Consider the following 57671-nt stretch of genomic DNA (forward strand, 5'->3'; position numbering starts at 1 on the left):
CTGACGGTCGCTCCGCCAGCAGCCCGCTACGTAGGCATAGGTTCACAGTATGGGAGGAATTCAGAAGGGGCATAAGTTTTTTGAGACAGCCCGCCTCACCTGCCAACGCCAGCACGTATAGCACTGGGTACCGGATCACCGCTTCGCTCGTCCGGCATGACGGCAGTGGCATCGCAAGCAGTGGCCCAATCAACTCCCCAAACGGGAAAAGGAAGCGGCAGAGAACCTTGATGTCGATGGGTGAAAGCCCGATCCCGGCTCGGTCGCCTGCCACTGGTCTCCCGGAAGTGCAGTTCGGGAGACCAACTCCATCCTAACACACCTCATCACTAACAATCTCGGACCCCAAGCCGTGACCCATACAATGATTGCTGCATACCGCGAATGTAGTGCTCCTCGTGAGGTGGTTAAAGGTCCCGGGTCTCCGCTACGCTCCGCACATGATGACAGTGTGTGGGGGGGGAACAGATTGGCAGAGGAGCATTCCCCCTCGCCATCTTCCCGCACTTGATGCGGGATCCAGAGCCACACCCACCAACGCATCCATATACGCACGCAAAAACGCTGGCCTGCGGAGGGTGGTGGCTCCGCAGGCCAGCAGGGTGCCGCCCGCGAGGATGCGGGGTGTAGACGCGTCTCGCTTCCGGCACCGGAGCGGATGGCATTGCTGCCAAATGCTCTTACACAGTGCGCCAGTACATGCTCCACGAAGGTAGGTTCCCTTGCTTTATGGAGCCCATAACAGGCTTAATCAGGAAGCGGATTTTTGGTGTTTATCGGTTGCGGATGAGCGACCCGCTCTCCTGCGTATTCCCGAAAAGTACTAGCGGTTTTCGGATAGGAATACGCATTAGATAAAGTTCCGCAGCGTTTTTGGAGTGCTTCCAGTCGGTCGCGGAAGGCATGATGCAAAGTGAACAAAGCATCACGCTCGCTGCTGTGCTGTAGTCTCTCAGTCAGCAATAAGTGCTGGATATAGCTGAGATTCTGCAGGTCTGAAACAGCGATGGTGACTTCGTCTATTTCATTTTGGAAAGTATTTGTGGTGCCACAGGCACATGCAAGGTCGTTCATTTTCAAAGCCTCGTTGTTGGCTGTTGAAGGACCGCACGACAGATAGGGCTTTCTAGTGCCCGCTGGCGAGCGGGAGGCTAGAAACCTGACAACGACAGGCGAGTTTATTCCCTCCCGAAGGAGGTGTTGTATTCACCGCCCTCCCGCTCATAGCAAAAGCTTGCGCCTTCAGAAAAAAGACACAAAAAATCCGCTAGTTAACGGGAGCGGGTACCGCGTTGAGAGGGTTCTAGGCCTCAAGGTTGAGTGAGGAGTGAAAACCTATGGTTGTCAAATCGGCAGGTTTGACAAGGGTGTGGATGACGAGAGAAACCCCAGGCACCATCAAACAATACCAACTGCAGCACGCAAACCGGGCGTAAGTTGAAAGACCATGTAGGCCACGTAACAGCATAGGAAAAACAGACCTTCCCGGCGGCTCACCCGCCAGCCGGTAATGCAGGCAATGGCCATCAGCACAACCGTGCCCACCATCACCCAGATATCCACCTGCGCGATCTCAGAGGGAACCGGGATTGGCACAACAAGAGCTGTTACGCCGCCAATGCCGAATATGTTGAAGATGTTACTGCCAACAATATTGCCAAACGCAACCTCAGCATGGCCCCGTACCGCAGCAATGGCCGAGGTGGCAAGCTCTGGCAAAGAGGTGCCAATCGCAACCAGCGTCAAACCAATCACCGCGTCAGAAACCCCAAAATGCTTGGCAATCACGATACTTGAGGACACAAGCAAACTCGCCCCAATGACGATGCCAACCACACCCACAATAAAGATAGCAAGGCCCCACCATATGGTAAGGTTCGGATAGCTCACCTCATCGGCTTCAGCCTCATAAATCTGAGCTGCTGCTTTTCCTGCTTTGCGTTCCGACCAGTAGCTGAAGAGTGTGTAGGACAGCAGCAGAGCAATCAGAATGAAACCAGCCGATCGGGACAAATAACCCGTCAGGATAACGCCCAGCAAAATCAAGCTGGACACAACAAGCACAACACCATCACGTTGGAACGCTTCCCGGTTCACAGCAATCGGCAGGATCAATGCCGTGACACCCAATATCAGCAGCACATTGGCAATGTTGCTGCCCACAATATTGCCGACAGCAACACCGGGGTAACCGGCAAGTGCCCCCTGCAAACTGGCCACAAGCTCCGGCATGGACGTACCAAAACCAACAAGCGTCAGGCCAATAAACAGCTTTGAAACACCCAAACGCGTCGCAACAGCCACACTGCCGCGCACAAGGGCTTCGCCGCCAACAAGCAGCAGCACAAGCCCTCCAATCAACTGAAGGATCACCATGTCAGAAAACTTTCCATAAGCACAGGTCGCGCTCGCGGTTAAGACTGCTATGCAATTGGGGATCCCTTGAGCAGTTTACAAGCATGGTGCACATCACATTACATTCAGCCAAAGCTCTTTGATGATGAGCCCCAGACCGGAGAAAAACATCATCACCAACACGCAATAGCGGAACAGTGCCGGACTGAAATGTCGACCGATATAATTGCCGCTTTTGGTGCCGATATAGACAAACACCAGCCCGGTGATGGAGATGGCAAAAGCACCCAGATGCAGCAAGCCCATATAGGTCAGACCCAGGATCATCGTGGCTGTCACAACCGTGAAGAAGCTATTGATCGTTTGGATGAAATGGCTACGCGGGAGATCCAGAGATACCAGAAACGGCGTAATCGGCATCAACTGTGAGCCCGTCATCCCTGTCAGCAACCCGGTTGAAAACCCGGAAAGCGAACATCCCATCTTCTCCCAATGCATTCTCAACTTCAGGTTCTTGGAGAGCAGCGCATATCCCACAAACGCCATGATGACGAACCCCAGCAGGATCGTCAGCCAATGCGTGGAGGCCCACCCCAAAAACCAGAGCCCAATGACAACACCCGGCACCGAATAAAGATAAATCCGCCAGAAGCGAGAAAACGACTCCCGAAAATACCCGGCCTCATAAACCAGAATGAGATCACTGATGAGCCCCGGAACCACAATAAGCGGAATGCCCTTCTTCAAACCCACCGTGTAAGCGAGAACAGCAAGGCAGATTGTTGTAAACCCAAGCCCAGCAAGGCCTTTCACAAAAGCAGCAAAGAAGAACGTAAACATGATGATGACAATCTCAAAGGCCGTATAGCCGAGATACTCCGCCGCCATTGCCATGTCTGCATCCATGTCCATCATGAAGCAGAGCCTAGGTGCGAACTTGCAACAATCTCTAACATCCCCATCTCCAAACTGAAGGGATCCATCAACCACCAGTTAGCCTAGAGCGGAGCCACTAAAATCCTTTGACCAACAAACTCAACCCAAGCCCGAACAACAGCAGCAAAATAGACGCCCTGAAGACCGAGGGCGACATCAGCTGACGCACCGCCGAGCCCAGCTTGGTGCCCAGATACACAAACGCCAGCCCAAGCGCAGAAACACCAAGCGCACTCAGGTCAAGCAGTCCGAGATAGTAAAGACCACCCACCATCACAAAGGAGGACAAAGTAAAGGAGCAATTGATCGCCTGCACAAAACGCTCACTGTTCAGATTAAGCGACAACAGATAGGGCATCACAGGCATGATCTGCGAACCGGTAATGCCATTGACCACACCCGTAATAAAACCGCTGACAGGCCCAAGGAAGCGCTCCATCTCATGGGAGAGTTTCAGGTGCGGTGTGAAAAAAGCAAACAGGGCATAGCTGATAAGCACAAAGCCCAGCACAACAACAGCTTCCTCAGCTGGCGCCACATCCAAGAACCAGAGGCCCAACAGAATCCCCGGCACAGTTGCAAGCAACATCCAGCGAAAGCGAACCACCATCTCCCTGAAAGACCCGGCATCGACCATCACCAGAAAATTGCTGGTAATACTGGGCAGTAAGATGAGCGGAATTCCTCTTTTCAACCCCACCGCGTAAACCAGAAACGGCAGACAAGTCGTTGAAAACCCGAGGCCTGTCGCCCCTTTAACGAAAGCTGCAAAGAAAAAAGCGCCCGCAACAGCAGCAAGTTCCGTTGAGCTATACGCAATCTCCCACACAAAGAGATAACTAGAAATACCTTTAAACATCTGGCACAACACACCTGACCTATTAGGAAAGCTAATTCCCTATTGGAAAATCCATTAGATTTTTGTGAAAGCCCGTGAGCTATCACGTGGAGAAGAAATGCAACTCTGGTTTAGACTTATACTTTATTTCATTAAGTTCCCTTTTCAGGAAAAACTAGCAGACATGTTCAGCAAGTCTGTTGTCCGATTGCGCGTTCTCCCCTCTGACATTGACATGAACATCCACCTCACCAACAGCCGTTATCTGGCCATGATGGATTTTGGCCGTGTAGATCACATGGGCCGCACCAAGCTCGGCAAAGCGATTTTCCGCAATAAATGGACACCACTGGCCAACCATGCCACTGTCCGCTTTCGGCGCGAGCTCCCGTTTGGCGAGCCGTTCAAGCTGGAAAGCGAGATTGTGTACTGGACAGATGAGGCCTGTGTGATGGAACAACGCTTCATCTTCACCAAAGGCCCGAAGAAAGGCATCGTTGCCGCAACCGGTCTGGTGCGCGTCAGCATGTATGACCGCGCGCAGAAGGCTTTTGTCCCAACCACAGCGGTGCTGGAAGAGACCGAAACACTCGCGACAAAGCTCCCATTACAGCCACATATCGAAGCTTTTTTGAAAGAAGAGAAGGCAATTCAGGCCTATGAACGCAAATCTGCTGGTATTGCTCCAGTGGATTCATTAGAAATACCAGCTGCTGAAAACGATCAATCAAAGGCAGACAACAGAAAGCATGGCTGAGCAGACCTCCCTCCCGATCCTGTATTCATTTCGTCGGTGTCCCTACGCAATGCGCGCCAGACTGGGATTGGTCACAAGCCAGACAACCGTTGCCCTCCGCGAGATCGTGCTGCGCAACAAACCAGCCCACATGCTGGAAATCTCACCAAAAGGAACGGTTCCTGTCCTGCAACTGACGGATGGAACCGTTATTGAAGAAAGCCTTGAGATCATGCTCTGGGCTTTGCAGCAAAATGACCCTCAAAGCTGGCTCTCACCAGAGACGGGCACGCTGGAAGAAATGCTGCAACTGATTGAAGAGATGGACGGCGACTTCAAACGCAATCTGGACAAATACAAGTACTCCACACGCTACGAAGGCGCCGATCCAGACGAGCACTACACCCTTGCCATTCACGAACTCTCCAAGCTCTCTAAACGCCTTGAAAGCTCAACGTATCTGTTCGGAGACCGCCCGGCTCTCGCAGATCAGGCACTCTTCCCATTCGTGCGCCAGTTCGCCAATGCAGATAAAGATCGCTTTGAGAGAAAAGCCCCTGCAAGCATAAAAAAATGGCTGCTCGAACGGATCGACCAGCCGGATTTTAAAACCGTGTTCGGTATGAAATGGAAGTCATGGTCACCCGAGGATGACCTTGTACTCTTCCCGCAAGAAGCGACTACACACGCCCTTTAAACAGCGCAACTTCGCCAACCACTTCAATCGTCACATCCCTGAAATACGTCTCTAGATTGGAGCGCAGGTCATCAAGGTTGTCTTCAGCGTTCGAAAAGATGCCCTTGCTGTTGTAAAAGCCCATCAGCTTGCGCGCTGCCCAGTTTGGTTTCTGGCCTTCGCCCAAAATGGTTGAGCCAAACAAGATCCCACCGTCATTCAGCAGCGGTCTGAGGTTCTCAAACACCATATACTTCTGCTTCATGGTTCCCGGCAAGCAGTGCAGCAAGTAGCCCAAATTGATGCTGTCAAACTTGGCGTCGGTCCATTCAATCGGCTCCAGCACATCAGTCTGTGTCACGCTGACATTCGCCACCACAGAGCGCGCCTTGGCATAGTCCAGACAGGTTTGGTTGAGGTCCATCAGCACCAGACGCGTCTTATCCGGAAAGCGCCCATGCTCCAGAAAGTAGCCACTGCCAACACCCACATCGAGGTGATTGGCACTGACATTGCGATTGAAGAAGCTCAGCGCTTTTGAAGCGGAACAGCGCCACAGAAACGTGTTGGAGAACCGCAGAACCAGCAGGTCATAAATACGCAGAGTTTTGTCGGAGTAGACCTCTGCCCCTGCCGCGCTATCCAAATTCTCTTTGTTCATTTCCGCACCAATCCTGTTTTGCTTCACGCATGCATAGTTGCCATACTAGAACAACAACATGAGCAAAACCCTACGTCATGGTTTTACACAGAACAACCAAGAGTTTGCATCAGCAGCTTTTCTAGCTCCGTAACCGACACTTCCTGATCCCAGGAATGACGGTAAACAGCCTCTCCATCAAAGAAATCAGCCCCCTCACCATCAACGCTCACCAGCCCCCATTTTGAGGCGCCAACCTTGAAGGTTTTCGAGGCAAACGCCCCAATATCATCAGCACGGCGCTCATTCATGCGGATAACAAGATCATGAGCGGTAGCCGCGAGCTGCTCGCGCCCCTCATCAGAAGACAGCACATCCTCGGTATCCAGAAGGAACGCTTTACCAAAGCCGCCGTTCATGTTCACTCGCTCAACATGCAGGCGATACCAGTCGAAATCAGCAAAATCGACATAGAGCTTAGCCTTGGGATGCCGCATCAAATAGCGGTTGCGCAGCTCAGTGCACAGCGGATCCCCTTTGCTCAGTCGCTCAAAGCGCCCGATAACGGTCAGCCGCGGATGAGCCAGTGGGTCCCCTTTACCCGGCTCGCCAATCAGCAAAGACACCCGCTGATCTTGCTCAAGGCATTGAGAATGGTTGGAAAGGCTGGAAGCAAGCATAAACGGCGCACCAACAACATCCGAGCTGACACCAACACGGCTGACAATAGGGTAGCCGGTCTCTGGCTCCAGAACAGCAAGAGAAGCAAATCTGACAGACCTGATCAGCTTCTTGGCAAGAGCGCGTGCTTCATCGGTGGTTTCACGAATTGGATCTATCTTCTTTTCCATACCAACCTCATTTTTCCCGATCTGACCCTGCTCAGATTCTTGGGTCTTGTCTATCTCCACTTAAGCGTATTCCCGAAAAGTGGCCTCCATAATCTGGAGAGGACAACATACTGATTTAAGTAAGATGAATAACGTACTCAACTTAAAATTCGGTAAGAAATCAGCGTCTTAAACATTTTTTCAAACACCTAATGAGTTGATATATATATAGATTTTCTGGCCCATTCATCTACATGAACAGAAGATGAATGGCGCTCTCAAAGAAGGTTCAGGCCACTTCTGGTTAATTAGTCTCAACAAACACGAAATACCGTTTACGGAGACGAAAATGGCTAAAGCATCAGCAGTAATTTCAGTAGCGCTTGCAGGGGCAATGATGTTGCCAGTCGTTTCTGCAGCCCAGGCAGGCCCTAGAAACAATACTTATATTGAAAACAACACTTACGTTGAGAACAACTATTACCATAAGCGTAAGAAGAGAAAGCATAAGAAGCACGGCATCAATGCAGGTGAAGCAGCTGCAATCGGCGTTATCGGTCTGGCGGCAGGTCTCATCATCGGCAATGCAGTGACACCGCAACCTCAGTACGTTGCACCACCACGCCCGGCCTACCGTCCACCAGCGCCAACGTATCGCCCACCAGCCTACCGTCCGCCAGTGGTGCATCAGCCAGCACCGGTTTATCACGCTCAGGCTGTAGCCCCAGCCCCTTGGTCTCCGGCTTGGTTTGCCTACTGCACCAACAAGTACAGAAGCTTTAACCCGAACACCGGCACCTATCGCACGTACTCTGGCAAAAACCGTTTCTGCCAGTAAGCCCTGTCATCACAGAACACGCCCGCTTGAAAGAGATAAAGCCCCGTCTCAATCAGGTGGGCGTTCCCGCATCAAACTTCTGAAAAAGGATTGCGAGCCCGCGCCTTTATTTGCAGACGCGATATTTGCAGCCCTTGCCGTGACAGCCTTGATCGAAGTGTAAGTGGTCTCGGTGATACTTGTCGGCCTCTGGGCCAAGTACGGTCGTGAACCGCTCACAGGCTCCTTTATGTAAGCTGCTCAGGAAACGCACTTCAGCTGAAGATCCGTCCCAGCCCTCTTCAACAGTCACTTCCCGTCCATCAGACAAATAGAAACCTGCAATATCGATGGCGTTGCCCTTGCCATGCTCTGAGAGCTTCGCGCCGCGTTTGTTATTCCGGCCACGACAAGCATACCCTGCAGCCGTGCGAATGCGCGTGATGGATACACCAAGTTCCCGCCGTGCAGCAGGCACTGCCACATCCTGCAACCAGCCATCCAGCTTTTGTGCCAGCTCGCACTCAATCTGCACTGGCATCGTCAGGCCAATCTCTTGGCCACCACCAACCACAGACCGCAAAGAAACAGGCTGATCAATCCCACATCCACCCGGCCCGTCAACAGCGTTTGAGATCTCAACACTCCAACCACGGAGCACACACATCCTCGCATCGCTTGCAGGAGGAAAAACGCGCTGGTTTTCAAGTGGCACAGGAACGAGAGAAAGCGGCTTGCCCGCAGGAACACGCGAAGGCTGAACACTCACCTTGCTCTGAGGAAGAGGCATCGGAGGCAATAAGGTTACATTGCCAACATAAGGACGAGCTTTGGGCATCGGAGCAGCACTAACGTGTGCAGCGCCGATGCACATACCGATAACCAAAACGGCAGACAAAAGTCTTCCGGCAGCGTTCCCACCTGTCTTGTAACCCACCTCGAAATCCCCGATTTGAACAGGCGTTTGCCCGGCGCTGTTCCTGATTCAATGCTGAATATTTCCGTTTTCCCGCCTGAATTGTCATGAATGTTTTAAACTATCCACGCCCAATTCACCCCAGGAAAAGCATAAGTATAGCCCGACGAGTATTCGCGAAGCTGCAGAAAACCTGCATATTGATTTGACAGAGGAAACGCAAGAATTCCCTTGGTCTTTCACAAAACAACCAGAAAGTATCCTCCGGCTTTACACATATTATTCGCTACAGAAATTTTCAGTGATCCTAGGTGCTTTTCTAGCAGTGCCATGAAAAATGACATTTTTTTGCTTCCTAACGTGGCTTCCGTCACATAAGCTTTAAACAGCTAGTGAGTAACGGGAGATAAATCCATGACTGTCACACGAAGCTTTAACGCCGTCGCAATCACACTTGCATTTGCATTTGTTGGTGCTGTCGTTATCGGCTTGCTATAGTCCCCCTCCCCCACACTGACCAAGTCCTTCACAAAACAAAAATCGAAGGCAAGACTTACCAGATGCACAAAGAAACCCACCTTGTTACCAAGGTGGGCTCCAGTTGATTAATTGCTTTTGCGTATCAGTTACGCTGCCACAGATGTCAGGCCAACCATTGTGTTCTGTGCTTGTGCAATTGCTGCATCACGGTCAACAGCAACACCTTCCGCTGCAACAACTTCCACATAGCTCACACCAATAAAGCCAAGCACCTGCTTGAGGTAAGGCACTGCAAAGTCTGCTGGGGAGCCAACAGGCACGCCGCCGGCTGCCGCAACGATGTACGCCTTCTTGCCCGTCAGCAAGCCCTGTGGGCCGTATTCGGTGTAATTGAAGGTCACACCCACACGTGCAATCTGGTCAACCCATGCCTTCAAAACAGCAGGCACAGAGAAGTTGTAGATCGGCGCACCAATAACCAGCACATCTGCCGCTTTCAGCTCCGCAATGAGTGCATCAGAAAGCGCAAGATCTTCTTTCTGCTCTTCACTGCGCTGCTCGTCAGGGGTGTAAGCAGCACCAATCCATGCTTCGTTGATAAACGAAATCGGGGAGTTCAGATCACGCTCGATAACGGTGTCACCGTCATTGAAGATCTTGGAAGCAAGTTCATCAGAAAGCTGGCGGGTTACGGATGTTGCAGTTGCCGCTGAGCTATGGATTTTCAAAATTGTCTTTTTCATCGGTCGTCTCCTATGCCCCAAACAGGAGCTATTGTCTTCTCCTGAACATACATAATGGAACCACAGCGAATGATTAGATCACTATTTGGAAACAGTCTTTGCACGTCTCAGCGACAATCCGACAAAGAAAAAGGGCTGCGAAAACATCCGCAGCCCTTTTAAATTTCAGTGTCTCAGAGAATTACTCCGCAGCTTCGCGAGCCATCGGGTTGTAGTTCAGGATCGGAGCCAGCCAGCGCTCTGCCTTTGCCAGTTCCCAACCCTTACGCTTTGCATAATCTTCCACCTGATCCCGCTCAATCTTGCCAATGCCGAAGTAGTGGCTGTCCGGGTGGGAGAAGTAGAGACCAGACACAGCAGACCCCGGCCACATCGCGTAGCTCTCAGTCAATGAGATACCTGTCTGCGCTTCCGCATCAAGCAGCTCCCAAAGAGTACCCTTCTCAGTATGATCTGGCTGCGCTGGGTAACCTGGTGCAGGACGAATACCATCGTAGTCCTCTGCAATCAGATCAACATTAGACAAGCCTTCATTCGGCGCATAGGCCCATAGCTCAGTACGAACCAGTTCGTGCATCCGCTCTGCAAGTGCTTCTGCCAAACGGTCAGCAATCGCCTGACTGAGGATCTTGTTGTAGTCATCACCAGCTTCGCCGTAGCGCTTAGCAATTTCATCCTCACCGATACCCGCAGTCACAGCAAACCCGCCAACATAGTCCGGGATGCCGCTGTCAATCGGTGCAACAAAGTCCGCAAGAGCCACGTTCCCACGATCAGAGGAACTCCGGTCCATCTGCTGACGAAGGGTATAGAGACGGTTCAGCTCAGTTGTACGGCTCTCGTCGGTGTAAAGCACAAGATCATCACCATCCTGCGCACACGGCCAGAACCCAACCACAGCATTCGCTTGCAACAGATTGCCGTCCACGATCTCCTTCAGCATCTCCTGCGCATCATTATAAAGCGCCTGAGCTGCCGGACCATAACGGTCATCTGTCAGCACTGCAGGATAGGCTCCCTTAATCTCCCAGGTGGAGAAGAAAGGTGTCCAGTCAATGTACCTCACCAATTCCTTCAAGGAGACATTGGTAAATGTCTTGGTGCCGATAAACTTAGGCTTGGTTGGAGCATACCCATCAAAGTTCGGCTTGAAGCGGTTTGCACGAGCCTTCTCGATAGATGCCCGAACCTTCTTGTTCCGCGACCGCGCATGCTTTTCAGCAACATCCACATATTCCGCGCGAGTTGCATCATAGAGTGCCTCACGACCACCTTCACTCACCAGACGGGACGCAACACCCACCGCACGCCCAGCATCAGTGACGTAGATCGCCTGACCCTTGGAGTAGTTCGGATGGATCTTCACCGCTGTATGAACACGAGAGGTCGTCGCACCGCCAATCAGCAGCGGAATATCCAGCCCCTCACGCTCCATCTCAGAAGCCACATGACACATCTCATCAAGCGACGGTGTGATCAGGCCGGACAAACCAATGATATCAACATCGTGCTTGCGCGCTTCATCAATGATCTTGGCTGTTGGCACCATCACCCCAAGGTCGATAACCTCAAAGTTGTTACACTGCAGAACAACGCCAACGATGTTCTTGCCAATGTCGTGCACATCCCCTTTAACAGTCGCCATCAGGATCTTGCCGTTGGATGAGCTCTCATCCAAGCCACTGCGACGCTTTTCCTCTTCCAGGAATGGCATCAGATAGGAAACAGCTGCTTTCATCACGCGGGCGGATTTCACCACCTGTGGCAGGAACATTTTACCAGCGCCAAACAGATCACCAACCACGTTCATGCCGTCCATCAATGGACCTTCAATCACATGCAGCGGACGATCAAAGTTCTGGCGAGCTTCTTCCGTGTCTTCCACGATAAAGTCCGTGATACCGTGAACCAGCGAGTGCTCAAGACGCTTTGCAACAGTTGCCTCACGCCAGCGCAGATCAACCTCACGTTTCTTTCCACCCGGACCTTTAAACTTCTCAGCAGCTTCAAGCAGACGATCCGTGGAATCTGAACGGCGGTTCATGACCACATCTTCACACAGCTCACGCAACTCAGCAGGAAGGTCATCATAAACAGCCAGCTGACCAGCATTCACAATGCCCATATCCATACCAACCTGAATGGCGTGGTACAGAAACACAGAGTGCATCGCTTCACGAACCGGCTCATTCCCGCGGAAGGAGAACGACAGGTTGGAAACACCACCAGAAATATGAGCGTGTGGCAGGTTCTCAGAGATCCACTTGGTCGCTTCAATGAAGTCCAGACCATAGTTGTCGTGCTCTTCAATACCAGTCGCAACCGCAAAGATATTCGGATCAAAAATGATATCCTGAGGCGGGAAACCAACCTTATCAACCAGCACATCATAGGAGCGTTTGCAGATGTTGATCTTGCGTTCAAACGTGTCAGCCTGACCCGTTTCATCAAACGCCATCACAACAACAGCAGCACCATAACGGCGGATCAACTTAGCCTGCGCGATGAAGTTCTCTTCCCCTTCTTTCAAGGAAATCGAGTTCACCACAGCCTTACCCTGCACACACTTCAGGCCAGCTTCAATGACAGTCCACTTGGAGCTGTCGATCATCACTGGAACTTTTGCAATGTCCGGTTCAGCCGCAATCAGATTGAGGAAGGTAACCATGGCTTCTTCACTATCAAGAAGCCCCTCATCCATATTGATGTCGATGATCTGCGCACCATTCTCAACCTGAGAGCGGGCAACATCAAGCGCTGCATTATAATCATCGTTCTTGATCAGTTTGCGGAACCGTGCAGAGCCCGTCACGTTGGTACGCTCACCCACGTTAACGAAGTTCACTTCCTTGGTGAAGGTGAACGGCTCCAGACCAGACAGACGCATCAGGCGTGGCACTTCTGGCAAAGTACGCGGCTTCAAGCCTTCCATCGCATCCGCAAGGGCCTTGATGTGATCCGGCGTCGTACCACAACACCCGCCAACCACGTTGACCAGCCCAGACTCGGCAAACTCTTTCATGAGGCCAGCCATGTATTCCGGGCTCTCATCGTATTCACCAAACTCATTCGGCAGACCCGCATTCGGATAAGCACAAACAAGAGTATCCGCAACACGGGAAATCTCATCCACGTGCGCACGCATTTCCTTTGCACCCAGCGCACAGTTCAGGCCAACCGTAAACGGCTCCGCATGACTGACAGAGTTCCAGAACGCTTCCGGTGTTTGACCTGAAAGAGTACGACCAGACAAATCTGTAATCGTGCCGGAGATCATGACCGGCAGCTTGATGCCTTTTTCCTCAAACACCTGATCAATCGCGAACAAAGCCGCTTTTGCATTCAAGGTATCAAAGATGGTCTCAACAAGAATGAGATCACAGCCACCATCAACCAGACCACGGGTCGCTTCAGCATAAGAATCCTTCAGATCGTCAAAGGAAACTGCACGGAAGCCCGGATTGTTCACGTCTGGAGAAATCGAGGCCGTCCGGTTTGTTGGCCCAAGTCCACCGGCCACAAACCGGCGGCGGGATGGATCAATCTCCTTCATCTGCTCAACAGCTTCACAGCAAAGGCGGGCACCTTCCTTGTTCAGCTCATAAACAATGCTCTCCATCGCGTAGTCAGCCTGCGCGATAGAAGTGGAGGAGAACGTGTTGGTCTCGATGATATCTGCACCCGCTTTCAGATACTGCAGGTGGATATCACGAATGGCATCTGGCTGGGTCAGGATCAGAAGATCATTGTTCCCTTTCAGATCCTGGTTCCAGCTCTTGAAGCGCTCACCTCGGAACTGCGCTTCACTGAACTGCAGATTCTGGATCATAGTTCCCATGGCGCCATCCAGAACAAGGATACGCTCCTTGGCGGCTGCTTCTAGGGCTGCAAAAATGTCCGAACCGGTCTTTTTCACCTGCAAACTCATGGGATCCGATCTTTTCTAGTACTTTACTTTTGCGGGTCACGAATGGGGTCGTAATCCGACAAATATCTTTATATGTGCGTGGATTGGGTTCAGGCAGCGACAGATGCTTTCACATCCTGTTTTGCGCGAAGACCAAGCATGTGGCAGATCGCGTAAACGAGATCTGCTTTGTTCATTGTGTAAAAATGGAAGTCCTCGACACCATCATCCGCCAGGCTCATCACCTGCTCAGCAGCAACAGCCGCCGCAACAAGTTCACGGGTGCGTGGGTCGTCATCAAGACCATCAAACCGGTGCGCCAGCCAACCGGGAACAGATGCTCCGGTCTTCTTCGCAAAGCCGGAAATGCCCTTGAAGCTGGTCACTGGCACGATACCCGGAATAATCGGGATAGTGATGCCAGCGGCCCGAACACGGTCCACATAGCGGAAGTAATGATCATTATCGAAGAAGAACTGCGTGATCGCACGGGTCGCGCCCGCATCCACTTTCGCCTTCAAAACATCCAGTTCGGTTTCCCAACTTGGAGATTCCGGGTGTTTCTCAGGATAGGCAGAAACAGAAACCTCAAAATCACCGATGGAACGAATGGAAGCTACCAGATCAGCGGTAGACTGATATCCACCTTCATGCGGATGATACTGCTCACCAAGTCCAGCAGCCGGGTCACCACGCAGCGCCACAATGTGGCGAACACCAGCATCCCAGTAAGCGCGAATGACTTCATTCACTTCTTCCTTGGTGGCATCCACACAAGTCAGATGTGCAGCAGGCTTCAAAGCAGTCTCATTCACAATACGGGAAACCGTAGAGTGAGTACGCTCACGGGTCGACCCGCCAGCGCCATAAGTGACAGAGACAAAGTTCGGGGCCAATGGCTCAAGCCGTTTGATTGATGACCAAAGCTGTTGCTCCATCTTCTCGCTCTTAGGAGGAAAAAACTCGAAAGAAACGGAGATGTCAGAGGCTCCATTGAGCCTAAAACGGCGATCGATACTATGTTCGCTCATAACTAAGCAAGCTCCTTGGTCTGATCCGCTACAGGCAGGTCGGTCACAACCCGACGATCCTGAGCGAGCCAAAGGGTAACGGTTAATTTGTCTTTCTCCCCCGCGCCCGGGGTAAGATCATTCGTTGAAACAAGCTCCAGATCAGCCTCGGAAAGCCAATTGCCCACTTGTCCCTGAGAAAAGCCAAGACGACGATGCGCATGCTTCTCCCGCAAAAACTCCAATTCGTGAGGAGCAAAATCTACAAGCAACAGACGCCCACCTGGCCGCAAAGCACGGGCAGCTTCCAAAATCGCTCGCCCAGGCTCTTCCAGATAATGAAGAACCTGATGAACCACAGTCAGATCAGCTGTGTCTGGTGCAACCGGCAACGCGTAAATGTCGCCCTGACGCACCTGCGCTTTCTGCAAGCCAGCACGGTCCAGATTAGCCCGCGCAACAGAAAGCATGTTCTGGCTGGCATCAATGCCAATGCCACGCTCGTACTGTTCACTGAACAACTCCAGCAAACGGCCAGTTCCAGTCCCTAAGTCCAGGAGGGTATCAAAGGACTTGGACCCCACGAGTGCACGCATCGCAGCTTCAACGGCAACTTCCGGCACATGAAGACTACGCTCCTTGTCCCAGTTGTTGGCACGTGCTGCAAAGAAAGCCGCCGCTTCCTCAGCCTTTGCACGGCGCAACGAAACCAATCGCTCATGGTCGGCAGCAAGTACCGGATCATCCTGCTCGCTCTGCGCAACAATGCGCCGCGCCAGCTCTGCCGGACCACCTTCACCAAGACGATAATAAACCCAGGCTCCTTCCGGATACCGCTTGATCACCCCTGCCTCACAAAGAAGCTTGAGATGCCGCGAAATCCGAGGCTGGCTCTGCCCAAGAATGACTGTAAGATCCTTCACGGTCAGCTCACCAAGCACAAGCAAAGCAAGCAGACGAATACGCGTCGTCTCTCCACAGGCACGCAAGCAGCCCACCAGGTCCTCTACAGGGATTTTGCCTTCCGGTTCATTGTTCACTGTCGTTATCAAGCCTACTACCGCCACCAACTGATCGAATAATATGATATAAAGATATCTTTATACGTATAACAACTCGATGACAAGGAGGAACATTCCCTTCTCGCACCAAAAGAGGAATAGTTTTTCTGAGTTTTCCTTGAAAATTGGCTGATCAAAAATCAACTCTGACATTCCGGAGGGGCAAACAGAGCAAAAAAGCGTGGAATTACAACAGTTAGGTTTTTGGAGAGCCGTTCTGATCGTCCTCTTCAACCACAGGCAAAACAGCACCACCCACTGCCTTTTTCTGTGAGTCAGAGAAAGTTTGCCCACCAGCAGCCCCTTCATCAATCCTCACCTTCACCTCACGATGGGCAAAAGTGATGCCCTCGCGGTTGAAGATCTCCCGAATGGCCGGCCTTCTCCTCGCCCTTGACAATCTCCTCAACAAGCACCCAGCAATTTGTCAATGCTAATCGGCAGCAACCTGCACAAGTGATCTTGAGAACAGAAATCCAATCTTCTCGGCCCTACTCTCAGGCATCCCACGATAAAATCGCAAAAGCCTCTTGGCAAACAACTTGTCTGCAAACAGCTCAACCACAAAACCAAGCGTGACTGCCAACAGCGTCAGCGCAAATATCTGCCACACCCACGAAACACTCGTATCGGTCCGCGCCCGCTCCAGTGCATTATGGACGTGCCTGGGAAAGTTCCCAAGATCCTTCAAAACAGCATTCAGAGACTGGCTGGAGCGATCAATGTTCTCCAGAGAGAATAGCTCCAGTCCATTAGATAGCCCAAAAACAAGCGGTGCCCCTTCCATAGGAATTGGATCGCTTTCCATCACCATTTCCTGAGCATCAACCATAGGAGCTGCAACAACTGGGTCCTGCGTTTCAGGCGTTTGCGCAACAACGAAACTGATGTGCAGCAAAAGCCCCATACCAACCAAAACAGCGAGTGTCAGAAAGGAGATAAGGAAATTGAGAAAGCGATCCGCCTTAGAACTGTCAGAAGAAACTTTTTTGCTTTTTCTTATTTGCATCAATCCTGCTTTGGCTACACAAACCAATCAGCAGGAGTAAACACGAACAGCACCTAAAGTTGCTTTGGCAGAAACATTCGACTTTTGGATTAAATTGACCAAAGAAAAGGGCCGCACACGCGACCCTCACAAAACCACTGAAATTTTTGAATGGGTCAGGCCATCCATTGCTCTTTCCAGGTAATAAACTGCTTATAGGCTTCTTGTTGGTCAAGCACCTGATAACTCTTTAACGCAGTCTGCCGCTGAGAGTTTGAAAGACGATAACGCCATGGCCCAATCTTCAGAAGAGCCTGAACAGTCATCATCCCAAAACCAGAAGCCCGACACACCACAAGGAAAGGCTCAGTGTCATTTCGCACAGTCCAATGCTGCGCTTCTGCATGACCAATACCAGCCAGCATCGCAAACGCAGCGACCGCTTCAGCAAACCGGTCTTCCTCAGCATAAGCACGCAGAGCATTCTCAGTCAGTTTGCCTTCACGGACCAACTCCATGACGCGGCCGCGACCAGTCTCAAAATCATACCGGCCCAGCCAGAATTCGTTAGAAAGCTTGCCAGCTGCAATCCGAGCAGCTTTCGGCAGTTTCCCAGCAGCTTCAGTCGCGCCTTCTTTGATCAGAAGCTTGCGAACCTGCTCACTAGCGAAATTGATAAGCGCTTCAATATGAGCATCTGCCAGATCCGCGCGTTGGCCAAGGGCCAGCTGAAGGACTTCGTCCCCCTTCGCGTCAGTCATCAGCGAGTTCACACTGCGCTGACCAAGCACTGCACCATCATTCGCAGCAACAGTCTGTTTTACCTCGGTATTTCCAAGATTCACCAGCACATCACTGATATTCTCAGAAATAACATCCCGCTTCGCAATCGCCAGACGATGGTCATCGCTCTTGCTGCGCGCAATGCTCACCAGATCACTCTCGCGCAGAACGTTAGAGTTCCGAAGAAGTGGCTCTGCAATTTCGATTTCATCAAAGGCAAGTTTGCGAACAGTCTGCTCAGGCGCACGGCGCACTTCAGAAAGCTGTTCCGCCATATAACTCAGCGCATGCCGCTCAACCATTTCAGAGAGCCGCAGCATTACACCATCGTAAATATCGATCTGATCGTCAGAGCACCGTTCCCATGTCCGCGCAAACAAAAGCGCAACATGACGCGCAAGCTCCGAACGCCGCTCAATATTGTTCTCAAGCGCGAGAGATTTGAAATCAACGATATGAGAAGCCAAGTCAGATGACATTTAAAACACCGATGGGATACGCAAACTGATAAAAACCTATGGAACAGGATTAAACAAAACCTAACTCAATATATTCTACTTTTAGTTAATTTAGAAAAAACAACATGCGAATTGCATGCTTCAAAAAGCGGAAAAACCAATAAGTTTTCTCCCGTTAGAACAAATTTCAGAAATTTAATTAAAAAGGTAAGTGACAACAACGAGTTACAAAAATATCACGGAGACTTCACAAACTTCATCTATGTTGCGAGCAGACCCGCACTCGTTAATGACTTGTTTGCGACATGCGTTCTTTTTATCAAAGCGTCCCCAAATTTTGAGTAACAACATCAACGTTTAAGGCCAGTCACTCACCCCATTTCTTACCAAAAGGTCAATTTCGTAAAACCAGCCGTTTTGAGTCGCACCATGCTAGCAACTATGGAGTGCAATACCCCCTCATCATTTCAAGTCAGTAATCCAGTAATAATTAGATCAGAACATGTGAATTCAATTTCTTATATTGATAAGATATCCTGATCCTTATGCTTACGTTCAAACAACTCCGCTATTTCCTCGCCGTGCAACAGCATCACCACTTTGGTAATGCCGCAGAAGAAGTCTGTGTTTCCCAGCCTGCACTCTCCATGCAGATCCGGGATCTCGAGAAAGAGCTAGGCCTTTGCCTTGTCGAGAGAAACGCACGTTCAATCCGGATCACGCCGGAGGGCGAAGAAATTGCCAGAAGAGCCAATCAGATCCTGCGAGAAATGCAGGACCTTAAGGATTATGCCAAACACGCAGCATCACCGCTAAGCGGTATCATACGCCTCGGTGTCATCCCTTCACTTGCACCATACATTCTGCCCAAGCTGCTACCCGCCCTTATCAAGCAATATCCTGATCTTCAGCTCAATCTTCGCGAGACTTTGACAGCATCTCTGGTAAGCGAGCTAAAGCACGGCACACTGGATGTTGTCCTCGCAGCCCTGCCAATCGAGGAGCCAGAGCTTGAAGAAGTACCTATCTTTGAAGATCATTTCCTTTTAGCTGTGTCCAGCTCACGCAAAATAGATGAGCGTAAGAGGATGGGTCCGGATGATCTGCATGGTGAAAATCTGTTACTGCTTGAAGAAGGGCACTGTCTCAGAGATCAAACGCTGAGCTTTTGTGGAGCAATTAGTCAAAATCAATCAGCTAATGTGGGCGCAACAAGTATAGCAACTGTCCTACACATGGTCGCCGCCGGATATGGCGTCACTGTCCTGCCTGAAATTTGCGCAGATACAGAAATAGCAGACGATCGCATAACACTTTTGCGGTTTGCAGAGCCTCAACCTTCTCGTAGGATAGGTTTAATTTGGCGAAAAACCTCACCTAAAAGCGAGGATTACATGGCGCTTGCAAGGTGTTTGCGTAACGTCACCAACTAATGAAACGAATTAATTCAACCCGTTGCTGTGAATAACCGAAAAATATACCGTGCAACTACATACGTATTATCGATTTCTCACTAAGCTATAGAATGTGGATTAGAAGAACGACTCTTTTTAAGATGAACTTCCTTCCACTCAAATGCACACTATTACGCCATCAGCCGTTTTTAGTTGCTCGGTGTATAACAGGAATCCACTAGCTTGAACCAAGAGACCGCCCATATTGTAGACCAAGCATTCTGCAAGTTTCTTGCAGACAGCCTTGACCGGCTACAAAAGGGCGTGGCCATTATTCAAGGTAATGGAACCATCCTGCAATGTAATGAGTTTGCAAAGCGCTTGTTTGAGCAAACACCTCAGATCAAGGTCAGCACCGGACGGCTAGAGTTCACCGACCCGAGCCACCAGCGCGAGTTCCAGAACGCACAAAGTCTGGCCACAGCAACAATTGATCTGGATGTACAGCAAGAGCTTGTCCTCAGAAGAGATGAGGCATTTCTGCGTCCAATCCATATCGACATACGCCTGGTCGATACTGAGTTCGACGATCTGTTTTTTCTGTTCGTCACGGATCTGGAGATCCAGCAGCAAATCAACATCCAGAAGGCAACCGCCCTCTTTCGCCTGACAGATAAGGAAGCGATTGTCCTGGAACAGCTGTCTGGCACACAAACAGAGCCTCAGATTGCTGCTGATCTGGATATTACAAAGAACACGCTGCGCACACACCGTAAAAACATCTACGCAAAGCTCAACGTGAGCAGTCGCGTGGAACTGGCGATGCTTCTGTCAATTCTGGTTTAGGAAGAACGTGAAGTCGCGAGCAGCTTAGTTGGGTGAGACCTTATAAAGACAACGCCGGTCGCCTTTCAGGATATGCTCAACACGCTCGACGCGCACATCATCTCCCAAAACCTCCTGAAACAAATCAAGCTCTGATCGACAAAAATGTTGGCAGGACCGGGCTGCAGCACAAATAGAGCAATGGTTCTCTGCAAACAGATAGCCATCCTCGCCATCCTTCAGAACCTCAGCCATGTACCCTTCTTCATTGCGCTGTTCAGCAAGACAATGCAGCTTGTCAGACAGGGTCTTTGCAGACTTCATCGCAGTCAGATAGGACTTCCGGGATTGATCAGCCCGCGCATCTATGAGGCGCTGGAGTCCTTCTTCGCCGTAAAGATCTTTGATGTTGCCAAGCAGATCAACCAGCACACCGCTATGATTATCTGGAAATTTTCTGTTACCTGTCTCGGAAAGACGCCAGGTTCTGCGAGGACGCCCCACAGTCCCTTTCAGGTCTTCAAACTCAACAAGATCAGCTTCCAACAACGCATCAAGATGTTGACGTACTGCCACAGCCGTCACGCCTAAATGTTTGGCCATGGTTGCAGCTGTGTTCGGTCCGCGCGATTTCAGCGCGTACATCAAACGATCTTTCGTACGGTCACTCATAGGCATCTCATAGCACAATCAAAATTATATGAAAAGTTTTAGCTTTCCTAATAAAGTAAAAGCTGTAGTGCACCAACATTAGCAAACAACACGAAGGAATCACTGATAATTTACCCATAAAATAGTATTGTCTTTGAACTATAAGAGATTATGCATCATAATTACTCCCCTGCATATGTAATGCGCAAATAAGAAATTTCACTTTTCATATAAATCAGAAAAATAGAAGGTGCTTATCCCCATTTTTCTAAAATTTACCTAGTATTTTTATAGTATTCACATAAAGATTGCCCCTTAAATCTCACAGAGACCCCCGCTTTCCTTTTGCGTAAAAGCACATAATCCCTATCAATAAGGGCGTGGTAAATAATTGGTTGATAGTGGTGGGAATGATGTCTGAAGCAGGCAACACAAAATACAATATCGAGTACCCGGCATATAAAACAAACCTGCATCCAGTAGAGATGCCCCCGCTGCCATTCGCTCAGTCTGTCCTGCGCGTCTACGAGAAACTGTTCGAACTCCCGACCTTCATCATGGTCAATCAATCAGAGACAGAGAGTGGTTCAGAGCTTTTCGTTTCAGATAGCATTCACCCCTATAAGAACCAGCTCAACAATCTACTCTCCAAGATTACAGAACTCCCAATCTGCGGAGATGATGTGCAGATTTTCCCACATAGGTTTAACGGCGAAGACGCACCCTCAACTGTCAGATCACCGCATCTTGCAACGCAGTTCATCGCACTCATGCCTCTCTCCCTCCACGAGCGAGTGATCGCCGTCGTGGGTATTCTCTGCAAGTCCGATACAAACAACACTGCCCACTTACCCAGAACACATTTCCAGCCAGCCACGCCTTCAGATCAACTCATAAATGCAGACCTAACCAAAAAGCTCAAAAGCTTCAGAAACCTGGCAAGAATTCTGGTTCCCGGTCTGCTCCGCATCCTCTCAACAAACGATTTGTGCAGCACATTCTCAATCAATGACAAGGAGGCAACAAAATACTTGCTGCCACCAGAGCAAGCCAATCCGCGAGAAATCTTCACAGTCTGCAATATTGACCCGTTGACTGGCCTGCGAACCAGAGAGAGCTTTGAGCAACTTATCTCCGACGCCATTGAAAGCGTGACAAACCCAGATCAGCGCGTGGCCTTGTTCTATGTCGATCTGGATCATTTGAAAATCATCAACGATGCTCACGGGCACGCTGCAGGCGACGCAGCTTTGGTGGCCATTTCCGACCGTTTGAAGCAGATGGAATGTGAAAACGTCACGGCTCTCAGATTGGGCGGCGATGAATTTGCATTGCTCTTAGAAGACACTACATGTCATCAGATCAGAGTATTGCTTGAAGAGTTACCGATATCGCTCAGTCACCCGATCTATCATGAGCACAGCGAAATACGACCCAAGGTCAGCATTGGCGCTGCGGTATTCCCACGCCACGCAAACACTGTGAAGGAATTGCAGGATAGTGCCGACACAGCTCTGTATCATGCAAAAAAGAGGGGCCGAAATCGTGCCAGCCTGTTCAATCAGGTCATGCGCACCCGGTTGGAACGGCAGGTCACCCTACAGCAAACCGCAAAACAGGCACTCTTGCAAAACCAGGTCGGAACAATCTTCCAGCCCATAAGGTTCGGCCAAACAAGCCAAATACGAATGTTGGAGGCCCGGCCAGAATGGCCATCTCAGATTTTAGAAATTGCTCGGGGATGTGACCTTTCAAACATCTTTGACAGCGCCAGCTTCAGTAATGTTCTTGGCGAGACAACAATTGCAGCCATCATTCACACCATGCGCACCTGTCAGAACACTCCTATGCAACATTGGGAGTTCCTATTCCGCGTCCCCGTTCCCTCTGTGTTAAAGGAAGGATTCTGCGATGATCTCAGCTACCTTTTACAGGAAAACAATGTATCGCCAGACAAGTTCACATTGGAGATCCCCTCGCGCGTTCTCTTGAGAGCCAACGCTCATATCCTCATTGGCCAGCTGAATGAACTAACAAACACAGGCGTCAAGTTGTGCATCAACCACTTTGACTCCGGCGGACTGAAGATTGAGCATTTCCAGAAACTGAAGATCTCCTACATCAAACTACACGCAGGCTCTGTAGAACGACTGTTTGAAGACGATAAAACAGCACGATTGCTCTCTGCCGCAACTGAGTTCGCACACGCATTAAACATCGAGATCATCCTCTCAGAAATCAAAAATGCAAATACCGAAGAGAAACTGAGAAAATTAGGAGCAGAATACGTCCAAGGCGCATTCTATGGCCCAGAACAACGCTTTTCTGAGATTTACAAGAAGCACGTGCTCGGCATCTCGCCAGATCCAAACCAAAGAGTAAAAACAAACATGGCACGTAGAAGAATATCGCGCCTGCCATCATCCGTGATAAATTAGCCCGCAACACCAGCGCAAAGAGATCATGTGTGAGCAAGACCAAAAGACAACGAGCGATCAGCAACGCCCTCAGCACGCTTATTCCGCATGTTCCATTTCTGGATGCAACTGAAATACGCAGCAAAGCCAACCAACAACATCTTCGCCATCTACCAGCTCACATTGCTGTTTTCTTGGCAACCACCAGCTACGTCCGTCATCAATACACAGACTATGATGACCTGCTGAGGGAAGGATTGGATCGGGATGCCGCCCGGTATTGCGTAGCGGATGAGATGGAAGCCACCATCACATCGTGGCGTGGAAGCATTACCGCTGAAGAGCTGCTTGCCGCTCCCAATGAAAGCGGCGAGCAAGATCAGTCGCTATAAATTATCGGCAAACACCAATAATCCAAGTAAATGCAAGCGCTACGAGACACAGCGCAGGGATGATGATCGCAGCATACCCGAAGAATGCAATTGCTAAACCCCATCCAACAAAGAAGTTCGCGCAGAAATAGTATTTTGCTTCACTGTTGCCATGCACAGCATCTTTGAACAACCAACCGATGATTGGAACAAGAAAAAGAAGCTTAAAGAAGAGTGGATCATTATCCTGCTGAGCTTCAGCAGAAGACAGAGTTGTATCGCTCATTACAGTGCCCGTTATTGATTGATGGGGGAAGAACACAGAGTTGACTTACATCAATTTAACAGTCACGCGCATGCGTCACATCAGCACATCTACGTATGAGGCATGAATATAGATGATGGTTCGTCTCCCATCACCTGGCCGAAGTCTCACGTGTAGCTCTAAAAGCATTAACTAAAACACACTTACCAGATCACGACCTCTCCTGATTTTCGTCAGCTAAACGCGAGCTCATTGAGCACAAGAGAAAAAAAGGAAATCAGATGTCGAATAAAGAAATTGTCGGCTACGCTCTCAGCACAAATGCACAGCTCATCGCTGAAATGGCAGAGAGCGATTATACAACAGTCATTCTTTGCTTTGTCGTGAGCGATGAAGCCGGAAATCTCTCTCCAAGCACAGAACTTCAAGCCATGTTCAATGCACCGGACTTGATCAGCAATCTGAAAAAAGCTGGCAAACGTGTCTTGATTTCAATCGGCGGCGAAGTCTTTACAACCGCAGCTTGGGCCGCTCTTGCAAACAACCTCGACAACACAGTCCAACAGCTGACTAAGATGGTAACCGACCATGGCCTTGATGGTGTTGATATCGATTGGGAGGATACCAACTACTCTGGATATGACGCCCCAACTTTTCTGGTTGATCTATCCAAGGCGTTAAAATCAAAACTTCCTGAAGACCAGAACTTCTTAACACATGCACCACAAGCACCATACTTTTATGGTGGATCCGGGTACTTACAAGTGTACGTTGATGTGGCCAAGAATGCCGGAGACGCAGTCGATCTTTACAACATCCAGTACTACAACAATCAGTGGTATGTCGGTGAAACAGCTGAAGAGGAAACAGGAAAAGTCGCGGGTACTGAGCCGGTTGGCGGAAGTACGTTTCCTTCTAGCATTATCGGAATCGCATCAACCGGTGCTCCAATCTCCAAGCTTATTCTCGGCAAACCGACCACGCTGCAAAATGTCGTCGGCTCAGCCGCAGTAAACGGCTATCTGCCCGCTGATGAGATCGTAGACAACCTCATCACACCTCTACTCGCAAAAGAACCTGACTTTGCCGGCGTGATGGGTTGGCAATATCCTACTCAATACGGTTCAGATACAGGCACTGATGAATGGGCAGCAACCATGGCAAAGGCGCTTGGTAACTGATGTTGAGCAACAAAAAAGGCCCGCAAAATGCGGGCCTTAATTCTTTCAAGCAAGCTAGACTTAGCGAGTAAGTGGCTTGTACTTGATGCGGCTTGGGTCTGCAGCGTGTGCACCTAGGCGGCGAACCTTGTCTTTTTCGTAGTCTTCAAAGTTACCTTCAAACCACTCAACGTGGCTATCACCTTCAAAGGCCAGCATGTGCGTTGCAAGACGGTCAAGGAACATACGATCGTGCGAGATAACCACGGCACAACCAGCATAGTTCTCAAGCGCATCTTCCAGAGCTGCAAGTGTTTCGGTGTCAAGATCGTTGGTCGGCTCATCGAGCAGAAGAACGTTTGCGCCTGACTTCAAAACCTTAGCAAGATGCACGCGGTTCCGCTGACCACCGGACAGGTCACCAACTTTCGCCTGCTGTCCTGCACCCTTGAAGTTGAAGGAGGAACAGTAAGCGCGTGAGTTGATCTCTTTCTTATCAAGATAGATCACTTCAGCACCTTCGGAAATTTCTTCCCAAACGGTCTTGCTGTCATCCAGCTTATCACGGGACTGATCCACGTAGCCAAGGTGCACGCGGTCACTCACAACCACTTCACCGCTGTCTGGTTTTTCCTGACCGGACAACATCTTGAAGAGTGTTGACTTACCAGCACCATTTGGACCGATGATTCCAACAATACCCCCGCGCGGCAGTTTGAAGGACAGGTCATCAATCAACAAACGATCGCCAAAGCCTTTGGAAACGCCTTGAACGTCGATAACATTATTGCCCAAACGCTCACCAACAGGGATCAGGATCTGCTCAATAGAAGGCATACGCTCTTCTTGTGCAGTCAACAGAGCATCATAAGCATTAATACGCGCTTTTGACTTGGTCTGACGGCCCTTCGGCGTCATGCCCATCCATTCCTGCTCACGCTTGATCGCACGGGAGCGAGCCATGTTTTCACGGCCTTCCTGCTCCATACGCTTGGTTTTCTGACCAAGGTAAGTGGAGTAGTTGCCTTCATAAGGAATGCCCTGACCGCGGTCGAGCTCCAGAATCCAGCCAGTCACGTTGTCAAGGAAGTAGCGATCGTGGGTAATGATCAGCACTGAACCCTTAAACTCACGCAGATGGCGTTCCAGCCAGTGCACGGTCTCAGCGTCAAGGTGGTTGGTTGGTTCGTCAAGCAGCATCAGGTCAGGCTCGGACAAGAGCAGCTGACACAACGCGATACGGCGACGCTCACCACCAGAAAGGTTATTTACAGGCGAGTCGGATGGAGGGCAGCGAAGCGCTTCCATTGCCATCTCAACCTGGCTTTCCAGATTCCACAGATCCTGCGCATCAATGATGTCCTGCAGCTGAGCACCTTCATCGGCTGTCTCATCTGAGTAATTCATCATCAGTTCGTTATAACGATCCAGAAGAGCCTGCTTGTGCGCAACGCCTTCCATCACGTTTTCAAGGACGGTCTTGTCCTCGTTCAGCTTTGGTTCCTGCGGCAGATAGCCAACTTTGGCACCTTCTGCAGCCCATGCTTCACCGGTGTACTCTTTATCAAGACCAGCCATGATCTTCAAAAGAGTAGACTTACCTGCACCGTTTGGACCAAGGATACCGATTTTCGCATCCGGGTAGAAAGACAGGTGAATATTGTCGAGTACTTTTTTTGCACCGTAGGCCTTGGAGACCCCGTGCATGTGATAGATGAACTGGCGCGCCATGGACTGCCTGCATCTCCTGATCTGTGTAAACAATGAAATCTCTGGAGAGCACTCATAGTGGAAGCAGCGCCAAGGGGCAATCCATAACACTTCAGCGATGATCAAATCCGTCGCTTTTTCTCCTCAAACGAGGAATTTCACGACAACACCTGGTCACTTCCACGCAAGAAAAAGGGCAGCAGGTTTCCGCTGCCGCCCCAATAACAATCAAACTCGTAAAAACTTATGCCAGCTTCAGCTGCGGAACTACTGTCAGGTTCCGAACAATCGCATTGTCTTCAACCGCCTTGAGCCCCTTCACAGCAATGAAGGTGACTAATGGTTCACACGCAACAATTACCAGATAAGACAGAGCAAACTGCGCCCATGCCGTAAACGGCGTAGCAACTTCACCAATCATCAACCAGAAGCCAACCATGCCAGTCACACCAGCATAATACATCGCATCCAACTTCAGGATCTGCGCAAAAGTCAAACGTTTGGTCAGATCCTTAGCGAACAACTGACGGCCACTCAAATAATGTACAGAGATAAGCGGCAGCATCAAAGATAGGCTGTTGACCCCCAAATGGTACATGTCCTGCGGATCAAACGCGAACGCTTGCAACAGCAAGCCGAGCGCAAACCCAAGAAGAACAGGTGTAAATCCCAGCGTCAGATACATGGCCATAGCACCGATAAAATGGAGTTCGGATGCTCCAACGGACATATGGAAGCTCTGCATGAAAATAGAAAAGAAAACCGCAGCCAACAGTGTCTTTACAGGAATCAGCGGATCTTTCATAAATTCTGAGGCCTGCTCTTTGCAGCCCCACACAAAAACACCGACTGCACCTGCATTGGCAGCAATAACCTTGGCGGCGGAAACGTAACCCGGTTCAATATGCATATAATATGCTCCTCTTCGCACCCTCCGTGCGGTCATGAGTTTATGTCGTGTCGGGCAGGTTTCCTGGCTTATGGCTTTTGCGTCCTCCGCCTTCCCAGAGATCATCTCCAGTGGCTTTTAAGAAGAACGCACCACGTAACAGTTGCGGGGGCAGCTGCGGTTCGGGCCCATCTTTGGTCATCCCTACCGCATTCCCTTTTCATCCAAGAAGCTTGGCTTCTACAGAACCCAACAGCGGGAATATCCTAAATTACAGGAGAAGACACAACTAAAAATAAGAGGCAATTGGGATAAGCAACAATCAGAGGGATGCAATGGCCCTTTTAACCCGCCAGAGCTGCAGGCAAAAAAAGAGGCGTGTACCCGTTGGTACACGCCTTTAAGAAAGTTGACACTCCCCCATCCGAGTGCCAGCCGAAGCTGTAGTTAGAAATATCAGAGTGCCCCACCTCTTCATTGATCTTCATCAAAATAAATAAAATTACCTCAAAAACATCGTATATTATTCAACATTACAAAAGCGCTCTGATTTTCAATCGATTAAAACTAGAATAGATCAAATATATCTCACGTGGGTTGCAACGAAAGTCTTAGTATTTTCTATTAGTTCTTACTATAAGTTCTCTCCGAAGGTGCCTGCCACGAATATTTCCTTAGCCAATGCTCCTTAGGAGAAATCACAAAGCTCCATGAGTTTTGCTGCTCTCCAGATTCATCAGGAGTTGAATCTGCTGGGCGAATGGAAGCATCCTGACTGGCAGAAATCTGTATTTTGAGCACCCCCTCACCTTTGCCAGCAAGCTTCAGTAAGCCAAGATCACTGTGAGATCGTCCAAGAAAAATCTGAGGTGCTGTTCCTATTCTCTCCCAAATCGTTCGAGCAAGATCTGTTGAGGACACCGCTGCTGCGTGGGGAGTAACCTCGATAACCCGAAATCTTGGAAGCCCGTAGTTCAACTCCGCCATAGTGCGATCTACTTCATGGTCTCCAAAGCTTAAAACCCAGATCTGGAAGTGATGTTCTTTCAAAAATCCCACCAGCTCTTTCAGGGGCTGAAAAGCGAACTCTCTATACGTCGCGCCAACAGCCTTCGGCCCGTGTAATGACAGATGAGCGCGTACGCTTTCAGAATAAACAACGAAGCTTCCAAAACTACCGCTAGCTTCGGGCGGCATCACTTTATTGTCCGCACCAGCAAGTGCCTCACTCCATAAAGCCCCATCGCCAACCAATACAGCAACACGGTCATCGAGTTTCACATATTCAGGGCTCCCGGCCCGAGCCATACGCTCTATGCTTTCCACGATACCATGGCGCGTTGTGGTTGAGCTCCAACTCGGCAAGATATTATCCCGCTCACCGCCAGTTGGCTGCAAGACCGAAACCGCTGAGTATAAGAACAAGCTGGACCACTGCATCGCTCAAGACCACCTGAAAGTTGTTTCAGTAAGATGGTGAAATACAATGCACATCAATTGCCCATAAAAAATGAACTAAATACTGTTGTGAAAAGAGAAGAGAATCATAATTGACAGCCAGCCCCTCTTCTCTCTCAAATTGAAGATAAATACGAGTATTCACGTATATAGAAATTTCACTCAACGAAACATTTACTTACAATTTTCATGATTTTACTTTGAATGCATCAGATAAACGTCATATACGCCCCTCTTTTCGATGCTTTTTAGAATGGAACTCGGTTCATCCCTAGAATTCTTAATAGATGCGCAATAATTTCAAACAATTATGCCGAGGAATTTCCTGGGGTACCCAAATGCATTTTCGAGCCCTCTTACTTCCTGTATTGCTCCTTTTCGTTTTAATTGGTTTATCGATACACTTCATGTCAGCGTCATCGTATGCATCGATTTTCGATCCTGCGACAGGTGGCCTGCACATTCAGCTCAATCAAGCTGAACTGCTCACTCAACAGCAGAACCTATGGACCATATTGTCTGTTGGATTGTTCGCGCTTGGTGTTCTTGGAATACTGATTGTCTATTCCAGCCTGTTTATTCAGGAGCGCATGCGGGCCACCCGCTTGTTCAATCGGGCCTTTCTCCTTATCGCCATCAGTTCGGCAGCATGCCTGCTCATCGACACAACGCTGAACTTGCCTGATGTAACTGCACAATTGATCCTCTGGCAGTCTGAAGTGGAGTTTAGACCACAGGGAGACATCCACGCCGCAGCAATCCACGCAGCGATGGCGGCGATGGCGGCGATGATCGCAGTCGTGGCTTATCTGCCTCTATCGCATCAACTCACACTGCGTGCGACGATCATTCTCGCACTCTCAATCGGCGGGGTCATCTACCCTGCCTACCTGAAGGGTGTCCAAGGGTTGCTGCTTCATCCGATTAGCCAAAAAACCGTTCTATCTGTCGGTTTCGAGCAGATTGGCGGCGGTACCGTAGTCACATTGCTCGCAACCTTTGTGGCCTTTTCCGGCATGTTAGTGACCGGACTAAGAAACTCACCAGCGTTACCTGAGTACATTCTGCGCAACACACAAAACTACAATGTGCTGCAGATCAAAGCAGGCGCAGCGTTGATGGCCGTTGGCGGCATTGGCTTTTCTGTCGGTAACACAAGCATTTACTCCGGAGAGCTGGGCAGCGCGATCTTCAACGTTCTTGTCGCAATCGGTGTCTCGGTACTATTGGGTGTCGCCCTCGGCTTCTTCGCACCGCGCAAGGTCATGTACCCAACCATTTTGCTGAGCATCATCGGCGGCTTGTCCTCCGTTCTCGGAAACGCCCAGCATCTGACCGTTGCAGGCATCGCTCTTATTGCTCTGACGGCCTCAGCTGCTTCTATAGCAGTCGCGCGTATTATCTATGCAAGGTCTAAGACCCACAAAGTCATCATTTACTACACCAGCCTTGGCATTGGCTCTCTGATTGGCCTTTTCGGCTTCACAACCGCACTACCAGCAGACCATGCGCTGGCTGGGTTCAGTCTGGATAACCTTATACTTCAGGCAGTTGGAGCTTTACTGACCATCCTTTGGGCCTTCTTGTCAGGTTTATTCCTGTTTACGGCCTTCAAATATACGAATCAGTTCCGCCAAGCCGACGAAATCGATCTGAATGAAACGCCGATTGTCAGCACCATCAGCCAGATGGAGAACCTGATCGGCAAGTTGGTTTGGCATGACGCCAAGCTGGATGAGCGCTTGCCGGTACGGGACAGTGACCCACAAGAACGCCTCGCTTCGCTCTTCAACACGTTCCTCGATAAGCTTCAGAGCGACGAAAAACGGCGAAAAATCAAATAGTAAGCAGCAGGAAGAACTCAGCAAACTCGCCGCATTTGCAGAAGGCGCATTCGAAGGCCTGGCTATCTCGACAGACGGTATTATCGTGGAATGTAACCACGTGCTCTACGAGCTGCTGGACTATCAGGCAGGTGAGATGCGTGGGACCAGCTTGCTGTCTCATGTCGCGCCAGACTTTCGCGAAAAAGCGCGTGAGAGCATTCTAGCCAATGAACCGACTCCGAACGAAGTCATGCTTTTAAGCAAGTCTGGCGAGCGTATTCCGATTGAAGTTCGTGGTCGCTTGATGGAAGTGGCGGACGAGAACCTTCGTGTCTCAGCTGTGCGTGATATGCGCAAGCAGAAGGAAGACGAAGCACGCATTCTCCATCTTGCTCAGCATGATATGTTGACCGGCCTGCCGAACCGCACCTACTTCCGCGAACGCTTCCAGAAAGCAATCGAAAACCAGGCAAACGCAGAAGAATCGATCTCAGCAGTCATGTTACTGGATTTGGATCTCTTCAAAGATATCAATGACTTATATGGTCACCCAATCGGTGACAAACTCATCCAGATTGTCGCCCGCCGTCTCAATGCATGCGTCACCCATCACGACACAGTGGCCCGTCTCGGCGGTGATGAGTTCGCAATTATTCAGGTCAATCTCAAGACAACGGCTGAAGTCGGCCTCCTGACCAACAAGATCATCGAGGTCCTGTCAAAGCCGATCCATGTTGGCAACAACATCACGGTCAGAACGAGCGCCAGCATTGGTATCGCGCTGATTCCGGACCATGGGACAGATCCTGATGAGCTGATGTCCAAAGCAGATATCGCTTTGTATGAGGCGAAAGAAGCAGGCCGAAACACCTTCGCGTTCTTCGAAGACAAGATGGAAGAAGCCATTTTACTGAGAAGAACAATGGAAGGCGACCTGCGTAACGCATTGGAAAATGAAGAACTTCAGCTCCACTTCCAACCGCAAGCTCGCTCTGATACCCGTTCCATCGTCGGCTTCGAAGCGCTTCTGCGTTGGAACCATTCGGAGAAAGGCCAAATTGGGCCGAACAACTTCATTCCGGTTGCAGAAGAAAGTGGTCTGATCATTCCGATTGGCCGTTGGGTTCTGAATGAAGCCTGTGCGCAAGCTTCTCAGTGGCCGGAGCGGTACCGTGTAGGTGTAAACCTCAGTCCGGTGCAGTTCTGTGATGAGTACCTCATACAGGAAGTTGAAGGCGCTCTGGCACGAAGTGGGCTATCTCCGGAGCGTCTGGAGTTGGAAATTACTGAGAGCGTGCTGATCCACGATGACCGCCGCGCGCTCAATACTCTGGGGCAACTCAAGGAGTTAGGTATTACCATCGCGCTTGACGATTTTGGTACCGGCTACTCCTCCCTCAGCTATCTGCGTCGCTTCCCGTTTGATCGTCTGAAGATCGACCGCAGCTTTGTCAGCGGTGTAACTCAGACGCCGGAACTGGCAGCAATCATCCGTGCTGTCATCGATCTTGGGCAAGCTCTGGGAATGGAAGTCATCGCTGAAGGTGTTGAAACTGAACCAGAATTAGAGCTGTTGCGCAATGAATCCTGCGATGAAGTGCAAGGCTTTTTGATTGGCCGTCCGCAAGTAATGGATGGTGAGATGGCAAAACATGTCAGCAATGCCAACCTGGAAATTCAGGCTTTAGACCAATACATCGCAGCACTGCAGGAAACCTCTCTGAAGCTAAAAGAGAAGGAAAAACAAGCAGCTGACAAAGCTCTGTGCATGATAGATGCAGGTGACTAACGCAGCATTTCAGCACTAAAACAACAAGCATCCAGCAGGACTTATCACCATCCTGCTGGTGCATTCACCGCCACACGGCTACGTCCGGCTCCCTGCCTAACCACCTGAACCTGAACCGGAATTCTGTCCTTCAGCGCTTCCACATGGCTAATGACGCCAACTTTTCTCCCCTGCCCCTGCAGCATCTCCAGCGCATCAATGGCAAGGTCGAGGCTTTCAGCATCCAGAGAACCAAACCCTTCGTCGATAAAGAGCGTATCAACGAACGATTGGCGGCCTTCCAAACCGGACAGGGCAAGTGCAAGGCTAAGCGAAATAAGGAAGCGTTCTCCGCCACTTAGCGAGCGTGTGGAGCGCGGTGTGTCGCCCATATCGCGGTCGATGACGAACAGGCCAAGGCCAAAGTCAGCCCGTTTCAGCTGGTACCGTGGTTTGAGCTGATGCAGCTGCTTGTTGGCCAGCTCCACCAGCAAATCGAGAGTAACGCCCTGCGCCACCTTCTGGAACTTGGAGCCATCCGCAGAACCAATCGCTTCCGAAATCGCACCCCATGTCTTGGCAGTCTCTTTCGCTTCCAACAACAAACCCATGATTTGCTGGGCCTTTTCCCGCGCTTCCGCATCAACTCGCAGTTTTTCAGAAAGAACGCCTTTGCTCACCTGCAATTCCGCAAGCGCCTGCTTTGAGGCTTCCAACAACGAGGATAACTCCTCCTGCGGCTTGTCTGGCAAAGGCAGAGCCTCAACCGCAACAAGCTCCTTCTCCCAGGTGGAAACAGCAGTTTGCGTTGCTAAGTAAGCGTCATCCAGCATCTTCAGCTCTGAGGCCAGTGCGTCCAACTCCTGAGAGCACCGCTCCTGCAATCCGTCATAGGCATCTTTCGTCAGCCCCAAGCTCACCAGTTCTGCATTTAACCTGTCAGCACAGTCGCTTAGCGCAGAAGCCGCTTTTGCCTCCGCAGCTTTTGCGGCTGCCAATCCAGCCTCAATGCGCCCGAATTCTTCTCTTGCGTTGTTTTGTGCGTTGCTAACGTTATTTTTGCGTTCTTTTGCGTTGCTGTGTTTTTCAGAAAATGCCGCCCGATGCGCCCCGGTCGCCATCCCGCCCAACAACAGTTTCCGCTCTGCAGAGCGCTCCTGATGCAACAGGCGCAGCTGCTCCAACTGCCTCAGCAACTCGCCGGAGGATTTGGCCAGTCCATCCCGCCGTTCACTCAAACCACTCGTTTTCTGGTCCAGAGATTGCAGCGCGGCAGACGTTGTTCCCTCCTGCTGCTCCAGTTGCTCCCAGGTGGAGATACGCTCCTGCAAATTCGCCTTCAGCGCTGGTAACTCGGCACCAAGGGACCCGAACACCATGCCACCAGCCAGCAGCGTTTCACCAAGCCGCTGTTCCAATCGCGACTGTGCCTCAAAGTTCTCGGTATGACGACCTTCCACGCCAGAAAGCTCTACCTTGATAGATGAAACCTCTTCAGCCTTGCGAGCCTGGTCACCAACTGCTTTCTGGTGTGCATCCCCCAACCCACGCAGCATGACATCCAGCTGCTCCAGCTCTTGACGCAGCACGTCTTCCTGAACAAGAACGGCACGTAGAGCCTCAACCTGTGTCGCCACTTGCGCAAGCACAGCATCCAGCAGGTCCGGCGCATCAAGCAAGCCATCAAGAGCAAACGCCACCTCAACCGGCGGCGCCAAAGCAGCCCACTGTTCTTCCGCCTCAGCCCGAAGCGCATCGGCCTCACTGGCATAGCGTTCCATCAGCGCAGAAGCATTTTTCTGCGATGCCTCACAGGCAGCAAGCTGGCCGTTGATCTCGTCTAGGTTTCGCTGCGCAGCTGCGCGAGCTTCTTCCGCTTCCTTGCGCTGTAGAAACACGTCGCCGAACAGCGTGTCCAACGCAGCCCGGCCCTCCTGTGTATCTACGGGGTGATGGTCAGAACCACAGACCGGACATGGTGCATCATCCACCAGCTCGGCACGCAACAGCTTCACCTGATCGCCTTGCGCCGCTTCAGCAAGAGTGGAAAGGCCGCGCGCTTTCTCAAGGGCTTCTCCCCGAAAAGTCAGCTCACTGGTTGCTTTGCCTTTCGCCTGCTGCAGCCCGGTCATCTGGTCCACCAGCTTCTTCCAGGTCTCACTCTCAGCCTGCTTGTTACGCTTGGCTTTTAAAAAGTGGCGAGACGTTTCCTGCAGTTTTTCAGCCCGCTGACGGAATGTAGAAAGCTGCTCCATGCTTTTACGGGCATTATCTGCACCAAGAGCGGAAATCTCGCCTTTCTTGGCAGCAAACGCGCCTTCACACCCTTCCAGATCAGAAACAAACTGCTCTAGCTGGGCAGAAAGAGTGCTCTGGATATCGCTCAACTCACTCTCGCGCTTGCGCATCTCCACAAGACGGGTCGCATCATTCGTAAGCGCAACCTGAACCCGCTCAAACTCATCCAGATCCGCAATCAGGCTATCCTGACGATCCTTCAAAATCTTGGTCGCACTCAGCCGTCCCATCTGCTCTTTCACAGTGGCTTGCAACGCCTTCTGCTCTTCCAGCGATTTTGTATGCTCTGCTAGCGCTGCTTCCGCCTGCCTGGCCTCCGCCGCAGCTGTGTCAGATCGCTCCCGCAGCTGTTTGCCCTCATCCTCAAGCTCACCCAGCTTGGTGTCCAGTTGTTCTGCCGCACTCCATTCCGGTGTCAACTTGGCGAGTTCAGCTTCCAGCTCATTGAAAACCGCATCAGCCTGTTTGGCCTGCTCTTCCTTGCCAGCAAGGTCTTTGCGGGCACCTTCCAGCATCACCCGGCTTTTTTCAGCAGCGGCACGCGTGCCCGCAACATCCTTCTCGGCCTCAACTACACGGTGGTTCACAGGCTCAAGAGATTTAATGCGTTCAAATTGCGCCTTCAGATCCCGCTTGGCCTTCGCATTTTCATGGCGGGCCTTCAACGCCACAAACTCATCCTGCGCAGACGCCAGCTTTGTCTTCGCTTCATCCAGTTTCTGCAAATGCCCCAGAGACTTGGCAATCGCATCCATATCTGACTGAACAGACTTGGATTGCTTCTCCAACTCTTCTGACTGCCCCACAAGAGCAGTGCGTTCTTCCTCTTCTAAAAGACCAGCCACATCAGACTTTTCTTCCAGTTTTGAGGCTACATCCTTCGCATCAGTAAAGCGCTGGAAAATCTGCTTGGAAATATCCCTGTAGCGCTGCGTGCCCGTCACTTTTTCAAGCAAGGCAGCGCGCTCGTTGTCATTGGCTTTCAGGAAGGCATCAAAATCCCCCTGCGCCAACAAAACCGTACGCTTGAACTGGTCATAGGTCAGGCCCAATCGCTCTTCGACAGCCGCATCCACCTGTTTGATGCCGCTCTCAACCGCAGCATTGTCTTCAATGCGAACCAGCGAGCGTTCCACATTTTGCAAACGTCCTGATGCTTTGTTACGAGCCCGGCGCACAGTCCAACGCGCGCGGTATCCCGTTCCATCCGCGCCAACAAAGTCCGCCTCGGCAAAGCCAGAGGCAGCACCACGTGTGAGTACGGTACGCGGGTTTGTTTCTCGAAGCTCAGCACCGGCAACGTCCGGCACACTGTCGCTGCTTCCCGCAGCGCTCAAACGCGGGCATTGCCCAAACAGCGCAAGACACAGGGCGTCCAGCAATGTGGACTTGCCCGCTCCCGTTTCTCCGGTAATCGCGAATAAACCAGCCCCGTTCAAAGGCTCCTGTTCAAGGTCAATCTCAAACGGAGCCGCCAGGCTGGCAAGGTTTTCGCCACGCACCGCTAGAATACGCATTACTCAACCTCCGCTTCTGCGATAGCGCGATAAAAATAGTCCAGATGTTTGGCTTCCGGCTCGACGCCGTGCACCCGCTCAAAAGCAGATTTGAAAAGCTCATCCGGTTGAACTTCCGAAAGGCGAATGAGGCTCTCAGCCTCCGCACTTATTGGCTCCTGCGGTTTTTGCCGCAACACCGAAACACCAGCACTGCGCACTGGATATTGCGCAAGGATCTGATCCACCTCAGCTTTCAAGCCACCAGCGGAAACCTGCGGTCGCAAGTCCACATGCACAAACGGCTGTTGCTCCACTGGCAGGTCCGCATCCAGTTCCAACGCATCCAGCGCAGGCACCAGCTCTTCAAGCAACAAACCACCATCGCCCTTCAAGCGATGGAAGGGCACAGGCCGTGTCAACTCGAGCCTCTCAAGCGAAAGCACGCCAGCATCAGAAAAGCTCAGCAGATTAACGCCGTGCTTGTAATGCTGCTCGGTGACAGAAAGAGGAAACGGAGACCCAGAATAGCGGATGGTCTCCTTGCCCACCTTCTGTGGCTTGTGCAAATGCCCAAGCGCCACATAGGTCAGATCATCAGGAAACTGCTCCCACGGCATGGCATGCTCACCACCAATCAGAATACGGCGCTCCGCCCCTTCTGATTCCAAACCACCAGCCACATGCAAGTGGCCCGTCGCGATAAGGGGCATCTCGCCAATCTGCTCACGAGCCTGCTGAACAGCCCCCTCATAAAGCTCCGCTACAGCCCGCACCACCGGTGAGCCCTCTTCAGAGGAGGAAAAGCTGAGCCCCGGCAAGTCTGTTGCACGAGGAAACGGCAGCGCCAGCACATAGGCTTTCACAGCACCATCACTGTCTTGAAGCGGCACAAGATGATGGGAAAGATCCAGCCCACCGTCTTGTCGGCGCACCATACCAACCGCCTGCACGCCAATCTTTTGAAACAGCACACCCGGCGCTTCCACACGTCCGGCAGGGTCATGATTGCCAGCAGTCAGCACTGTCACAAGATGCGGGCGCTTTTCCCGAAACCGGGCCAAAGCCTCATACAGCATTTGCGTGGCGTCTGCGGATGGGTTCTGGTTGTCAAACACGTCTCCTGCCACAACCAGCGCGTCCACCTCATGGCGTTCAATCAACTCTTCAAGCTCCATGAAGAATTGTTGATGCTCATAGGTGCGCGACCAGCCGTTCAGACTCTGGCCAATATGCCAGTCTGCTGTGTGCAGGATTTTCAACGCCATACTACCTGTTCCACGCTCCAAGACTTGAATGCAGCCGTTTTGAAGGACAGCTGCATCATGACTCGGAAATGTTTCATTAACCAATCCGCAAATTAGGCATAGGGTTTACACAGAAGTCTTTAAAGCGTGGCGCTAACCCACAGATTTAGGGGCTTTGGCACAAGTAGCGCACAGGAATCTGTTCTGGCACCTCCCCCTGCGAAATTTTCGTGAAATTAAGAGGCGATTTTCGCAGCTTCCGCAAACACACGCCGAATCTGTTCGTTCACTAATGACGAACAATCAGATCACCAAAGCTTACCTTGTTCATTCTGAGCACTAGAATATCTTTAAGGGCATGACGACACCACTGTAAATATTAAGAAATCAGGAGAGCCCCATGTCTACGATCGCAACTGATTTAAGAGTCAAAATTCGCCCAGCTCAGGAGCGTGGCCACGCCGATGCAGGCTGGTTGAAGTCCGCCCACTCTTTCAGCTTCGCCAGCTATTTTGACCGCAATAACATGAACTTCCATAATCTGCGCGTCATCAACGATGACTGGGTCGGCCCAGATGGTGGCTTCCCCATGCACCCTCATGAGAACTTCGAAATCTTCTCTTACATGCTGGAAGGCGCACTGGAACACAAAGACACCATGGGCAACGGCAGCACCGTGCACAAAGGTGGCATCCAGTTCATGAGCACCGGCACCGGCGTGCAGCACTCCGAGTTCAACCCATCCAGCACGGACGAAACGCACCTGCTCCAGATCTGGCTGATCCCAGACCGCAAAAACACCACGCCCCGCTATGAAATGCTGGAGCTGAGCGAAGAAGCCCGCAACGGTAAACTCCAGCTGTTCCTCTCTCAAGATGGCCGTGACAGCTCCATCCGCACAGAGGCCGCCGCCAATATCTATTCCGGCAAGCTGGATGGTGCTGACACCATCAGTTTTGAACTGGCAGATGAGCGTGCCGTCTACGTGCACGTGGCGCGGGGCGAAGTGCAGATAGGCGGCCAAACGCTGACAGATGGCGATGCCATTGAAGCAGAAGGCCAGGGCACACTGGAGCTGACCAACGGCAAAGGCGCAGAGGTCATTCTCTTCCACCTGTCACCACGCAGCTAAACACAGCGCACATCCCCCATCTGGACCACCCAATGCCTGGCAGGTTGGCATTGGCTTAAAGGGAGGGAGGCACTCCTCAAAAACAATAAATGCCTCCCTCTCCTTTCTCCTTCAAAAAACTCTCATTGCAATACTACAAGGATATTTGTAGTATTCTCACATGACTGAGAATTCTAAGGGTGATACCGCCACAGATTTACAGGAAGACGACGCCGTCGCAGCACTCGCCGCACTGGCGCATAAGGACAGGCTTGCCGCCTTCCGCCTCATCCTGACAGCAATGCCTGAGGGCCTGCCTTCTGGACAGATCGCCAAGGACCTGTCCATCGCCCCAACACGTATGTCCTTCCACCTCGCAACGCTTGAACGCGCCGGGCTCCTCACCGCCCAGCGCGAAGGGCGTGTCGTGCGTTATGCCATTGCCCCGCACACCATGCGCGGCCTGCTTCACTTCCTCACGCAGGATTGCTGCAACGGCGATCCAACCCTGTGTCTGGACTTCAACCCGTTCCCTTGTCGTTGACCGACCCCATCGGAGAGACCAAATGAACCCGACCATCTACCACAATCCAAAATGCGGCACCTCCCGCAACACCCTCGCCATGCTTAAGCAAGCAGGCATGGAACCAGAGGTTATTGAGTACCTCAAAACCCCACCTTCCCGCGCTACACTGGAAAAGCTGATCAAAGACAGCGGTCTCACTGTGCGCGAAATCCTGCGCAAAAAAGGCACGCCCTACGAAGAACTCGGCCTCGACGATGAAAAGTGGACCGACGCCCAGCTCATCGACTTCATCGAGCAACACCCAATCCTCATGAACCGCCCCTTCGTGACCACCGACAAAGGCACCCGCCTCTGCCGCCCATCTGACGTCCTGCTGGAAATTCTGGATGAAGAGCAGATCGGTGCATTCACCAAGGAAGATGGCGAAGTCGTCATTCCGGCAAAGGGTTAAGCCGTGTCTGAGACTTCTTTCGATCTGACAGATCTGCCAAAGGTGGAGGCCGACAGCTTCCACCCCATCAACACCAGTGCTTTGCGCAAAGACGACGCGCCAGACCATGCCCCGCGCATCCTGCTGCTCTACGGCTCCCTGCGCAAACGCTCCTTCTCTCGCCTCGCGGTGCTGGAAGCCCAGCGCATTCTGGAACAGCTCGGCGCGCAAACGCGCATCTTCAACCCAAGCAGCCTGCCACTGGCTGATGACGCAGAGCCGGACCACCCCAAGGTGCAGGAACTGCGCGAGTTGATGATGTGGTCCGAAGGTCAGGTCTGGTGCTCACCAGAGCGCCACGGCTCCATGACCGGCATCATGAAAACCATGATTGACTGGGTGCCCCTCTCCGTCGGTGCTGTCCGCTCAACTCAAGGCAAGACACTGGCCCTGATGCAGGTCAGCGGCGGCTCCCAAAGCTTCAACGCCGTCAACCAGATGCGCGTTCTGGGCCGCTGGATGCGCATGATGACCATCCCCAACCAGTCCTCCATCCCAAAGGCTTTTCTGGAGTTTGACGAAGACGACCGCATGAAACCCTCGTCCCTCTACGACCGCGTAGTGGATGTCATGGAAGAACTCATGAAGTTCACCCACCTCACCCGCGGCCACTCCGACTACCTGACCGACCGCTACTCCGAACGCAAAGAAACCGCAGCAGAACTTTCTGCCCGGGTGAACACGAAGTAAGACTGGTACACCTCACGGCAAGGGGCTCTGCTCTCAGCCAGCAAGCCATCACATCATAAGCGCGCTGCAGCCTCAAAAACCTCAGCGCGCTTATGGTCTTCGAGGAACAACACCGGGTAAACCGCTTGCTCATCAACAAACTGGTCAGCTAACACATCCTATTCCAGCCACCGTCAACACTCTCCCTCAAACCACCGCCCGCTAAAACTGACAAGTCTCAACCATGCATTAAACACCTGCTGCCATACACAGCAGTGGGATTGGAACAAACAGAGGCAAGCTTCATGGATTACATTCTGGGTGTTGATGGCGGTGGCTCCAGTTGTCGTGCTGCAATCGCAACGGCAGATGGACGTTTGTTGGGACGCGGCAAAGCCGGATCAGCCAACATCTACAGCGACCCGACCCAGAGCCTCAGCTCCATTCTCCATGCCGCCAAAGAGGCCTGCAAGGACGCAGGACTGACAGAAGAGGCCTTGCAACAAACATTCGCAGTACTGGGGCTGGCAGGCGCCAACGCCCACAATGACCCTATCGGCCTTGCTGAAAACCTGTCGTTCGCCGCCGTTCAGGTCGTCTCCGACAGCTTAATCGCATTGGAAGGCGCTCATGATTCTGACGACGGTGTCATCGGCATCCTCGGCACAGGGTCCAACTTCATGGCCCGCAAAGGCGAAAAGCACTATTACCTCGGAGGCTGGGGCTTCCATTGCGGAGATCAGGGCAGCGGCGCCAAAATGGGCGAACGCGCGCTGGAAGAAGCCTTGCTCGCCCACGACGGCCTGCGCAGCCTATGCCCGTTAACGGAGCACATTTTGCGCCAGTTTAACGACGATCCGCGTAAGCTTTCCGAGTTTGCCCGCACCGCAAAGCCAAAAGACTTTGGCGAGTTCATGCCCATCATCCTCGTCTATGCCAAGCAACAAAGCCGCCTTGCCCTCGACATTGTCGAGGAAGGCACCACCTACGTGGCCTCCGCCCTGCGGCTTTTAAGCGATGACGGCAAACTCCCCATCGCTTTGCTTGGAGGCCTGAGCCATGCCTACGACTCGTTTCTGCCTCCGGACCTGAAGCAGTTCATTGTGCCCGCCAAGAACGACGCCCTGCGCGGGGCCCTGGCAATGGCCGAACGTGAGAACGCCCTGAACACCTGAAGCTCGCCTCTGCAAAAGTCTGGCCAGTCTACTGCTGATGCACCATCACAGTATTGCCTGGCGCATAGACAGTAAGCGTATTGCCAGCAGCAACATCTGAAGTTTTAAGCCCGTTCCCACGCTGTGTGTAAAGCACATTGGTCCCGTTGCTCGTCACAGCAAGCCCGGCTTCGTTGTTATTGCCATGTTGCCATAACGTGCCCTTGGAACTGCTGCCAGACACCTCCACAGCCCCCTGATTGGCATCCCCCGTCTGGAACAGGTTACCGGTTGAATTATCACCCGAAATCACAACACTCGCATCATTGCCAACACCAGCAGCAGAAGGCGCGAGAAAGCTGTTGCGCACAGCAAGCGCAGCAACATTATCTGCTGTATCCAACGTGTTTTTGGAAGCGCCAAAAATCTTGCCAACAAACCATGTTCCGCGCAAAGCCTGTTGCCCCAGACCTGCAGCAAGAGTGTCTCCACCTTGCAAAACAGTAGCCTCACTGTTGCTCGCACTTTGCGAAACCTGAACTTCGTGATTGTCCCCCACCTGCCGGATGAGAGCCGTGTTCCCATCACCTGCAAAAGCCGCAGACTGCATCAAAACAGATGCCAGAATAAAACCAGCTAATTTCCTAAACATATCCATCACCCGAAAATTCGGAGCGAGGAGCCCACTGAAGGCTATTGCCCCTGCATGATACTCAGAGAATTTCCATCTCCAAATTGATTGAAGAGCGCGCGGTTGTTGTTCCCGAACTGCCCCACCAGCGCATTGTTGTTGTGCCCATAAGCTCTGCCAGAGAGCGCATTGCCATATCCATATTGGATAAACCCAAAGCCATTCCCGGTTCCCTCAGCCTCATAAAGCACCGTATTCCCGGTCCCAATGATCAGCCCCTGCCCGGCAACCGGAGAGTTAGGTACATCACTCACAAGTTCCGGCATCACGGGAAGGATCAAAGTAGCGTAACTTTCTTCTAGCCCCCGAAGACTGATGGTGTTCCCACCAAACTCCGTCACTTGAGGAATGTTACCCGTAAACACCTTCGCGCTCTTGTCCTCCAGTAGTTGAGAGGTTGAGGCACCCTGCTGATACCCAGAGACATCAACTTGCGGAATAACCGCCATTTCCTGGGCAGAAACTCCAGAAAGAGCACCACAAACAGCACTACCAAAAACGAAAAAACCAACACGCCCAAACAACATTGCAATGCTCCGGAAGTGGACTACGCCACTCCCATCACATCACAGCGGTTTCTATTTTTTCTGGATTCAGTCACTAAAACTAAAAAGACCCCGGCCCGTAGGCCGGGGGAAAAAGACTTACCAGTTGGAGCCCATCAATGTATTGAACGGAACAGAACTGTCAGTCACGATAGCTGGAACTCCCACACTGGCAGCCCCCTGATTAATGGTCGCAGAGTTGCTGTCACCCGTCTGGCTGACATTAGCAACGTTGAAGTCGCCCTTCTGGCCAACCATTGCTCTGTTGTGGCTTCCCATCACAGAGACGCCGGCTTCGTTGTAATCACCGATCTGCCCGACCTGAATGTGGTTATCATTGCTGGTAGAAGCGTCAGTCCGATTACCAACATTACCGGTGATAGAGTTGCCTGTACCGTTCTGGGTGAGGAAGATCTTGTTCTGATCACCATTAACGTCTTCAAAATCGATGTTGTTGCCATCACCACCTTTTTGAATGAACTGCAGGCGGTTATAGCTACCATCAACAACACCAACAGTTACGCCGTTGTCGCTTGTCGTCTGCAACACATAGAACTTGTTGAGGTTCGGACCATTCAAGCCATCAATGTAAACGCCGTTGTTATCACCAGACTGCTTCACAGCAATATACTGCCGATCGCCCCATGAATAACCGGAGAAGGCATTGCCAGCACCAGACTGCTGAATGGAAACTTTGCCGTTAGTACCAGCACCCACGTAGTCAACTGTGTTGGAGTCTCCAGCCTGACGCGCACGGATCATAAAGTTACTGCCGTTTAGACTGACATCAATATCCTGCATGTCACCAGTCTGGCGGTATCCAGCATCATTCATGTCACCTTCAATGACAGATTTGGTGTAGGACTGATTTGAACCAGCATCCTGAACCAGATCGACCATATTGCCGACACCTCTGGACTCAAGCCAGAAGTTGTTGCGCGAGCCATTCTGAAGAGCTGATGTGTCGTTGGCAGAACCAACCTGAATCAGCTTAGCACCATGGGATGGACCTTCAACAACAGGAGTACCTGTTCCTGTTGGATCTGGTGGAACATCATCAATATTAGCGCCGTTAAAGTCCCCACGCTGACGAATTGAAGCAGTGTTTACACCACCAGTTACAGAGGTATTTTCCTGCCTAACCTTAGCAACAACGTTGGTGTCACCACGCTGGTCAATTGTCAGGCTGTTCTGTAAGGCAACAGCACCGGCCTGACCGGTCTGATTTACACGCCAGACACGATGATCAGGAGTACGATCAGAAGGAGAGCCATTTGCACGCTGCAAGATACTTGCAGTGTTCTGGTCACCAGACTGACTAACATTTCTTACCATCTGATTGTTATCTTGGTTGATGGAAAGAGTATTGCTAGCGCCATCCTGCACCATCTGCCCGTCGTACTTACCGCTTGGGCTACGATTGCTACCAGCAATGTTGTTGCTGCCAGTTTGCAGCACAGTTGCGTTATTACCACCACCTGCAGTGTTGGTCTGCACTACAATCGCATCGTTGCTGTCGCCAATCTGGGTGATTGTACCCGTGTTGCCTGCACCAGCAAGATTTACCTGGCTCAGGGAAGATGCATTACCATCTCCCGCATGTGCAGCAGCAACTGAAAATGCCAAAGCTGAACATGACAAAATAAGAATTTGCTTCATAATTACGAACCTTCACCTATAATAGTTCGGGTGAGCAAAGGAGATTGTAACCAATCACATTTGCTCCGTTGCGACATGAGGGTGTGTGAGTTTTTGCGAGGTCGCACACCCTCTATTACCGTTTTTACGGTAACCGAGATCTCTTGCCACCAATTCTCATAGTCACTTATTTTCAATGGCTTAGAGAAATTTTGGATCAAGAGGAAAAAGATGGATGTTGTTCTAGAACTGCTGAACATTTTGCAACATCCTAAGATTTCTTATTCGCCCACAGGTTTGACCGTGCCAGTGGAACACTGCCTCTGTAAGGACCCATATTCGATGGGGGGCGAGCCTTTTTAACCTTTACACGCTGGGTGACCTGTGCCTTCTCAGATGTGTATTCCTGATACAAAGCATTGGCTTGAGCCGGGTTCTCAAAACTCCAGGCTCCAACACGCGCCCCTTCCATAACAATGGAGTAAACCGCCTTCTCAATAGCCTGCTGCACAGCAAGGGTGACAGGCTCATTCTTGGTGATACCAGCTTCGGCTTCTAAAATTTCATCCAAAGCGATGTAGCGGAACGCGCCGCCTTTCAGCCCGACAGAGACAACGGATTTTTGAACCATCACGTTGGCCATGACTTCACCGGTCCGTGTGCTGACAGCACGCAGCGAAACAGTCACGTCATCCTGCCGGTAATCCGCATTTCCGCCAATGCCCAGATAACGAGCCCCTAATCCGCCTGTTCGGGTGTTGCTGTCATACCCAACGACACCACCTTCAAACAGAACTCCCGCATAAAGCAGTGGTGGCAGAACCTTCGGATCAACTTTGTCTTCACCCAGATAGATTTTGCGGATCTGCGTAACGATCTGGCGTTCTTTCAGCAAAGCATCAAGATTGCCCCTTTCAACCACGCGGAACCATTTGCGATCCCCGGCATCCTGAAGCGCACGAACCAGCATCGTGTCAGCGCCCTGCGTCACAGATCGTGACAGTGTCTGGACCTTGTCAGACGGCTTATACTGGCCTGTCAGATCTTGATAACTGTAGACAGCAGCGTAAATCGGTTCCTTCGGAGCGGGCAGCTTTTTCAGCTTGCTGGCTTGCACCGAGATCGTTGCAAGTTGAGGTCCGGGACTAAATGCCATGCGTGTTACCGGCCCGCAGGCAGACAACGACAACGCCATGGCAACAACAATAGATTTCTTCATCATATCAATAACCTGGCATTAATTTATGGGAGTACCGTCCTGCAGGACAGGAACCGTGATATCGGTAATGGCACCCGTGCTTTCATCAATAATCTGCAGCTGAATGGAATCTGTGCCGCGAACAAAAGAAACCTTCTGGTCGCCAAAGCTCACAGTGCCGCTGTCTTTCGGATCATCACCAAAAATCGCCTGGGATACCTGATCCGCCAGAGCATAAATCAATCGGTTCTGCAGCTGGCGTACAAACAAATCAGCCAGGCTACTGCCAGAACCATCAGCACCGCTACCAGACCCGGAACCATACTTGTTGCTTCCTCCGACAGTTGCAGTTTTCTGGGCATTCGCCGTTGCAAAAAGGTGGGTAGTATTAGCCGCATATCCGCCAAAGCTCGGATTAGTCGGCTGATAAACAAGTTGTTGTGCGTGAGAGGAGCCAACACTGAGGACACACCCCAGCATAAGCCCGAGAGCAGAATTTAGTCTCATAGCAACCCCTAATCTAACGAGGACTTCACGATAAATTTCTGAGAAAGAAAGTGTCAGTTGTATCGATGTAGCTTTGGTATATTAGGGGAATACTATTGTGTCATCTCTCGACATATCGAGGTATTAGTTTCTTTTAACAAGGTAAGAACCAAGTGATTACTTTAAACTAATTTCACCTAGTAGATGCCTGATAGAATATCTCACATATAAATTCATAGTGGTATAAATATCAATTCTAATAGAGCCCCCACGATTACATCATGCAGATAGCATAAATGCATAACTTGAATGCAAGTTACATCAAGGCAGCCGTTCTAAAAGGGAAATGAACAAGATAGGAAAGGTGGTAGGCCCGGAGGAGCTACAAAAAACCAAAATAATTCAGTACATTCAATAAATGAGTGTCCCGTAATTGCATACAAAGCACTCTTTACAATTCAAGGAGTTAAATTGCAGGTGTCCCACGAGCTGCACCTATCATATCGGGTAGCAAGCCACATTGGCGCAAGCAATCACCTCAAAAATCGGTGGGTCCGAAAACTTCGGTCACACTGCTCGAAGAAGACGAAGGAACGCTGAAGATGGTTGACAACCCCGTCACCTTGGCAGACTTAAAGGAACTCAACGCCCCGGTTCGCGCTCACTGCGACAACTGCCAAAAAACTGCTTACGTCTCGACTGAGGGAATGCCTGAGCACACAATCGTAATTCATATTGCACGAAGGCTGAGATGCTCGCGTTGTGGATCTACCAACATTGTGACCCGCCCTTGCTACCAGCACATGGTGCCGCAACACCCCGGCGAGCAAAGCCGCTAATCTGCTGTAACCTACATTAGTAAACTGTTAGCTGTTTGCTGTTTGCTGTTTGCTATTCGCTATTGCCCGTTATTTGTAACGGATTGTCTGTTATCTGGTGTCTAAATACTGTTGTCTGGCAACTAACTTTTGTTGAGGGCACAGCATGACACACACAATCTCAGTAATTCAGCAGAAAGGTGGCTGCGGTAAATCCACCTTGACCGTCTCACTGGCGAGCATCCTTGCTGGAGAAGGACACAACGTCATCATTCCAGACACCGACGCCTTGCGCTCTTCCTCTTTGTGGGCAGAGCAAGAGGTTGCTTCCCGTGGCGAAATAGATCATGTCCACGAAACGAACGACAACGAAATCTCCGGCTTACTGCGAGAGCTACAAGGCCAGTACAATTACACCCTTGTAGACACAGCAGGCTTTAACACGCGTATCGCTGCATACGTCGCAGCCGCAAGTGATCTGGTCTTAATCCCCTGCACCGCAACGATTGCAGACATCCAAGGTGCGATTAACACCCAACGCTTCCTTTCCAAGCTGAGCGCTGAGATCGGCAAAGCAATCAATAGCGCCGTGGTCCGAACGGACTTCAAACGCGGTCAGATCAATGACGACGCCATCTCAGCTAAACTTACGGAGGAAGCAGACCTCGATGTTCTGGACGCAGTCCTCTGGCAATCCACAACCTTCAAAACTGCTTTGAATACTGGCCAGCATCTCAGAGGGCTAGCAAAGGCCCACTCTCAAGAACTAGTTCGCGAACTTCGCTCTAAGCGCCTCATTCCACCAGCGATCACCCACAAAGAAGCAGCGTGAGGTAGCTATGGGAGACTATAAAACACGAAAACCAAAGCTGATTGATCTTGACACTCCAAAAGCAAAGACCGCCCCAGAAGCCGCTACAGAGCCCACTGAGAGACGTTCAGTGGAAGAGATAATCTCACAGCTAGTACAAGATAGACCAAGCGAGTACGAGGCATTTGTGAACGCCTTACGCAAAGCTGAGAGAAGTAACGTCTCTTACTCTCAGGTTCCCATCCCCATCATTGAAATGATGGAAGCCAGACAAAAGGAACTAGGCTTGCAAAAGAAAGAATATTTCTACCACCTCTTGCGGAATGACGGCTTGAAAATCCCTAGCCCAAAAGAACTTGACGCCCGCAATCGGGGATGATTGCGAGCGTCAAGGTTTCTCATATAAACTGGGTGGTTGAGTTAGTTGGATATAATCAGCTCTGCCACCTTCTTTCCGGTTTCTTTACCGATTGAGTAATTGAGATGCACTTGCTCCAGGTTGAAGCCTTCGAAGGTTGTCCGGACTTCCTCCCGATCATTGATCGAGAGCAGAAAACGACCCCTTATCTCAGATAGTAACTCAGCCATTTGGGCAAAGTCCTTTCTTTCAAATACACCCTTCCCATAGTCCGCCTCACCTCCCCAATAAGGAGGGTCGAGGTAGAAGAGTGTTCCTGCGGAATCGTAGCGAGATAAAACCTCTCGCCAATCTAGATTTTCGATAGTCACAGAACTAAGCCTCGATGCCGCAAGCCTCAGGTTTTCTCGCAACTGGTTTATATCAAACCGCGATGGTCGATCTGGGGAGACACCAAAGGAACGCCCAGTCGACTTCCCACCAAACGACAAGCGCTGTAAGTAATAGAAGCGCACTGCCCTTTGAATGTCCGTCATGTGAGTAGGATCTGCTTTCTTCAAAGCATCAAACTCAGTCCTTGCGGCGAGCATTACACTTAACTCCTGCAGCAATATCTCAGGGTGGCTCCTAAGCACACGAAAGAGAGTGACTAACTCGGAGTTAATATCGTTAATCACCTCGGCTGTTGGCACAGACACCCGGCGAAAGAACACCCCGCCCATACCAAAAAACACATCAACAAACGTTGTGTGTTTGGTCTGCTGAATTCTGCCAACAATCGACTTGGCAAGCTGACTTTTACCTCCAAGGTAAGGCGCGATAGGCTCCGCCTTGACCGGCTCAACTTCTCCAAACAAATTCATAGAGGATAGCTTTCAGGCTTTGGCAATTTTCCCAATGCTGACGATTAACGGGTGTATAGTGTCAGTAGGGAAGAGCCTTTCAGCATTGCCGCAAGCTCTCACGGACTGAGCAATCAGACAGACCGTGGATGGACGTGGTGCAAACACGTCTATCTCCCTGACCATTAGCCAGAGAGAACTCGATCAATTTCGGTTTATCCTCGCATCTGAGGCAAGCCGTGATTAGCCGTCACCTTGCTCTAACTTTTCAATTTGAAGCATCTTTATGCGGGTTTCTAACCGCTTGTTGCGGACATCAACCCAGCGTCCCCAAGCGAGGAGAACTGCACCAATCAGAACTGCGATCAACAGCAAGAGTTGAAGTGCTGGATCCAGATAACTGCTTGCATATCCCAGCGCCCCATACAGGCTTAATCCCGTGAGCGCCCCAGCTTCAGTCTTCGGCGTCATTTCGCATCACCTTTCAAGTTGTCCTGCACGCTGTCGTAAAAGAGCTGCCACCCTTGGCGTTTGGCATCACAAGCGATCAAAGCTGCACGATGCCTAATGGCATCCAGCCCCTTGTCACCACTGATGCCAGGATCTTTACAACTGGCTGTGAGATCTGGTGGAGGATCAGGAAGTCTATAAAGCTTTTCGGAATTTAAGTGACCGCATCCGGTTAACGTAAGCGGGGTCTGAAGGACAAGCAGCAGCAGAGCCCCTCGCCAACTCAAGCTCATAATCTCTTACCTTTTCTTCAAGCCCCCTCATCTGCTGAATGCGCTCCAACAGACCGGAATTAGCTTGTTCTGCAATGATTTTATGGGCTGCAGTTACACGAGTGAGCGCCTTGTAATCTGCTCGCAGCTGAGCAACCTCGGCTTCCCGGTCATGATGAAGAGCAGAGAAGTGCCAGATCGAAACACACAGCAAAGAGACTGCAGCCAGTGTGGAAAGCCAATCAGGGGTGCGCGGATCGAAGCGAGCAAGAAAAGCCAGAGCAGCCCCAGCAAGAGCGCCATAGGCTATCAGTACAACAACACCAAAAGAGAGGAAGGACCCAATAAGCCCTATCATTCCCGCGCCCCTTGCATGCACATTCGATACTCAGCTTGTCGACGATTAACTAACCCCTGTACTTTCCGGCCACCAGCTCGATTAAACCAAGTCGCCGCCTTGCACGCCCCAACCCAATCACCCGAGTTCAGCCGCCGTCTAGCTGTCGATTTGCAAAACGCTCCAGTGCCAATGTTGTATGAAAGGGAAACCATAGCGAGGTAGGTTTTGATTGGTATCTGATCTGGAGGCGTCAAGCATTTGCGCATCCCTGCCTCATGCTCTTTAAGGGAGGCGTTTAGCATAGCGTCACACTCGGCTTTGGTCGCAGTGTCTCCGACCGTCACTCCCTTAGTTTCGCCATAACAAATCGTCGGAACACCAACGAGATCCTCATACGCGCTAGTGCGAAGGCCCTCCCAAGCACCAACGAACGAAACAAGCAGCACCGCAGACGCCCCAACTAGGCGGGTTTTGGTAGTTTTCATCGACATTTCTCCATGAAAAAAGCCGCCCTAAAAAGGGCGGCAGATCACATAAACAATGGAATGCTGGATGGATTTACTATTTCGCGCACAGCATAAAGCAATAGCTGTAATGGCTTGCGCAATCTCACACTCGCCTTGAAAGCGGAGTGTCACAAACAAAAGAGCTGCATATACTTGAGAGTATCCGAGTTATAAAAAATTGAGCTTATCCAGAGCGGTCTTAGTAAGATCACTTTCTGGATCTTGTTCTAAAGATTTTTGGTACATCTCGTAAGCTAGCTCGCTATCAAGTCTCTCAAAAACTTTTCCGCTACGCCGGTAAATCATACCCGCCGCACCCGGCGTAGCACTCACCCACTGATCAACAATTTCAAGCGCCTCTTTCACGCTGCTCTGATCAATATAAGTCTCTAGGGCTTCTTGCCATAATGCATGATTGCGGGATCGCGCATGCAACGATGTTTCTAAGACAATCATTGCTTGACCAAACTCTTTCAACTTTCGCAGCGCCTGAACTTTTAAAGGCTGGATGTTTCCATCAACTTCAAGATCAGACATGAGGTCTAACGCTACTTGTGGCTCACCTCGCTGAATAAGAACCCTCAAATACCAACGAAGAAGTTCCTCATCTGCTGCGATTATGTCTCGGTAATCTTCAAACAGTCTAGTCGCCTCACGCAGTCGAGGCCCAGATTGCAGTCTTTCAAGAATTTTATCTCGTAGGTCTACACCACCCTTTTGAGCATATGCCTTGATCATCCGAGCAACTTGCAGATCAATCACATCGCTTGTGACATGGACTTGATCATCTTCCCAAGCTAGCTTTCGATCTGTGATCATCACAGATTCATAGCTAGGGTAGTAGAACACGTTACCAAAAGAACACGTCAACTCTTCGGCCACAGCCCGTAACACCGACTTGGAGTATGTGTTGGCAACAGCGACATCCATATCTCTATGCGTTGCTTGTAATGGTACTGGAGACACTGTTAGCAGGATGTTCGGTTTACGAGCTTGATTATTCAACAACTCTATCGTTGCACAAAGGTGCTCCAGAACTTCAGCGTAACTAAGCACATGCAGCTGAAACCTGTCTGGGTACTGTCGCATAATGCGAGGCAAAGGCCCGACATTGAGGTAAGTGCTCGTCAAAGTATCAAACCAAACCTCAGACAGACCGAGTGTGATAATCACAGTTTGAGCTTCACAAACCGTTTTGTATGTCTCTGTAATCGCCGTTCGCCTTGAAACAACAACGTCTAATGGAGCGGGACGGATAGTATTAAGTACATGCAGGTCGATGTACTTATCATCTCCAACCTCACAAATGTTTGCGTCAAGATCGTATGAACGTTCAGGATCAAGCGCCCAAGCAAACTCGTTGTAAATTGAAGGCGCACCGAAATTGTTTATTGAGGCATACTGCAATTCTCTGAATTCTGGACGCCGAAACAAATCACGAGCTGGAAGGCGAAACCCCTCTTCAAGTAATCTCTGCTCAACGTATCGAGCAAAACATGAACCAACCGTGAAGATTGTAGATCCCGGTTCTAATGTAAAGCTAGCTTGAATGTCCGGGCGAGCAAGAGGTTCAAATCTATTGTTACGTCCTCTAGCAGGCCAACTTGAGACTGGATTTCCCTTTCTCGCGTTAACCGCATCCCGCCCAGAAATTACATGGAGTGGCATTCCGACCTCCTCGCCTGCAACATTACCAACTCAACGCTAGGTGTTGTTACGCACACATGTCAATCTGAGAATTGTTGAACTGCGACGTGCTTAAGGAACAGATCTTTACCGTCCAACCCATCAGATCCGCCCTGAAAAACACACGAGAACACCTGACTAGGAATGATCGCTGCTGAGAATTCAGCAACCACCTCACTGTCAATGTACATAGTCACATCACCAGTTTCGGAAATCACCATCAAGAAACGTCGATCTTTAATCGAGTTCAGCTGCAATCCGGTATCAATCGATTGGATCACGCCTTCCTTTACCGACAACGCAAAGATGTTTTTATCATCTGAAGCAAAGTCGTGAACGAAACCAACAGCTTCATTAACAACAGTCGTAACATCTGACCCGCTCACAGAAAACAATTTGGTAAACGATGGATCAGCACAAAGACCTGTAAAGCAGTAAGTGTTGTTCGTCGAAACAGCAACTGTGGCTTCCATTTGCAACCCACCTCGCTCTGGGAGCCATATGGAAGCACTGCCAATCTGAACTCCATTCTTCCCTATCGTGCGATCTACATCAGCTCCAGTATGAACTTTGAGCGCAGCATTGCTCAATATCGCCTCAGTTTGAGGATCACTCCCAATATTGAGCTGCCACTTTGTTTGATCGATCTGAATTCCCGTGAAGCTGTCAGATAACTTATCGAGATGACTGTCGGATCCAACAACGCTGTTAGCGTTTGTGGCTAATGGATGAGGTAGGTATGGCTTTGCTTTCTTACTAATCCTGAAAGCAGTATTGGGTGGCACATTGTTGATCGTCACCATACCAAACTCGATACCCTCCACAAAGTCTTGTGCCTCAACAACCGTCGCAAGATCCTCAAACTCAGCGGCAATTTTCAGGTTCTTCACACGCTCAGCACGAACGCCTATCCCGACAGTCTGATCTGTCTTCCCTCGAATATGCCCGCGTATATCAATATGTTTGGCTTGTAGGGAGGAGATATCAATTAAAGGATAGTTTGTATCCCAATTGTCTCCATTCCCCCGAATATGACAATCGACTTTCAGGTCAGAAATCGCCTTCACAACAATCGCTGAGCGCTGGTTACTTTCAAAGTGAATTCCACGTAACTCCGCTCGACGTGCCCCTGTTCCTGCAACAATCGGATTCCCATCCCAACGAATGCCTTCAAGGTTGGTGTTCATACGACCACCAATCCACGACAAGTTCCCATCTTGCGAAACGCGCATAGCTCCAAGGCCCTCTACACCATTAGCCAACAGGCCATTTTGTACCGCTGTTGTGGTGATGATCGGATGGTTGTTGAACATCATCTCGACGATGTACTCGATTGAAGCGTACTTAGTGTTATCAATCATCCAGTCATCTGGAATATCGGAGTAGTCAAGCATTTGCGATGCAAAGAAGGTACATCCATGGATCGCCATCACACCTTCGATATTGATGAAACGCACGGCTCCTTCCAAATGGATGTTCTCCATGCGTGAGCGATTTCCCGGCTTGGCGTTGTAGTTCTCCTGATCACCAGCTGTGAAATAGCAGTTTGTGATTCTATTCAGCCGAGGCGTTACACCACGCAAAGTAGAGCCGTTAATGGTACCACCACCAACCGCCTTGCCATGCTCATTCCAAAAAACGGTTCCACCGGCACAATCAATGGTCCCCAGGTCATGAACGGCAGCCATGTTCTCGCCTTCACAAACTCGCAAGAAGTCTTGAAACTTGTCCCTTTGATCTAACGTATCATGGTCTTTAAGCCCTAGTTGCGAAGCGCGGATCTCGCCAACAATTCCTCTCTTGAAACGACCTACTTTAGCAGGGGCATAAAGCGCATTCGGCAGATCTGAGTTATCCGAGTCGTAAAGAACAACCCCTTGCCCACCATCGCCAGCCGCCTCATTGCCGTTCACCCAAAACTCGGTAACACCAGCCGGAAGATCCAGAAGCTGTGCTGCAGCCAAGGTTGACAACACCTGAGCACTACCTCCAGTCAACGCATCATTTGCAAGGCTTAGAACTTCATCTCGCGCTGCAACTGCCGCCACCGCACTTTCTGTCGCTTGCTGAGCTGCGCCGACAGCATCTCCAGAAAAACTGCATCGCAGCGCCCCATCAGCATTCCGCGTAAGAAGGAAGGCCTTGCCAGCCACAAGATATCCAGCACCAAGCTCCTCACCAGACGGACCGAAGATTTCTTCTCGATCACCATCAATCGAGATAAACGTTCCACCGGCTTCATTGGTGTGTAGTGCTGTTCCAACCATGGCAACGGCGTGACCACTCTCTATCGACCCAATCAGAGTTGCTCTAATTTCCTGAGACGACCCATACACATCCACAAGTCGGCCAAAGGTCAAATCGAGAGCTGCCCGCTTGACCCACTTCGCAGCATTTTCATCCCATGAGTAGTAGCCGTTTTCCGATTTGTTATCAGCCCCTCGCACTTCGGCTTTAATATTTTTGCTGCTACCGGGAACCGAGGCTAACTCGGCTTCAGAAGAAGCGATCACACTCACACCAGATCGCTCCAACCACTTTACGTACTGTCGAAGCTGTGCAAGAGAAACCCGATGGACACCGCTGTCCGCATCTCCACTGACTACATTATCTCGCAAAAACACATCAGGATCATAAGGATGGTTCATCTGTAACCTCATAGAGCAAAGGACACTAAATAAGCGGAATGCTTGTTGCCTAAAACGCCGATGATGGAAAGAAAGTTCAATTTTTTCTTAGAGCTAAAACACTTCGAAGCTTTGAACCGGAGAGTAAGAAGAAGAGATGCCGGAGATCGTCAGCGACTTGGCGCGGACCTCGTAACTATGCCCGCCTATCAGTGTTCTTTGAGCACTCATATCGCCGGGTTCCAGCCAAATGTAAAAGACTTCCTCACCACCATCTGTAACATCAGCAAGTGCGATTTGATGTAACAACGACGCATTACTGTCAGATAGGGTGAAGGTCTTTTTCTGGTCACTACCGCTAACGGTTAGAGTGGGTGGATCTGGGTTGATCCCATTTTCCAGAGCAGGCAGAACCTCAGGAGGAGCAACACCATCCACCTCCTCATCATATTCAACATCTTCCTTTGTGATTGAGCGAGCTGAGAATGACACACCCACAAAATTCTCTTTGTCATCGATCAGATATTGGAGATCATTCCCAACCTCAAAGATGGCATCAACATCTTCAAGCGCACTTTGCAGCCTGATAAACCTCTCTCCAACAACAGCCAGTCCGCCAATATCAGCAACGCACTGGATCTCGTATTCGGCATTCAAACGTGCTGCTGTAGTTTTTTGTAGATGACGGCATTGACCGTGGTTCGAAGCCATCAAGAAATCAGCTGTCGTGATTTCTCGACCCAACGTGTCGGCATTGGGATGTTCAAACTCAATAGCATCTTGCTCGATGTAACCATGCGATGGGCTCACATACCGGCTTTTGATCACCGTCCCTGCACCAGATACGAACCGGCCTTGCGTAACTTCGAGAGATAATAAGTCATCGTCAGTCAGAACCACAGTTGGCTCTTGCCAACCTCCAACGGATAAACCGATCCTGCCGTTTCCAGTTAAGCGCAAACGTCCATCACAAGCCGTAAGCAGCCGTTGCAAAATGGCAGCTGGCGTTTCGTCAAACCGCGCCCACCCCGATAAGCTCCATTGATCGCGAACCGTATCCTCAGGACCAGCAACCTGAAGCCCGCTCAAGTCCGCAGCACTGGCAAAGTCATCCAGATCCAAAAGATCAACTGGTATCGCAAAACCGTTCTCAACCAACGGAGCTTTCAGGTGATCTTGTATGACCAGCGCTGCGTTGCTGCTGAACTTCCATGTCTCCGGATCATCAAGTGTCTGCTCTTGATCACGCTGATCAAATACAGGCGACAGATCGGCAATCGCAGAGAGTTCAGTACGCCACCCATTGGGAAACTTGGCGTAAACTTCATTAGTGCACCGCAGCTCAGCTGCTATCAAAGCCACCCCCGCACCCTGCCATTCCTCAGAATAGACCTCAGGGAACTCCTCTTGCATGTGCGTGAAGGCTGTTTGATTTAACCCACCTTCCCGTACATGAAGGCGCAAGTATCCATCGTATTCTTCATTGTTGACCTCACCGTCAGTGGACGAGACTTCCAAGCCATCAACCAAAAACGACTGCCAGAAAGAGACACGGCCATCACAAAAGGCAATCACCATGCAATAGTTGTTACCACTCGGCCACCGGCTACTCCCTGACTTCACAGCAGCAAAAAGCAACTGCCCTCCACCAACAGCCCTGCCCCATCCTTTTCGACGATATCCAACAGATTCTCTTACAATCTGTCGCTGACTGGTTGGCAGGGATTGCACGGGAGTCTGAGGAGCTGAAAGCAAAACACTAGCAATCGAAGCCCCGGCAGAAATGACAGCTCCAACTCCAATAGCGCCACCAATAGTACTGATCGCAGTCGCAATGGTTCCCACTGTAGCAGCCCCAGCCGCATAAGCCCCTCCAGCTCCTAAAGCGATCAGGCTGAGAGGAGCACTACCAATCCCGGCAGCAGCGGCTGCGCCCGCTATAAATGCTCCTATTGCTGGCAAGACCATTGGCATTCAGGAATCCTCCACGCTCTCAGACATCTCGCAGCTACCGGCAAAACTCCAAGCTCGCTGATTGTCCACCAGACATCGTCGCAATAAATCGCTCCGACAACACTGCGGCATGCCCGAGCCACAACGCACCCAACATCACCTGAACGAGGTTGACCAACCTGCTGAAGACCAGCAGACGTCATACCCAGATCCAGTATGTTCACCAGCCCGCCTGCTTCATGTACAAAAGCAAGAGCTTTGCCCTCGGTTTCATATCGCCCTCGCCAGCGTGCAGCCGGATCTGGACCGCCACAAAAAACAATCCAATCAGCAGGAAAACGGCAGCAGTCAACACAGTCTGGCTGATAACCAAACCCCTTGGCATAGGCATGCTGGAAGTAAGTCTGGAGAAGCTTCTCGCTCATACCAACTTGATTGGTGTTCCTCTGGCAATCACAGGAGCGTAGTTGAAAATCTTGTCACCAATATCTGGATACCGGCCCTTCTGGTCTGCTTCTGTATATCTGCCATAAGCTGCTTCAGCCCGATGC

General features: G+C 50.8%; 52 protein-coding genes and 1 riboswitch (1 of these 53 running past the window's edge). Of the genes, 17 read left to right on the forward strand and 35 right to left on the reverse strand.

The window, feature by feature from the left end:
* Positions 1-747: 747 nt before the first annotated feature.
* The 4 genes from PsWM33_RS25380 to PsWM33_RS25395 form a co-directional block, all read right to left on the reverse strand.
* The gene (locus PsWM33_RS25380; protein WP_063298212.1) at positions 748-1074 is read right to left on the reverse strand and encodes a hypothetical protein; all 327 of its coding nucleotides are present in this window, start codon (positions 1072-1074) and stop codon (positions 748-750) included.
* A 324-nt stretch (positions 1075-1398) separates the two neighbouring features.
* Complete coding sequence (locus tag PsWM33_RS25385; protein WP_063302080.1) at positions 1399-2376, reverse strand: calcium/sodium antiporter; 978 nt, start codon at positions 2374-2376, stop codon at positions 1399-1401.
* Between the two features lie 93 nt (positions 2377-2469).
* Positions 2470-3270, reverse strand: coding sequence for a sulfite exporter TauE/SafE family protein (locus tag PsWM33_RS25390; protein WP_063302081.1), 801 nt, complete (start codon positions 3268-3270; stop codon positions 2470-2472).
* A 97-nt stretch (positions 3271-3367) separates the two neighbouring features.
* The gene (locus tag PsWM33_RS25395) at positions 3368-4150 is read right to left on the reverse strand and encodes a sulfite exporter TauE/SafE family protein (RefSeq protein WP_063298215.1); all 783 of its coding nucleotides are present in this window, start codon (positions 4148-4150) and stop codon (positions 3368-3370) included.
* A gap of 163 nt (positions 4151-4313) precedes the next feature.
* On the opposite strand from PsWM33_RS25395, the gene PsWM33_RS25400 reads away from it, so the two are divergent.
* Positions 4314-4886, forward strand: coding sequence for a thioesterase family protein (locus PsWM33_RS25400; protein WP_063302082.1), 573 nt, complete (start codon positions 4314-4316; stop codon positions 4884-4886).
* Complete coding sequence (locus tag PsWM33_RS25405) at positions 4879-5562, forward strand: glutathione S-transferase (protein ID WP_082827155.1); 684 nt, start codon at positions 4879-4881, stop codon at positions 5560-5562. Before PsWM33_RS25400 ends, PsWM33_RS25405 begins: the two co-directional genes overlap by 8 nt.
* Here the strand turns inward: PsWM33_RS25405 and PsWM33_RS25410 are convergent.
* The gene (locus PsWM33_RS25410; protein WP_063302083.1) at positions 5546-6202 is read right to left on the reverse strand and encodes a class I SAM-dependent methyltransferase; all 657 of its coding nucleotides are present in this window, start codon (positions 6200-6202) and stop codon (positions 5546-5548) included. The genes PsWM33_RS25405 and PsWM33_RS25410 overlap by 17 nt on opposite strands.
* Positions 6203-6285: 83 nt before the next feature.
* Positions 6286-7032 (reverse strand): HugZ family pyridoxamine 5'-phosphate oxidase, encoded by a 747-nt coding sequence (locus tag PsWM33_RS25415; RefSeq protein ID WP_063302141.1) that lies wholly within the window; start codon positions 7030-7032, stop codon positions 6286-6288.
* A 328-nt stretch (positions 7033-7360) separates the two neighbouring features.
* Here PsWM33_RS25415 and PsWM33_RS25420 point away from each other — a divergent pair, with 328 nt between their 5' ends.
* The gene (locus PsWM33_RS25420; protein ID WP_063302142.1) at positions 7361-7849 is read left to right on the forward strand and encodes a BA14K family protein; all 489 of its coding nucleotides are present in this window, start codon (positions 7361-7363) and stop codon (positions 7847-7849) included.
* A gap of 106 nt (positions 7850-7955) precedes the next feature.
* Here the strand turns inward: PsWM33_RS25420 and PsWM33_RS25425 are convergent, their stop codons facing one another.
* The 8 genes from PsWM33_RS25425 to PsWM33_RS25455 form a co-directional block, all read right to left on the reverse strand.
* Positions 7956-8765 carry an extensin-like domain-containing protein gene (locus PsWM33_RS25425; RefSeq protein WP_063302084.1) on the reverse strand — a complete coding sequence of 270 codons (810 nt, stop codon included), beginning with the start codon at positions 8763-8765 and terminating at the stop codon, positions 7956-7958.
* Between the two features lie 605 nt (positions 8766-9370).
* Positions 9371-9967, reverse strand: a complete 597-nt coding sequence (locus PsWM33_RS25430; RefSeq protein WP_063302085.1) for an FMN-dependent NADH-azoreductase — start codon at positions 9965-9967, stop codon at positions 9371-9373.
* Positions 9968-10148: 181 nt separating this feature from the next.
* Complete coding sequence (gene metH / locus PsWM33_RS25435; RefSeq protein WP_063302086.1) at positions 10149-13895, reverse strand: methionine synthase; 3747 nt, start codon at positions 13893-13895, stop codon at positions 10149-10151.
* A gap of 89 nt (positions 13896-13984) precedes the next feature.
* The gene (gene metF, locus PsWM33_RS25440) at positions 13985-14905 is read right to left on the reverse strand and encodes a methylenetetrahydrofolate reductase [NAD(P)H] (protein ID WP_063289971.1); all 921 of its coding nucleotides are present in this window, start codon (positions 14903-14905) and stop codon (positions 13985-13987) included.
* Positions 14906-14907: 2 nt separating this feature from the next.
* Positions 14908-15924: an ArsR/SmtB family transcription factor gene (locus PsWM33_RS25445; RefSeq protein ID WP_208994750.1), complete on the reverse strand. Its 1017-nt coding sequence runs from the start codon at positions 15922-15924 to the stop codon at positions 14908-14910.
* A 217-nt stretch (positions 15925-16141) separates the two neighbouring features.
* The gene (locus PsWM33_RS28735; RefSeq protein WP_275078581.1) at positions 16142-16264 is read right to left on the reverse strand and encodes a hypothetical protein; all 123 of its coding nucleotides are present in this window, start codon (positions 16262-16264) and stop codon (positions 16142-16144) included.
* A 114-nt stretch (positions 16265-16378) separates the two neighbouring features.
* Entirely contained in the window at positions 16379-16954 is a 576-nt protein-coding gene (locus tag PsWM33_RS25450) for a hypothetical protein (RefSeq protein ID WP_063302087.1), read from the reverse strand.
* Between the two features lie 155 nt (positions 16955-17109).
* A complete protein-coding gene (locus PsWM33_RS25455; RefSeq protein WP_063302088.1) occupies positions 17110-18195 on the reverse strand; it encodes a DUF2336 domain-containing protein in 1086 nt (361 codons plus the stop codon).
* 524 nt (positions 18196-18719) lie between these two features.
* On the opposite strand from PsWM33_RS25455, the gene PsWM33_RS25460 reads away from it, so the two are divergent.
* Together PsWM33_RS25460 and PsWM33_RS25465 are read left to right on the forward strand one after the other, a co-directional pair.
* Positions 18720-19607, forward strand: a complete 888-nt coding sequence (locus PsWM33_RS25460; protein ID WP_063298225.1) for a LysR substrate-binding domain-containing protein — start codon at positions 18720-18722, stop codon at positions 19605-19607.
* Positions 19608-19811: 204 nt separating this feature from the next.
* Positions 19812-20414, forward strand: coding sequence for a helix-turn-helix transcriptional regulator (locus PsWM33_RS25465; protein ID WP_063293929.1), 603 nt, complete (start codon positions 19812-19814; stop codon positions 20412-20414).
* 24 nt (positions 20415-20438) lie between these two features.
* On the opposite strand, the gene PsWM33_RS25470 is transcribed toward PsWM33_RS25465, so the two are convergent.
* Positions 20439-21065: a helix-turn-helix transcriptional regulator gene (locus PsWM33_RS25470; protein ID WP_063302089.1), complete on the reverse strand. Its 627-nt coding sequence runs from the start codon at positions 21063-21065 to the stop codon at positions 20439-20441.
* Between the two features lie 392 nt (positions 21066-21457).
* Here PsWM33_RS25470 and PsWM33_RS25475 point away from each other — a divergent pair, with 392 nt between their 5' ends.
* Both PsWM33_RS25475 and PsWM33_RS25480 read left to right on the forward strand, forming a co-directional pair.
* On the forward strand, positions 21458-23482 hold the full coding sequence (locus PsWM33_RS25475; protein WP_208994751.1) for a diguanylate cyclase domain-containing protein: 2025 nt from the start codon (positions 21458-21460) through the stop codon (positions 23480-23482).
* Positions 23483-23511: 29 nt separating this feature from the next.
* Positions 23512-23853 carry a DUF2293 domain-containing protein gene (locus tag PsWM33_RS25480; protein WP_063302091.1) on the forward strand — a complete coding sequence of 114 codons (342 nt, stop codon included), beginning with the start codon at positions 23512-23514 and terminating at the stop codon, positions 23851-23853.
* 1 nt (position 23854) lies between these two features.
* Here the strand turns inward: PsWM33_RS25480 and PsWM33_RS25485 are convergent, their stop codons facing one another.
* Positions 23855-24118, reverse strand: a complete 264-nt coding sequence (locus PsWM33_RS25485; RefSeq protein ID WP_063302092.1) for a hypothetical protein — start codon at positions 24116-24118, stop codon at positions 23855-23857.
* A gap of 260 nt (positions 24119-24378) precedes the next feature.
* On the opposite strand from PsWM33_RS25485, the gene PsWM33_RS25490 reads away from it, so the two are divergent.
* The gene (locus PsWM33_RS25490; RefSeq protein WP_063302093.1) at positions 24379-25278 is read left to right on the forward strand and encodes a glycosyl hydrolase family 18 protein; all 900 of its coding nucleotides are present in this window, start codon (positions 24379-24381) and stop codon (positions 25276-25278) included.
* Positions 25279-25338: 60 nt separating this feature from the next.
* On the opposite strand, the gene ettA is transcribed toward PsWM33_RS25490, so the two are convergent.
* The 3 genes from ettA to PsWM33_RS25505 all read right to left on the reverse strand — a co-directional run bounded on the left by ettA (position 25339) and on the right by PsWM33_RS25505 (position 29296).
* Positions 25339-26988 carry an energy-dependent translational throttle protein EttA gene (gene ettA, locus PsWM33_RS25495; RefSeq protein ID WP_063302094.1) on the reverse strand — a complete coding sequence of 550 codons (1650 nt, stop codon included), beginning with the start codon at positions 26986-26988 and terminating at the stop codon, positions 25339-25341.
* Between the two features lie 223 nt (positions 26989-27211).
* A complete protein-coding gene (locus PsWM33_RS25500; RefSeq protein ID WP_063302095.1) occupies positions 27212-27877 on the reverse strand; it encodes an energy-coupling factor ABC transporter permease in 666 nt (221 codons plus the stop codon).
* A gap of 36 nt (positions 27878-27913) precedes the next feature.
* Positions 27914-28124, reverse strand: a riboswitch (cobalamin riboswitch).
* Positions 28125-28480: 356 nt separating this feature from the next.
* Complete coding sequence (locus PsWM33_RS25505) at positions 28481-29296, reverse strand: hypothetical protein (protein WP_208994752.1); 816 nt, start codon at positions 29294-29296, stop codon at positions 28481-28483.
* A 425-nt stretch (positions 29297-29721) separates the two neighbouring features.
* Between PsWM33_RS25505 and PsWM33_RS28230 the strand changes: the two genes are divergently transcribed.
* Both PsWM33_RS28230 and PsWM33_RS28235 read left to right on the forward strand, forming a co-directional pair.
* Positions 29722-31158, forward strand: coding sequence for an ammonium transporter (locus PsWM33_RS28230; protein WP_208994753.1), 1437 nt, complete (start codon positions 29722-29724; stop codon positions 31156-31158).
* Positions 31073-32929, forward strand: coding sequence for a putative bifunctional diguanylate cyclase/phosphodiesterase (locus PsWM33_RS28235; RefSeq protein ID WP_208994754.1), 1857 nt, complete (start codon positions 31073-31075; stop codon positions 32927-32929). Before PsWM33_RS28230 ends, PsWM33_RS28235 begins: the two co-directional genes overlap by 86 nt.
* Before the next feature lie 44 nt (positions 32930-32973).
* Here PsWM33_RS28235 and PsWM33_RS25515 read toward each other — a convergent pair whose 3' ends face one another.
* Positions 32974-36723 (reverse strand): AAA family ATPase, encoded by a 3750-nt coding sequence (locus tag PsWM33_RS25515; protein WP_063302096.1) that lies wholly within the window; start codon positions 36721-36723, stop codon positions 32974-32976.
* Positions 36723-37970, reverse strand: a complete 1248-nt coding sequence (locus PsWM33_RS25520; RefSeq protein ID WP_063302097.1) for an exonuclease SbcCD subunit D — start codon at positions 37968-37970, stop codon at positions 36723-36725. Before PsWM33_RS25520 ends, PsWM33_RS25515 begins: the two co-directional genes overlap by 1 nt.
* A 379-nt stretch (positions 37971-38349) precedes the next feature.
* On the opposite strand from PsWM33_RS25520, the gene PsWM33_RS25525 reads away from it, so the two are divergent.
* The 5 genes from PsWM33_RS25525 to PsWM33_RS25545 all read left to right on the forward strand — a co-directional run bounded on the left by PsWM33_RS25525 (position 38350) and on the right by PsWM33_RS25545 (position 41920).
* A complete protein-coding gene (locus PsWM33_RS25525; RefSeq protein WP_063302098.1) occupies positions 38350-39081 on the forward strand; it encodes a pirin family protein in 732 nt (243 codons plus the stop codon).
* A gap of 160 nt (positions 39082-39241) precedes the next feature.
* Positions 39242-39604, forward strand: a complete 363-nt coding sequence (locus PsWM33_RS25530) for an ArsR/SmtB family transcription factor (RefSeq protein ID WP_063302099.1) — start codon at positions 39242-39244, stop codon at positions 39602-39604.
* Positions 39605-39626: 22 nt separating this feature from the next.
* Complete coding sequence (arsC, locus tag PsWM33_RS25535; protein ID WP_063302100.1) at positions 39627-40037, forward strand: arsenate reductase (glutaredoxin); 411 nt, start codon at positions 39627-39629, stop codon at positions 40035-40037.
* 3 nt (positions 40038-40040) lie between these two features.
* Positions 40041-40766 (forward strand): arsenical resistance protein ArsH, encoded by a 726-nt coding sequence (arsH, locus tag PsWM33_RS25540; RefSeq protein ID WP_063302101.1) that lies wholly within the window; start codon positions 40041-40043, stop codon positions 40764-40766.
* A gap of 284 nt (positions 40767-41050) precedes the next feature.
* Complete coding sequence (locus PsWM33_RS25545; RefSeq protein ID WP_063302102.1) at positions 41051-41920, forward strand: BadF/BadG/BcrA/BcrD ATPase family protein; 870 nt, start codon at positions 41051-41053, stop codon at positions 41918-41920.
* 28 nt (positions 41921-41948) lie between these two features.
* Here the strand turns inward: PsWM33_RS25545 and PsWM33_RS25550 are convergent, their stop codons facing one another.
* From PsWM33_RS25550 to PsWM33_RS25570, 5 genes are all read right to left on the reverse strand, one after another.
* Positions 41949-42551 carry a curlin repeat-containing protein gene (locus PsWM33_RS25550; protein ID WP_063298304.1) on the reverse strand — a complete coding sequence of 201 codons (603 nt, stop codon included), beginning with the start codon at positions 42549-42551 and terminating at the stop codon, positions 41949-41951.
* Between the two features lie 41 nt (positions 42552-42592).
* Positions 42593-43117 (reverse strand): curlin repeat-containing protein, encoded by a 525-nt coding sequence (locus tag PsWM33_RS25555; protein WP_063302103.1) that lies wholly within the window; start codon positions 43115-43117, stop codon positions 42593-42595.
* Positions 43118-43234: 117 nt separating this feature from the next.
* A complete protein-coding gene (locus tag PsWM33_RS25560) occupies positions 43235-44794 on the reverse strand; it encodes a curlin (protein ID WP_063302104.1) in 1560 nt (519 codons plus the stop codon).
* Positions 44795-45044: 250 nt separating this feature from the next.
* Positions 45045-45995, reverse strand: coding sequence for a CsgG/HfaB family protein (locus tag PsWM33_RS25565; protein WP_057465680.1), 951 nt, complete (start codon positions 45993-45995; stop codon positions 45045-45047).
* Positions 45996-46010: 15 nt separating this feature from the next.
* A complete protein-coding gene (locus PsWM33_RS25570; protein ID WP_208860170.1) occupies positions 46011-46478 on the reverse strand; it encodes a curli assembly protein CsgF in 468 nt (155 codons plus the stop codon).
* 963 nt (positions 46479-47441) lie between these two features.
* Between PsWM33_RS25570 and PsWM33_RS25575 the strand changes: the two genes are divergently transcribed.
* Complete coding sequence (locus PsWM33_RS25575; protein WP_063302105.1) at positions 47442-48107, forward strand: ParA family protein; 666 nt, start codon at positions 47442-47444, stop codon at positions 48105-48107.
* A gap of 7 nt (positions 48108-48114) precedes the next feature.
* A complete protein-coding gene (locus PsWM33_RS25580; protein WP_063302106.1) occupies positions 48115-48465 on the forward strand; it encodes a hypothetical protein in 351 nt (116 codons plus the stop codon).
* A gap of 41 nt (positions 48466-48506) precedes the next feature.
* Here the strand turns inward: PsWM33_RS25580 and PsWM33_RS25585 are convergent, their stop codons facing one another.
* The 9 genes from PsWM33_RS25585 to PsWM33_RS25625 form a co-directional block, all read right to left on the reverse strand.
* Positions 48507-49307 (reverse strand): DNA adenine methylase, encoded by an 801-nt coding sequence (locus PsWM33_RS25585; RefSeq protein WP_063302107.1) that lies wholly within the window; start codon positions 49305-49307, stop codon positions 48507-48509.
* Positions 49308-49529: 222 nt separating this feature from the next.
* Positions 49530-49757, reverse strand: coding sequence for a hypothetical protein (locus tag PsWM33_RS25590; RefSeq protein WP_063302108.1), 228 nt, complete (start codon positions 49755-49757; stop codon positions 49530-49532).
* 174 nt (positions 49758-49931) lie between these two features.
* On the reverse strand, positions 49932-50366 hold the full coding sequence (locus PsWM33_RS25595) for a hypothetical protein (RefSeq protein WP_063302109.1): 435 nt from the start codon (positions 50364-50366) through the stop codon (positions 49932-49934).
* Positions 50363-50833 (reverse strand): lysozyme, encoded by a 471-nt coding sequence (locus PsWM33_RS25600; RefSeq protein ID WP_063302110.1) that lies wholly within the window; start codon positions 50831-50833, stop codon positions 50363-50365. Before PsWM33_RS25600 ends, PsWM33_RS25595 begins: the two co-directional genes overlap by 4 nt.
* Positions 50834-51022: 189 nt before the next feature.
* The gene (locus PsWM33_RS25605; protein WP_063302111.1) at positions 51023-52522 is read right to left on the reverse strand and encodes a GSCFA domain-containing protein; all 1500 of its coding nucleotides are present in this window, start codon (positions 52520-52522) and stop codon (positions 51023-51025) included.
* A gap of 59 nt (positions 52523-52581) precedes the next feature.
* Positions 52582-55188, reverse strand: coding sequence for a hypothetical protein (locus PsWM33_RS25610; RefSeq protein WP_063302112.1), 2607 nt, complete (start codon positions 55186-55188; stop codon positions 52582-52584).
* 93 nt (positions 55189-55281) lie between these two features.
* The gene (locus PsWM33_RS25615; RefSeq protein WP_063302113.1) at positions 55282-57141 is read right to left on the reverse strand and encodes a hypothetical protein; all 1860 of its coding nucleotides are present in this window, start codon (positions 57139-57141) and stop codon (positions 55282-55284) included.
* Complete coding sequence (locus PsWM33_RS25620) at positions 57117-57545, reverse strand: DUF6950 family protein (RefSeq protein ID WP_063302114.1); 429 nt, start codon at positions 57543-57545, stop codon at positions 57117-57119. Before PsWM33_RS25620 ends, PsWM33_RS25615 begins: the two co-directional genes overlap by 25 nt.
* Positions 57542-57671: the final stretch of a hypothetical protein gene (locus PsWM33_RS25625; protein ID WP_063302115.1), read on the reverse strand. It continues 467 nt past the right edge of the window; only the last 130 of its 597 coding nucleotides appear in the window; its start codon lies off the right edge, out of view — the gene reads right to left on this strand; its stop codon occupies positions 57542-57544. Before PsWM33_RS25625 ends, PsWM33_RS25620 begins: the two co-directional genes overlap by 4 nt.

The organism is Pseudovibrio sp. WM33, from assembly GCF_001623165.1.
Lineage (GTDB): Bacteria > Pseudomonadota > Alphaproteobacteria > Rhizobiales > Stappiaceae > Pseudovibrio.

Excerpts from the sequence above, each read along its gene's own strand:
- PsWM33_RS25410 (WP_063302083.1), bottom strand. The coding sequence starts at position 6,202 with ATGAACAAAGAGAATTTGGATAGCGCGGCAGGGGCAGAGGTCTACTCC.
- PsWM33_RS25395 (WP_063298215.1), bottom strand. The coding sequence starts at position 4,150 with ATGTTTAAAGGTATTTCTAGTTATCTCTTTGTGTGGGAGATTGCGTAT.
- metF (WP_063289971.1), bottom strand. The coding sequence starts at position 14,905 with ATGAGCGAACATAGTATCGATCGCCGTTTTAGGCTCAATGGAGCCTCT.
- ettA (WP_063302094.1), bottom strand. The coding sequence starts at position 26,988 with ATGGCGCGCCAGTTCATCTATCACATGCACGGGGTCTCCAAGGCCTAC.
- PsWM33_RS25415 (WP_063302141.1), bottom strand. The coding sequence starts at position 7,032 with ATGGAAAAGAAGATAGATCCAATTCGTGAAACCACCGATGAAGCACGC.
- PsWM33_RS25545 (WP_063302102.1), top strand. The coding sequence starts at position 41,051 with ATGGATTACATTCTGGGTGTTGATGGCGGTGGCTCCAGTTGTCGTGCT.
- PsWM33_RS25380 (WP_063298212.1), bottom strand. The coding sequence starts at position 1,074 with ATGAACGACCTTGCATGTGCCTGTGGCACCACAAATACTTTCCAAAAT.
- PsWM33_RS25405 (WP_082827155.1), top strand. The coding sequence starts at position 4,879 with ATGGCTGAGCAGACCTCCCTCCCGATCCTGTATTCATTTCGTCGGTGT.
- arsC (WP_063302100.1), top strand. The coding sequence starts at position 39,627 with ATGAACCCGACCATCTACCACAATCCAAAATGCGGCACCTCCCGCAAC.
- PsWM33_RS25515 (WP_063302096.1), bottom strand. The coding sequence starts at position 36,723 with ATGCGTATTCTAGCGGTGCGTGGCGAAAACCTTGCCAGCCTGGCGGCT.
- PsWM33_RS25620 (WP_063302114.1), bottom strand. The coding sequence starts at position 57,545 with ATGAGCGAGAAGCTTCTCCAGACTTACTTCCAGCATGCCTATGCCAAG.
- PsWM33_RS25595 (WP_063302109.1), bottom strand. The coding sequence starts at position 50,366 with ATGATAGGGCTTATTGGGTCCTTCCTCTCTTTTGGTGTTGTTGTACTG.
- PsWM33_RS25530 (WP_063302099.1), top strand. The coding sequence starts at position 39,242 with ATGACTGAGAATTCTAAGGGTGATACCGCCACAGATTTACAGGAAGAC.
- PsWM33_RS25420 (WP_063302142.1), top strand. The coding sequence starts at position 7,361 with ATGGCTAAAGCATCAGCAGTAATTTCAGTAGCGCTTGCAGGGGCAATG.
- PsWM33_RS25565 (WP_057465680.1), bottom strand. The coding sequence starts at position 45,995 with ATGATGAAGAAATCTATTGTTGTTGCCATGGCGTTGTCGTTGTCTGCC.
- PsWM33_RS25505 (WP_208994752.1), bottom strand. The coding sequence starts at position 29,296 with ATGCAGTGGTCCAGCTTGTTCTTATACTCAGCGGTTTCGGTCTTGCAG.
- PsWM33_RS25610 (WP_063302112.1), bottom strand. The coding sequence starts at position 55,188 with ATGAACCATCCTTATGATCCTGATGTGTTTTTGCGAGATAATGTAGTC.
- PsWM33_RS25520 (WP_063302097.1), bottom strand. The coding sequence starts at position 37,970 with ATGGCGTTGAAAATCCTGCACACAGCAGACTGGCATATTGGCCAGAGT.
- PsWM33_RS25590 (WP_063302108.1), bottom strand. The coding sequence starts at position 49,757 with ATGACGCCGAAGACTGAAGCTGGGGCGCTCACGGGATTAAGCCTGTAT.
- PsWM33_RS25580 (WP_063302106.1), top strand. The coding sequence starts at position 48,115 with ATGGGAGACTATAAAACACGAAAACCAAAGCTGATTGATCTTGACACT.
- PsWM33_RS25615 (WP_063302113.1), bottom strand. The coding sequence starts at position 57,141 with ATGCCAATGGTCTTGCCAGCAATAGGAGCATTTATAGCGGGCGCAGCC.
- PsWM33_RS25600 (WP_063302110.1), bottom strand. The coding sequence starts at position 50,833 with ATGAAAACTACCAAAACCCGCCTAGTTGGGGCGTCTGCGGTGCTGCTT.
- PsWM33_RS25500 (WP_063302095.1), bottom strand. The coding sequence starts at position 27,877 with ATGCATATTGAACCGGGTTACGTTTCCGCCGCCAAGGTTATTGCTGCC.
- PsWM33_RS25605 (WP_063302111.1), bottom strand. The coding sequence starts at position 52,522 with ATGCCACTCCATGTAATTTCTGGGCGGGATGCGGTTAACGCGAGAAAG.
- PsWM33_RS25490 (WP_063302093.1), top strand. The coding sequence starts at position 24,379 with ATGTCGAATAAAGAAATTGTCGGCTACGCTCTCAGCACAAATGCACAG.
- PsWM33_RS25455 (WP_063302088.1), bottom strand. The coding sequence starts at position 18,195 with ATGTCATCTGACTTGGCTTCTCATATCGTTGATTTCAAATCTCTCGCG.
- PsWM33_RS25385 (WP_063302080.1), bottom strand. The coding sequence starts at position 2,376 with ATGGTGATCCTTCAGTTGATTGGAGGGCTTGTGCTGCTGCTTGTTGGC.
- PsWM33_RS25450 (WP_063302087.1), bottom strand. The coding sequence starts at position 16,954 with ATGCAAATAAGAAAAAGCAAAAAAGTTTCTTCTGACAGTTCTAAGGCG.
- PsWM33_RS25575 (WP_063302105.1), top strand. The coding sequence starts at position 47,442 with ATGACACACACAATCTCAGTAATTCAGCAGAAAGGTGGCTGCGGTAAA.
- PsWM33_RS25560 (WP_063302104.1), bottom strand. The coding sequence starts at position 44,794 with ATGAAGCAAATTCTTATTTTGTCATGTTCAGCTTTGGCATTTTCAGTT.
- metH (WP_063302086.1), bottom strand. The coding sequence starts at position 13,895 with ATGAGTTTGCAGGTGAAAAAGACCGGTTCGGACATTTTTGCAGCCCTA.
- PsWM33_RS25460 (WP_063298225.1), top strand. The coding sequence starts at position 18,720 with ATGCTTACGTTCAAACAACTCCGCTATTTCCTCGCCGTGCAACAGCAT.
- PsWM33_RS25585 (WP_063302107.1), bottom strand. The coding sequence starts at position 49,307 with ATGAATTTGTTTGGAGAAGTTGAGCCGGTCAAGGCGGAGCCTATCGCG.
- PsWM33_RS28230 (WP_208994753.1), top strand. The coding sequence starts at position 29,722 with ATGTCAGCGTCATCGTATGCATCGATTTTCGATCCTGCGACAGGTGGC.
- PsWM33_RS25475 (WP_208994751.1), top strand. The coding sequence starts at position 21,458 with ATGTCTGAAGCAGGCAACACAAAATACAATATCGAGTACCCGGCATAT.
- PsWM33_RS25570 (WP_208860170.1), bottom strand. The coding sequence starts at position 46,478 with ATGAGACTAAATTCTGCTCTCGGGCTTATGCTGGGGTGTGTCCTCAGT.
- PsWM33_RS25550 (WP_063298304.1), bottom strand. The coding sequence starts at position 42,551 with ATGTTTAGGAAATTAGCTGGTTTTATTCTGGCATCTGTTTTGATGCAG.
- PsWM33_RS25555 (WP_063302103.1), bottom strand. The coding sequence starts at position 43,117 with ATGTTGTTTGGGCGTGTTGGTTTTTTCGTTTTTGGTAGTGCTGTTTGT.
- PsWM33_RS25390 (WP_063302081.1), bottom strand. The coding sequence starts at position 3,270 with ATGATGGACATGGATGCAGACATGGCAATGGCGGCGGAGTATCTCGGC.
- PsWM33_RS25525 (WP_063302098.1), top strand. The coding sequence starts at position 38,350 with ATGTCTACGATCGCAACTGATTTAAGAGTCAAAATTCGCCCAGCTCAG.
- PsWM33_RS25430 (WP_063302085.1), bottom strand. The coding sequence starts at position 9,967 with ATGAAAAAGACAATTTTGAAAATCCATAGCTCAGCGGCAACTGCAACA.
- PsWM33_RS25400 (WP_063302082.1), top strand. The coding sequence starts at position 4,314 with ATGTTCAGCAAGTCTGTTGTCCGATTGCGCGTTCTCCCCTCTGACATT.
- PsWM33_RS25485 (WP_063302092.1), bottom strand. The coding sequence starts at position 24,118 with ATGAGCGATACAACTCTGTCTTCTGCTGAAGCTCAGCAGGATAATGAT.
- PsWM33_RS25470 (WP_063302089.1), bottom strand. The coding sequence starts at position 21,065 with ATGAGTGACCGTACGAAAGATCGTTTGATGTACGCGCTGAAATCGCGC.